Raw genomic sequence first — 57,135 nt, 5'->3', positions numbered from 1 at the left:
GGGTCTTGGGCCCGATCGCGTGGAAGGCCGTGGGGATCTGTCGGCCGCGGCCAGTCACCTGACGCTGCAGGCACGTGTGCCGCGCTTGAAGGCTCTATGGCCTGGGCTGCCGGGCGGAGGCTCGCTGGCGCTGGAGACTCAAGGGTCTTTGCCCCGGCACAGTGCAGAACTCAAGCTGGAATACGTGCCCGAGGATGCCAAGGCGCAGGTGCCGGGTCAGGCGCCGGTTCGGCTGAACCTGGCCCTGGCCGGAGGGTGGTCAGCCGACCAAGGCTGGCGAGGCCAGCTCAGCCGGGTGGACGTGCAACATGCGGGACTTGTCATCCGCAGCGGGGGGACGATTCCTCTGGAGGTCAGCCCGACAGGGGCCTGGACATTAGGGCGCGCATCGCTGGGCGTCACCTTGGACGGGCAGTCTTTGCTGCAGGTGGAGAACGTGGCGTCCAGTGGCTCGGCCGGGCAATGGGCGACGCAGGGCGTGGTGCCCTCGCTGGTCATTACGCCCGATCGTCTCCTGAAGATTCAAAAGTGGCTGGGACAGACCGGCGTCGGGACGGGGGGCGTGCGCACCTCTCTATCCGAGCGGGCGCGGCGCAGCCGCCTGGAGACCCGCCTGGAGTGGAAACTGGCGTTCAAGGGCGCCTTGACGGGCGACGTCCGCCTGGTGCGCACAGCGGGTGATCTCACGGTTCCTGCGGATGTGCCCGTCACCTTGGGGTTGCAGGCGGCGAGCCTGGAACTTGCGATTCGGCCTGCCGGAGCCGGCACCAGCATGGCCCGCGCCGATCTGCAGATCCATACCGCTAAATTGGGTAGTCTTCAGGTTTTGGCAGACACGCCGCTTCACACCACGGCGACAGGCCGTGTGTTTTTGCAGCCTCGTGACGTCAAGCATGTGCAGATCCGGGCCGACTCGGACGACCTTGCGTGGGTCAATCTGTTGCTGGACGAGTCGATTGAAGTGGGTGGCACTGTGCATGCCGACGTGCGCGGGCAGAGCAGCCCGGATGGCCATTGGGTTTTTTCCGGGCCGGTGACGGGGCAGAATCTGAGCATTCTGAGCGTGGATCAAGGAGTGCGCCTGTTGCAGGGGACCCTGCGAGCCCATCTGGATGGTACGCGGGCGGTGCTCGACAGTCTGCGTTTTCCCGCCGTGCGTCGCGTGACGCCCAAAGAGTGGCGCACGGCCACCTGGGTTTCTGAGAATCCCGATGCGCAGGGCGGCAGTCTGGACGTATCAGGGGTCTGGGATTTCGGCCTGCAGCAGGGTGAAGTCAAGATCTCACCGCGCCGCTACCCAATTTTGCAGCGAGCCGACCGCTATGCGATGGTCACGGGGCAGATCGATATCCAGGCGTCGTTGCCTCGGATTTCGGTGTCGGGCAAGATCGTGGCCGATGCCGGGTGGTTCGATCTGGACATGCTCAACAACATCCCGTCGCTGGATAGCGACGTGGTCGTGATCCAGCCGGGTAAGGCCGTCGCGCCAGCTCCGGCCACACCGCTGGACTTATCCGTGGATCTGACGGTCGATCTGGGGCCGCGCTTCTACCTGACGGGGTATGGGGTGAATTCCGGCCTGATTGGCAGCCTGGACCTGCACATGCGCAAGGGCAAGCTCACGGCACTGGGCGCCTTGCACACGCGGGGTGGCTCCATCGACGTATACGGGCAGCACTTGCAGTTGCGTCGGGGCACGGTGACCTTTCAGGGAAACATCGCCAACCCGGTGTTGTCGATCGAGGCGTTGCGCACGGGCCTGGCAGTACAAGCGGGTGTCCGAGTCGCGGGGACTGCGCGGCACCCGCGCATCGATCTCGTGTCGCATCCGGACGTCAGCGAAACTGGGAAGCTCACCTGGTTGATTCTCGGCCACGGCCCCAATGATGGCGGCGGTGACATGTCGCTGCTGTTTTCCGTGGGGAGTTCTTTCCTGTCAGGCGGAGAGCCGTTCTACAAACGTTTTGGCCTCGATGAGCTCAGCATCCGGTCGGGCGAACTGGGCGCCACGGGGAGCGTGCTGCCGGTCCAGAGTGTTGTGACTGATCTGGATACGGGCGCGAGCCCCGCCGAGCAGCGCTTCGTCGTGGCGAGCAAGACGCTGACTGACAACGTGAAGGTCAGCCTGGAGCAGGCGCTGGCGCAGACAGGCACGGTCGCGCGCCTGAGCTACCGCATCTTGCGTCGTCTGCAGGCCGAAGTGACAGTGGGAACCGTGAGTGGACTGGCCTTGGTGTATCGCTGGTTTTCGATGGACTGAATGCCGTTGGCAGGCGTCGCAGCGGGCAGGGGGGATCTTCATTAAAATACCGGACATTCCACAGAGGGACTCCATGAGCATCAAGAACGATCGCTGGATTCGCCAGGCGGCTGCCGCCGGTATGATTGAACCCTTCGAGCCGGGGCAGGTGCGCTCGGTCAATGGTCAGCGCATCGTCAGCTATGGCACCAGCAGCTATGGGTACGACGTGCGCTGCGCGAACGAATACAAGATCTTTACCAACATCAATTCGTCTGTCGTGGATCCCAAGGCGTTCGACGAAAAGTCGTTCGTGGATGTTCGGGGGGATGTCTGCATCATTCCGCCCAATTCCTTTGCGCTCGCGCGCACGGTCGAATACTTCCGCATCCCGCGCTCGATCTTGACGGTCTGTCTGGGCAAGAGCACGTACGCGCGTTGCGGCATCATCGTCAACGTCACTCCGTTGGAGCCCGAATGGGAAGGCCACGTGACGCTCGAATTTTCCAATACAACGCCGCTGCCGGCCAAGATTTATTCAGGCGAAGGCTGCGCTCAGATGCTGTTCTTCGAGGGCGACGAGGTCTGCGAGACTTCGTACGCTGATCGGGGCGGCAAATATCAGGGGCAACGCGGCGTGACTTTGCCGCGTACGTAAGGAGTGCGCCTCAGGCAGATTCCGGGGTTGGAATCTGCTGGCAGGCATTGGTGGAGCATGGCGCCAGCACGCCGTGCAGACCTTGGGGGTCTTTGCAATGAAATTTCGTTTTCCCATCGTCATCATCGACGAAGACTATCGCGCCGAGAACACCTCGGGTTTCGGCATCCGGGCCCTGGCAGCTGCCATCGAGGCGGAAGGGGCCGAGGTTCTGGGGGTCACCAGCTACGGTGACCTCAGCTCTTTTGCTCAGCAGCAGAGTCGCGCGAGCGCATTCATTCTGTCGATCGACGATGAAGAATTCGACGAAGATTCGCCTGAAGACGTGGCCAACGCCATCAAGAACTTGCGTGCCTTCATCGGCGAGCTGCGGTTTCGCAATGAAGACATTCCTATTTATCTGTACGGTGAGACGCGTACCTCGCAGCACATCCCAAACGACATCCTGCGCGAACTGCATGGCTTCATCCATATGTTCGAAGACACGCCGGAGTTCGTCGCCCGGCACATCATCCGCGAGGCGCGCACTTACCTGGACAGCCTCGCGCCGCCGTTCTTTCGCGAACTGCTCGAATACGCCTTGGATGGCTCGTATTCCTGGCACTGCCCGGGGCATTCGGGCGGGGTGGCGTTTCTCAAGAGCCCCGTCGGCCAGATGTTTCACCAGTTCTTTGGCGAAAACATGCTGCGTGCCGACGTTTGCAACGCGGTGGATGAGCTCGGCCAGCTGTTGGACCATACCGGGCCGGTGGCCGAGTCCGAAAAGAACGCAGCGCGCATCTTTCATGCGGATCACTGCTTTTTCGTGACCAACGGCACGTCCACGTCCAACAAGATTGTCTGGCATGCCAACGTGGCGGCGGGCGACGTGGTGGTGGTCGATCGCAATTGTCACAAATCCATCCTGCACGCCATCATCATGACGGGGGCCATCCCCGTGTTTCTACGCCCGACGCGCAATCATCTGGGCATCATCGGGCCCATCCCCCTCGAAGAGTTCGACCCGGAGAACATTCGCAAGAAGATCGAGGCCAACCCGTTTGCCCGTGAGGCTCTGGACAAGCGTCCGCGCATCCTGTCACTGACGCAGAGCACCTATGACGGCGTCATCTACAACGTCGAGATGATCAAGGAAAAACTGGGTTCGTACATCGATACGCTGCATTTCGACGAGGCTTGGCTGCCGCATGCGACCTTCCACGAGTTTTACGAGGACATGCATGCCATCGGCCCCAATCGGCCGCGCAGCAAGGACACGATGATTTTTGCGACCCACTCCACGCACAAGTTGCTGGCGGGCCTGTCGCAGGCTTCGCAGATCGTGGTTCAGGATTCTGAAACCCGCAAGCTGGACCGCAATCTCTTCAATGAGGCGTACCTCATGCACACTTCGACATCGCCGCAGTACGCCATCATCGCGTCTTGCGACGTGGCGGCGGCGATGATGGAACCCCCAGGTGGCAAAGCGCTGGTCGAGGAATCCATCCGCGAAGCCATGGATTTTCGCCGTGCCATGCGCAAGGTGGAGTCCGAATACGGGCGTAATGACTGGTGGTTCAAAGTGTGGGGACCCAATCGCCTGCCCGAAGAAGGCATCGGCAATCGTGACGACTGGTTGCTGGCCTCGGGGGACGAATGGCATGGTTTTGGCGACTTGGCCGAGGGTTTCAACATGCTGGACCCTATCAAGGCGACCGTGGTGACCCCGGGGCTGGACATTTCGGGCACCTTTGCCGAAACCGGCATCCCGGCCGCGCTGGTCTCGCGCTATCTGGTCGAGCATGGCGTGGTCGTGGAGAAGACCGGTCTTTATTCGTTCTTCATTCTGTTCACCATCGGCATCACCAAGGGCCGCTGGAATACGCTGCTGGCTGACCTGCAGCAGTTCAAGGACGAGTACGACCGCAACCAGCCGCTGTGGCGTGTGCTGCCAGAATTCAGTAAAGCACACAAGCGCTATGAGCATCTGGGGTTGCGCGATCTGTGTCAGCAAATTCACGATGCTTATCGTCATTACGATTTTGCACGGCTCACCACGCGCGTCTACCTGAGTGACATGGAACCAGCCATGCGCCCCGCGGATGCCTATGCGCGGATGGCGCACCGTGAGATCGAGCGCGTTCCTGTCGAAGAGCTCGAGGGACGTGTGACGGGCGTGCTGCTCACACCCTACCCGCCAGGTATTCCTCTGCTCATTCCAGGCGAGCGTTTCAATCGCGACATCGTGGATTACCTGAAGTTCACGCAGGAATTCAATCACGGGTTTCCGGGTTTCGAGACGGACGTGCACGGCCTCGCCTACGACACCGACGACGGGGGTCAGCGCCACTACTACGTGGACTGCATTCGCGAGGACGCTCATGCCTGACGCAGCGCCTGAATCAAATGCAAGCGGCCCGCTGGTGGGCCTGCGAGTGCTTGAGCTGGGGCAGCTGATTGCCGGACCTTTTGCCAGCAAGATGCTGGGGGAATTCGGTGCCGAAATCATCAAGATCGAACCACCCGGAGAAGGTGATCCGTTACGCAAGTGGCGTTTGCTGCATGACGGCACCTCGGTGTGGTGGCAGGTGCAGTCGCGCAACAAAAAGTCGGTCACGCTCGATCTGCGCGAGCCCGAGATTCAAGACGTGGTGCGCCGCCTCGCGGGCGAATGCGACATCCTGATTGAAAACTTCAAGCCGGGTACGCTGGAATCCTGGGGCCTGGGTTGGGAGGCTTTGCATGCCCTCTACCCACGCCTCATCATGTTGCGCGTGTCCGGATACGGGCAGACGGGCCCCTATCGGGATCGACCGGGCTTTGGCGTGGTCGCCGAGGCCATGGGGGGGCTGCGTTACCTCAGCGGCGAGCCCGGCCGCACGCCGGTGCGAGTCGGGGTGTCCATTGGCGATTCCCTATCGGCGCTGCATGGCGTCATCGGTGTGCTGATGGCCTTGCGGGCACGGGATCGCGATGGGGTGGGGCAGATGATCGACGTGGCCCTGTATGAGTCCGTCTTCAACATGATGGAAAGCCTGCTGCCCGAGTATTCGGTATTTGGAGCCGTCCGCGAGCCTGCAGGCAGCAGCCTGCCAGGCATTGCCCCCACCAACGCCTACGCCTGCAACGATGGCTACGTGCTCATTGCCGGCAATGGCGACAGCATCTTCCAGCGCCTCATGCAAGCGATTGGCCGTGACGACCTGGGCAGTGATCCGGCGCTGGCGCACAACCCTGGTCGCGTGGCACAAGTTGCGCGCATCGATGCTGCTATCGGTGATTGGACCGCGTCACGCACGCAGGATGACGTCCTGGCGGTCTTGAATGCAGCGCGGATTCCGTCCGGTCGAATCTATAGCGTGGCCGATATTGCGACAGACCCGCACTACCGGGCGCGCGGCATGCTCGTCGAGCAGCCGCTGCGCGATGGCACCCCCTGCAAGGTACCCGGTATCGTCCCCAAGCTGTCGGCGACCCCGGGTACCATCACACGGCCTGCACCCACGCTGGGGCAGGATACGGGTGAGGTTCTCGCTGATCTGGGTGTGGACCCCAAGACACAGGCACGCTGGCGGGCGTTGGGTTACATCTGAACGCCGGGTGCGTCTGTCGTGTGCATTGGCGCGGCTGTGTGGTTGAGTTCCGAAGGTGATCGCGTGAGAAAGTCTGACTCTGATTGTTGAGCAGGACCATTTCAGAGTATATTTTGCCCTGCTGTCACCCGATGCGGGTGGGAGAGTGCTGCCGATGCTGGCAGCCGCCGAAGGCGCAATTCGCCCAGAATCGCTCAGGCACCCCGTACCATCCGCAAGATGCCGTGTGCGCATCGCAGCATTCTGGAGAGACCTGCCTTGGTGGGCAGGCGCCGAAGGTGAACCCCTGTGGATGCGGGGCAACTCTCAGGCAAAAGGACAGAAGGGCGGTTTCGGCACACGTGCCGTCCTCCCATTTCGCCCGGAGCTCCGATGCCTGCTCAAACTCCTCTGTACGAGACCCACGTGGCGCTCGGCGCCAAGATCGTCGATTTTGGTGGCTGGGACATGCCGCTGTCCTATGGTTCGCTGTTGGAAGAACACCACGCCGTACGGCAAGCCGTGGGGGTGTTCGACGTCTCTCATATGCTCAACGTCGACATCGTCGGCGCACGGGCCCAGGATTTTCTGCGTCATCTGCTGGCCAATGACGTGGCCAAGATTGCCGGCCATCCTGGCAGGGCGCTGTATTCGTGCATGCTGCGCCCCGATGCCGGCGTGATCGATGACCTCATCACCTATTTCTTTGCGCCGGATCGCTGGCGCATGGTGGTCAACGCCGGCACGGCTGATAAAGATCTTGCCTGGCTGCGTGAACAGGCCGCCGCATTTGATGTGTCGGTCACCCCGCGCAGGGATCTGGCCATGCTGGCCGTTCAGGGCCCCAAGGCGCGCGAGACGGTCTGGCAGGTGCGTCCCGAATGGAAGCCCGCCACACAAGATCTGAAGCCGTTCACGGGGGCGCTGGTCGATGAAAACACCCTGGTGGCCCGAACGGGCTACACCGGCGAGGATGGTTTCGAGATCGTCCTGCCTGCGATAGTGGCCAAGACCTTCTGGGATGCGTTGCTGGCGGCCGGTGTCCACCCCTGCGGATTGGGTGCACGCGACACGCTGCGCCTGGAAGCAGGCATGAATCTATACGGCAACGACATGGATGAAACCGTGCATCCGCTCGAATCGGGTCTGGCCTGGACCGTCTCGTTCAAGGACGAAGCGCGCGACTTCATTGGCCGCAAAGCGCTGGAGAGCGCCTCCAAGGCCCGCGAACTGGTGGGGCTCAAGCTGCTGGAGCGCGGCATCATGCGCGGCCACATGAAGGTGCGCACGGCTCACGGAGAAGGGCTGGTGACCAGCGGCACCATGGCTCCCACCATGGGGGTGTCGATCGGCCTGGCCCGCGTGCCAGCGGGAACGTCCGCCGGGGACCGCGTCGAGGTCGAGATTCGGGGCAAGTGGGTGCCCGCGGAAGTCGTCCATCCGCCCTTCGTGCGCAACGGCAAGGTACTGGCCTGACTGCGTTTGCGCAGGCCGGGTGCCAAGCACTGAATTTTTTCTGTCTGTTAATCCATTAGTCCATTAGTCCATTTCTACGGGGTACTTCATGTCCATTCCCAACGATCGCAAATACACGACGTCCCACGAGTGGGTCAAGGCCGACGGCGACGTCTTCCTGGTGGGCATCACCGATGACGCACAGGATCAGCTCGGCGACCTGGTGTTCGTGGGTGACGTTCAGGTGGGTGCCAAAGTGGCTGCCGGCGACAACGCTGCCGTGGTCGAGTCCGTGAAGGCGGCGTCCGACATCTACGCCCCGGTGTCGGGCGAGATCGTGGCCTTCAACGAGGCGCTCAATGACCAACCCGCACTCATCAATGAAGCGGCGTACGAACACTGGATCTTCAAGATCCGCCCCGACAACGCCGCTGACGCCGACGCATTGATGGACGCTGCCGCCTATCAGGCGCAGGCCTGAACGCTGCACCCCCGTACGGCGGCGTGAGCGTGTCGCCCCAGGGGTGCCTGACATTGATATACCCGTTCGATCCCGGAGAACTTCATGCTGCGCGATCCCGCCACGCATTCCGAATTTGTTGCCCGCCATGTCGGGCCGTCCGAAGATGACCAGCGTGCCATGCTCGCGGCTATTGGTGTGTCCAGCCTGGACGCGCTGGTGCGCGAGGTGGTGCCAGGCAACATCCTGTCCGAGGCCCCCTATCTGGATCTGCCTGGTCCCCTGGGCGAAATCGAAGCGCTGGCTGACCTGAAGGCCGTGGCCGCCTGCAACCAGGTCCTGCATAGCTACATTGGGCAAGGCTATTACGGCACCTACGTGCCGCACGTAATCCTGCGCAATATTTTCGAGAATCCCGCCTGGTACACGGCTTATACCCCCTATCAGCCAGAAATCTCCCAAGGCCGGCTCGAAGCACTGCTGATTTTTCAGACCATGGTGACCGACCTCACGGGCCTGGACATTGCTAATTCATCGTTGCTTGACGAGGCGACGGCCGCAGCCGAGGCCATGACGCTGGCACGCCGGGTTTCGCGGGCCAAGTCCCGGCACTTTTTTGTGTCTGAACACGTGCATCCACAGACTCTTGAAGTGGTGCGCACGCGTGCTGCCGGCCTGGACATCGAGCTGGTGGTGGGCGACGAATCGCAGGGCCTGCCCGAATGCTTTGGTGTGCTGCTGCAGTACCCGCATAGCCTGGGCGCGGTGAGCGATTACCGTGCGTTGGTGGAACAGGCGCACCAGGCTGGTGCCGTGGTCGCAGTGGCGACGGATCTGCTGGCGCTGGCGGTGCTGACCCCGCCTGGCGAGTGGGGGGCCGACATCGCGGTGGGCTCGGCCCAGCGTTTTGGCGTGCCCATGGGATATGGCGGGCCACATGCCGGTTTCATGGCCTGCAAGGATGCCTACAAGCGGCACCTGCCGGGGCGGCTGATCGGCGTGTCGCAAGATGCGCACGGCGAGCCTGCACTGCGGCTGGCCTTGCAGACGCGCGAACAGCACATCCGCCGCGAGAAGGCGACGTCCAACATCTGCACGGCGCAGGTGCTTCTGGCTGTCATGGCGGCCATGTATGCGGTTTGGCATGGTCCCAAGGGTATTTCGAACATCGCCCGGCGGGTGGCCACGCATACGGAGCAGCTGGCAGTCGCACTGCGCACGATGGGGTTGAAGGTCTGCAACGACAGCCATTTCGACACCTTGTTGCTGGAAACCGGTGCTCGTACTCAGGCAGTGCTGGATGCGGCCGTCGATGGCGGAGTGAACCTGCGTCACGTGGATGACGCACACATCGCACTGTCGCTGGACGAGACAGTTGGCGAAGCCGATATCGAAATCCTGGTGGGCGTGCTGGCCGCCGGGGTCGGAGTGTCTCGCGTGGTACCGGATTTCTCGCGTTCGGTGGACGGCATTCCCGTCGCCTTGCGCCGCGCGAGCCCCATTTTGGCGCACCCCGCGTTTTCGCGCGTGAAGTCCGAAACGGACATGCTGCGCTATTTGCGGGCTCTGTCCGACAAAGACCTTGCGCTGGATCGCACCATGATTCCGCTGGGTTCGTGCACCATGAAGCTCAACGCGACCGCCGAGATGATTCCGGTGACCTGGCCAGAATTCAGTCACATGCACCCCTTCGCCCCAGCGGGTCAGGCCCAGGGCTATCAGGAACTCATCGCGCGGCTGTCGTCTGCGCTGTGCGAGATCACCGGTTACGACCGTGTCAGCCTGCAGCCCAATTCGGGCGCACAGGGCGAATACGCGGGCCTGCTCGCGATTCGTGGCTATCACCAGGCCAACGGCGAGCTGCAGCGCAACGTCTGCCTGATTCCGGCCTCTGCCCATGGCACCAATCCTGCCTCGGCGCATCTGGCGGGCATGGAAGTCGTCGTGGTGGCCTCGGCCGACGATGGCAGCGTCGACATGGTGGATCTCAAGGCCAAGATTGCCCAGGTGGGCGATCGGCTGGCGGCGCTCATGATCACGTATCCGTCCACCCATGGCGTGTTTGAGCCTACGGTGACCGAAATCTGCGCGCTGATTCACGATGCGGGCGGCCAGGTTTATCTGGATGGGGCCAACATGAACGCGCTGGTGGGTGTGGCCCGTCCTGGCCGATTTGGCTCAGACGTGTCCCACCTGAACCTGCACAAGACGTTCTGTATCCCCCATGGGGGTGGCGGGCCGGGCGTAGGTCCGGTTGCAGTGCGGGCGCACTTGGCACCGTACCTGCCGGGGGTCGTGGGGGAAGACGGACGCCTGCCTGCCGGGCAGTCCGGGCCTGTGTCGGCGGCGCCCTATGGTTCGGCCAGCATCCTGCCCATCTCGTACATGTATATCGCCATGATGGGGGCAGCGGGGCTACGCCGTGCTACCCAGGTGGCCATTCTCAATGCCAATTATCTGGCGACCCGCCTGGCACCGTACTACCCCATCCTCTACTCGGGGGCAACAGGCCGGGTGGCGCACGAGTGCATTCTGGACCTGCGGCCGCTCAAGGAAGCCAGTGGCATCGATGCTGAAGACGTGGCCAAGCGCCTCATGGACTACGGTTTCCATGCGCCCACCATGAGCTTTCCCGTGCCTGGGACCCTCATGGTCGAGCCGACGGAGTCTGAAGGCGTCGAAGAGCTGGATCGCTTCATCGACGCCATGGTCGCGATCCGTGCAGAGATCGCGGCGGTGGAGCGGGGGGAGCAGCCGCTGGAGGACAACGTGCTGGTGAACGCGCCGCATACCGCGGCCTCGCTTCTGGTGCAGGAATGGTCGCATCCGTATACCCGCGAACAGGCAGCGTATCCGGTGCCGGGCATGCAGAACCGCAAGTACTGGCCGCCCGTGGCGCGGGTGGACAACGCCTGGGGCGATCGCAATCTCAGTTGTGCCTGCCCCCCGATGGAAGCGTATTTGCCGGCTGCGGAGCATACGCCCGCGTAGGTCTGTGGTCCGTGCGAGGCTCCAGGGTGTACTCTGGGGCCTCGGGCTGTCCGACCACGCGTGCGTGGTCTTTTCATGAGGAGCATTCATGCCGTTTGTGAACATCAAGATCACGCGCGAGGGCGCAACCGCCGAGCAAAAGGCCAAGCTTATCGAAGGCGCGACGCAATTGCTGGTGGATGTGCTGGGCAAGAACCCCAAGACCACTTTTGTCGTCATCGAAGAAGTCGATACCGACAGCTGGGGCATTGGCGGCGAAACTGTGACGACTTTACGGGTCAGGGCGCGCCAGGCGGCCGGGAAATCCTGAATTTCCTGTTTCCCGGGATTGTGTCCGGATACCATCGTCACGCTGAAAAAAATCCACGCCAGATGAACTGAACCCCAAAAGTTGGACATCGATCCAGCTTTTGGGGTGTTTTTTATGGCGAAGCATGACGAAGGTGGTGCAGTTGCGTCCGACGCCTGCTTGCCTGGCGCTTGCCTTGGTCCTACGCGATTTCGGTCAGTACTTCCGACACCGTGTTGAACAGTTCGTGAATTTGCGATTCTTCGATGATGAGCGGCGGCGAGAAGGCCAGCGTGTCGCCGGTGTAGCGCACCAGGACGCCCCGGTCGAAGCACTTGGTGAAGACTTCGGCTGCCCGGGCGCCGGGAGCCCCTTCGCGCGGGGCGAGCTCGATGCCAGCGACCAGGCCGATGTTGCGCACGTCGATGACGTGAGGCCGCCCTCGCAGGCTGTGAGCCGCGTCTTCGAAGAGCTTGGAGAGCGAATCGGCACGCTCGAACAGGCCGTCGTGCTCGTAGATGTCGAGCGCGGCCAGGATGGCGGCCGTGGCCATGGGGTGTGCTGAATACGTATACCCGTGGAAGAACTCGATGCCGCTCTTGCTGGCCCCCAGGATGGCATCGTAGATGCCGCGCTGGACGGCGACTGCACCGGCCGGGATGGCTGCGTTGCTGATGCCCTTGGCCATGGTGATGAGGTCAGGGGTCACGCCCAGGCGCCCGCTGGCGGTGGCGGCGCCCAGGCGCCCAAATGCGGTGATGACTTCGTCGAAAATCAGCAGAATGCCGTACTTGGAAGTGATTTCGCGCAGGCGCTCGAGGTAGCCGACAGGCGGTACCAGGACGCCCGTGGAGCCCGCCATGGGTTCCACGATGACGGCAGCAATGGTCGAGGCGTCGTGCAAGGCCACGATGCGTTCGAGTTCGTCGGCCAGGTGGGCACCCCAGGCAGGTTGCCCGCGTGAGAACGCATTATGTTCGGGCGCGTGGGTGTGCTGCAGATGGTCTGTGGGCAGCAGAACGCCTGAAAACGTTTTGCGGTTGGGCGAAATGCCCCCGACTGAAATGCCGCCAAAGCCCACGCCGTGATAGCCGCGTTCGCGGCCAATGAGACGGGTACGCTGGCCCTCGCCTCGCGCGCGGTGGTAGGCCAGTGCGATTTTCAGTGCGGTGTCGACGGATTCGGAACCCGAATTGGTGAAGAAGATGCGGTCCAGGCCATCGGGCATGAGGGCCGCCACTCGCGAGGCCGCCCGGAAGGAGTCTTCGTGGCTGATCTGGAAGCTGGGGGCGTAATCGAGCTGGCTGGCCTGCCGGGTGATGGCGGCAATGATCTCGGGGCGTGCGTGTCCTGCGTTCACGCACCACAGGCCCGCCGTTCCGTCCAGGATTCTGTGGCCGTCAGCCGCCGTGTAGTACATGCCTTGTGCCCCCTTGAGCAGCCGGGGGTGTGCCTTGAACTGGCGGTTGGCCGTAAACGGCATCCACAGATTGGAAAGATCGATGGGAGGAGATTGTGTGGTCATTGGGGCCTCATGGACGAGTGTGAATTCAAAGACGACAATGCGTCCATTCTCGACCACGCGCCGCCGGCGCACAAGCGCACTTTCCCTGATGATGTGGCCGGGAAATGTCAGAGCCTCGTCGAGCCTGTGCCTGTGGATCCGGTCAGCGGACTGCCAAGGGCGTCAGCCCTGCCGGGGTGCGTGCGTGCGCGTGTATGTCACGAAGTCGAAGCTCAAGCCGCTCTCGGCCGCCTGCGGCAGGCGTTCGATGGCGTGCCATTGTCCTTCGGGTAGCGCGGGAAACCAGGTATCGCCCTTCGGGGTTGCATGAATTTCAGTGGCGAAGATTTCGTCCGCCAGCGGTAGCGCCATCCGGAACACCTGTTCGCCGCCGATCACGCAGAGGTGCGTGGCAGTGGCACAGGCCCTGATCGCTTCGTCCATGCTTGCGAATGGCTCGGCGCCAGCCTCTGTGAAGTGCGCGTTTCGGGTCAGCACCAGATTGCGTCGGCCCGGCAGCGGGCGGCGTTGCAACGAGGCCCAGGTCTTGCGACCCATCAGAATGGGATGGCCCAGCGTGCTGCGTTTGAAGTGTGCCAGATCGGCAGGCAGGTGCCAGGGCATGGTGCCGTCCAGACCAATCACGCGGTTGTCGCAGTAGGCCACCACGAGACGGATGATGGGGCGGATGGGAGCAGTCGGTTCCATGCGCGTCAGTGTAACCGCAGTGCCCATTGCCAGCCGTGTCAGTCCAGGCGGTGGATGCCTTGGTCGCCGCAATGGCGCAGCAGCGCCGTAAGCGAGCCTTGAGCAAGCATCAGATCGCCGGCCAGTTCTTGCAGGGGTTGCAGGACGAAGGCGCGCTCGTGCATGCGGGGATGCGGCACGACCAAGGTCGGTTCGTTCAGGCTGCGCCCGTCATACCAGAGCAGATCCAGATCCAGCGTGCGAGGCGCATTGTGATACGGGCGCGTGCGGCCGTGGGCTGCTTCGATGGCCTGCAAGGTCTGGAGCAGCGCCAAGGGTTCGAGGCGGGTGTGGATCTGGGCGACGGCGTTGACGTAATTGGGCCCCGAGCTGTCGATCGGCGTGGTTTCATACAGGCTCGAAAGCTGGAGTTGGCCAATGCCGTGAGCCTGTGCCAGCTCATTCGCGGCCGCCCTGACAGTGGCAGCCGCATTGCCCAGGTTGGCACCCAGCCCGACATAAGCCAGGACAGCCGCTGTTTGCGCACGCTCGGCCATGGTGGCTCAGTTGGTTTGCGGGGCTGGATCTTCGGGTGCAGTCACTCGGGTTTCCGTGTGGTCCGACCCTTCGGTGGGCTTGCGCCGCCGGCGGCGACGTTTTGTGGTGCCCGAGCCCAGACGGCGCGCGCCCGCGTGGCCCGCTTGCCAGGTGTCTATCATCTGCGCGCGACGGTCGTCGCCGCTGTTGGACAGGTCCATCCACCACTGAGCCAGCACGCTGTCCACCTCGCGTGCTTCCGCGCGCAGCTGCAGAAAATCGACCGATGCTCTGAAGCGAGGTTGCTCCATCATGCGCCAGATGGAACGTACCGTGGCGCGCTCGAAGCGCGCCTGCATGAGCCAGATTTCACGCATGTCGGCCTGATGGCGGCGCTGAATGGCGAGCTTGTCCATTTGCGCTTCGATGACGGAATCGGCGGCCCGGATCAGGGCCTCGTTGCGTTGCACGCCGTCGGCCACCTGGGCGGTCCAGCGCTTTTCGACCAGGCGCCACAGCAAGGCTGCAAACAGGAAACTGGGGCTGACGGCCTTGCCCTGGCGCACGCGATCGTCGGTGCGCGACAGCGCGATCTCGACGAACGTTTCGCCGCCTTCTTCTTCGAAGATGCGGTCGATGAGCGGGATCAGGCTCTTGGTGAGGCCGGACCGACGCAGCTCGCGCAGGCAGTCCATGGCGTGACCGCAGGTGAGGAGCTTGAGCGTTTCGTCAAAGAGACGCGACGCGGGCACGTGCTCGATGAGCGAAGCCAGGCGGCTGATGGGCGCTTCGGTGGCCGGGTCGATGTGTGCACCCAGCTTGGCCTGGAAGCGCAACGCGCGCAGCATGCGTACCGGGTCTTCGCGAAAGCGCGTCTCGGGGTCGCCAATCATGCGGACCACCCGGTTCTTGAGGTCGGCTACCCCTTGGTGAAAGTCGATGACTTCTTCTTTTAGGGGGTCGTAGTACAGGGCGTTGATGGTGAAGTCGCGCCGCGCCGCGTCTTCTTCGTGGGTGCCAAAGACGTTGTCCCGCAGAATGCGCCCGTGCTCGTCAGTTTCTTGTTCACCCGAGGAGGGGGCACGAAAAGTGGAAGTCTCGATGATTTCCTGGCCGAACACGACGTGGACTAGCTGGAAGCGGCGACCAATGATGCGTGCCCGTCGAAAGAGTGGCCGGATCTGGTTGGGTGTGGCGTTGGTGGCGACGTCGAAGTCTTTAGGGGGGAGGCCGGCAATGAGGTCGCGTACTGCGCCGCCCACGATGTAGGCATCGAACCCTTGCTGATTCAGGACTTCACAGACCTTGATGGCATGCCGCGACACCAGACGGCGATCGATGCCATGCTTGTCGCGTGACAAGCGCACGGGGCCACTGGATGGAGTCGCGAACAACCGCGAGACGAAATGTTTGATGGTCTGCTTGAGCATGGCGTATTTTATGACTTTATGTCTGCAAACAGGTCCAGAACCTGCCAGCCGCGGTGGAGTGCCAGTTCACGCAAGGCAGGGCTCGGATTGGTAGCGACCGGCTGTGTCACCACCTCCAGCAGTGGCAGGTCGTTCATGGAGTCGCTGTAGAACCACGATTCGGCAAAGTCCTCGAGCCGCAAGCCGAGGCCTTGAAGCCAGGCGCGCACACGCAGGACCTTGCCCGCCTGGAAGGCGGGGGTGCCCTGCATGCGCCCCGTGTAGCGTCCGTGTGCGTCGCGTTCAGGGACGGTGGCAATCAGGTGCTCGAAGCCCAGCGCCTGCGCAATGGGTTGCGTCACGAACGCGTTGGTCGAGGTCACGATCGCACATAGCGCACCCTGGTTCTTGTGGCGCGCGATCAACTCTTGCGCGACGGGCCGAATGCCAGGGAGGATGACCTCCTGCATGTAGTCGTGCTGCCAGTGGACGAGTTCCTCTGGGGTCCCTAGTTGCAGCAATCCCAGCATGACGTCGGCGGCTTCCTGTGCACTCAGCGTGCCCTCGTTGTAGCGTCGCAGAAGTTCATCGTTGCGCGCACGGGCCTGGACCGGGTCTCCAGCCCGTCCTGTGCGCGCCAGAAAATCTGCCCACAGGTGATCGCTGTCAAAGGGCAGCAGGGTATTGTCCAGGTCGAAGAGGGCCAGTTGTGTGGGTGTATTCATGAAGTTCCGAATCAGGAGCCGTGGTGTGGAGAAGAAGGTTGTGTGCCGGATGGATGGGCCAGCAGCTCCTTCAGCAAGGGGAGCGTAATGGGCCGATGGCGTTCCAGCGAATAATGGTCCAGCGTGTCGATGAGGGCTGTCAGTCGCCCCATGTCGCGGTCATGATGCGTGAGTATCCAGTGCAAGATCTCGTCTGACAGCTTGAGCCCGCGGCTTGCCGCGCGCTCCTGCAGTGCCGTGGCGCGGTCTTCGTCCGTCAGTTGCTCAAGTCGGTAAACCAGATCCCAACCCAGGCGCGTGCGCAGGTCTTCGCGCAGGGGCATGGTGAGCGGTGCGCGATCTCCCGCCGTGAGCAAGGCAAAAGCCCCGGGGGTGGTAGCCGCTGCCCGCCAGCGGTTGAAAAGCGCAAAGAGCGCCGCTTGGGCGGCATCGTTGAGTTCGCCCACGTCATCGACGGCCACCAGCGCGAGGCTGCGGTCTTCATCCAGGGCCAGCGCATGCAGCCAGTGGGCTGGCGCCCGTGCGTCCAGATAATGACCGCCCGGGCATTGGGCCCGCGCTCGCAGCAGGTGGCTGCGTCCCGAGCCGGCGCTTCCCCATAGATACAGTGCGTGGCCCGCCGTGAGCTGCCTCACCGACTCCAAAGCGGCCGAGTTCACTCCGGCCACGAAGCTTTCGAGGGTTGGCGTCGCACCAGGCAGGATATCCAGGAGAAGTTGCTGCGTCATGCAAATAGACACTTCATCGTAAAATCGGGGTCGCACATCGTCCAAACCCGCAATTCTTGCACATTCGGCGGCTTTTCTCATGACTTCAGCAACCCACACCCCCCTGACGTACCGCGATGCGGGTGTCGACATCGATGCCGGCGACGCGCTGGTGGACCGCATCAAACCGCTGGCAGCGCGCACCATGCGCCCCGGGGTGATGGCCGGAATCGGTGGTTTTGGCGCCTTGTTCCAGGTTCCACCACACTTGCGCGAGCCGGTGCTGGTCTCGGGGACGGACGGCGTAGGCACCAAATTGCGCCTGGCATTCGAATGGCAGCGCCACGACACGGTCGGCATCGATCTGGTGGCCATGAGCGTCAACGACATTCTGGTGCAGGGCGCCGAGCCGTTGTATTTTCTGGATTACTTCGCCTGCGGCAAGCTCGCGGTTCAGACGGCAGCCCAGGTGGTGGCCGGAGTGGCTCGCGGTTGCGAGCTGGCAGGCTGCGCCTTGATTGGAGGCGAAACGGCCGAAATGCCAGGCATGTACCCGGATGGCGAGTACGATCTTGCCGGTTTTGCAGTAGGTGCGGTTGAAAAATCCGCCATTATCGATGGCGCTTCCATTCAGGTGGGTGATACGGTCCTGGGGCTGGCCTCCAGTGGCGCGCATTCCAATGGGTACTCTCTGGTGCGCAAGATTCTTCAGCGCGCAGGGGCGCGTCCCGATCAGGACTTGGGCGGTCGGCCGCTGGTCGATGTGGTCATGGAGCCCACCCGCATCTACGTCAAATCGGTGTTGGCGGCACTGGCCGCGCATGGGGCTGCCATCAAAGGGCTGGCTCACATCACCGGCGGTGGCTTGCTTGAAAACGTGCCGCGCATCCTGCGCCCAGGGCTGTGTGCGCATATTCATCGCGACGCGTGGCAGTGGCCCTTGTTGTTTCAGTGGCTGCAATCGCAAGGCGGCGTCGACGATCACGAGATGGCCCGTGTCTTCAACTGCGGCATTGGAATGGTCCTGGTGGTCGATCCCGCTCAGGCCGCCGCCGTTTCTGCAGCTTTGCGTTCAGGCGGCGAGACCGTGCACGTGCTGGGTGCCATCGAGCCCCAGGCGGCAGGCGGCGCTCAGACGGTCGTGGACTGAGGTTCCTGGGTCAAACGGGCAAACTGCGCCAGCACTTGTTGCTCTGCGTCGCCGGCCAGGCTGTCGATCACTGTCCGTTCAGGGATTGAACGCAACCAGGTGAACTGGCGCTTGGCCAGTTGCCGGGTGGCGGCAATCGCCTGGTCAGTGGCTTGTTCCAGCGACGCGTGCCCGTCCAGATAGTCCCAGAGCTGTCGATATCCCACGCAGCGGACCGAGGGCAGGCTAGGGTGCAGATCGCGACGGCGGTGCAGGGTTTGGACTTCCTGCAGCAAACCATCTGCCATCATGCTGCGGTAGCGCAGGGCGATGCGCTCGTGCAGCACGCGGCGGTCGCTGGGCTCCAGGCTGATGGTTGCAAAGTCCCACCCTGGCAGGGCGAGTTGTGCGGGCTCGCGCAGCCAGTCACTCATGGAGCGCGCGCTGGTTCGCCAGATTTCCAGTGCACGTTGCAGGCGCTGGCTGTCATTGGGCGCCAGGCGTGCTGCCGTTTCAGGATCGACTTGGGCCAGTTCCGCATGCAGAGCGGGCCAGCCTCGCGTGCGCGCTTCTTCGTCCAGCTGCTGTCGAACCGCAGGGTCTGCGGGGGGTAGCGCGTGCAGGCCTTCGCGCAAAGCCTTGTAGTACAGCATCGTCCCGCCACACAGGACCGGCAAGCGGCCCCGGCCGCGGATTTCTTGTGCGAGCGTTGCCGCCGCCTGTGCAAACTCGGCGGCTGAATACGACTCGGCAGGGTCGAGAATATCCAGCAGGTGATGCGGTACTCGCGCTTGTTCTTCTGGGCTGGGCTTGGCCGTGCCGACGTCCATGCCTCGGTAGATCGTGGCCGAGTCCATGATGATGAGTTCGATGGGCCAGTGTTGCGCCAGCGCCAGGGAGGCCGCCGACTTGCCCGATGCGGTGGGGCCCGCCAGGCAGATCAGCAGAGGGCGAGTCGAGCCGGGAGGCGGGTGCGTCTTGCCTGGCGCCGTGTTCGTGCGGGTGTGCGTCATGCTGAGTGCGACCTCAGGCGGCGTCTGCCTTTTTGCGGTGCAGGAGCTTCCACAGCACCCCGAGGGCGGCAGGGACTGCGGCGGCGGCCACCCCGATGAGCACGATGGTGTTCAGATGCTCTTTGACGATAGGAACGTTGCCAAAGAAGTAGCCCGAGGCCACCAGCAGGCACACCCAGGAAATCGCGCCGATGGCGTTGTACATCTGGAAGTGCAGCCGGCTCATGCCTGCGACGCCGGCCACGAAGGGCGCAAAGGTTCGAAACAGCGGCAGGAAGCGCGACAGCACGATGGTCTTGCCGCCGTGCTTTTCGTAGAAACCATGAGTCTTGAGCAAGGCCTTGCGATCCAGGAACCGGTAGTCGCGAGAGAACACCCTGGGCCCTATCAGGCGCCCCACGTTGTAGTTCACCGTGTTGCCCAGGATGGCGGCCACAATGAGCAGCGCTGCAAGCAGCACGGGGTCGAGCAGGCCTGTGGCGCCAAAGGCGCCGGCAATGAAAAGCAGCGAATCACCGGGCAGAAACGGCAGCACCACCAGGCCGGTTTCGCCAAATACGATCAGCCCAAGAATCAGGTAGATCCAGGCGCCGTACTGGGCAACCCAGAACCCGAGGGATTGGTCGATGTTCAACACCAGATTCAGGAATTCGGCCATGGGAAATGAGGACGATAAAAACTAATAACCCACCACTATAATCGTTTTATGAGTCATCCCATTGCTGCCTTGCCCGATACCCTTGTCAGCCAGATTGCGGCGGGCGAAGTCATCGAGCGTCCGGCGTCCGTGCTTAAAGAGCTGCTCGAGAACGCACTGGACGCGCAGGCCCGTGTCATTGAAATCCGGCTCGACGGCGGTGGCATTCGCCGCATTCTGGTTGTTGATGACGGCGTAGGTATTCCCCATGAGCAGTTAGGTCTGGCGCTGCAGCGCCACGCCACCAGCAAGATCGCGTCGCTGGCGGAGCTGGAATCGGTCGCCACCATGGGGTTTCGGGGTGAGGCACTGGCGTCCATTGCCTCGGTGGCGCAGCTCACGCTCACCTCACGCACGGCGGGGGATGTGCAGGCGTGGCAGATGACGGCGAGTTCGTCAGAGCCTGTCCCGGCGGCAGGCTCGGTAGGGACGCGGGTCGAAGTGCGCCAACTCTTTGATCACATTCCTGCCCGGCGCAAATTCCTCAAGTCCGACGCAACGGAATATAGCCACTGTCTGGGCGCGGTCGAACGGATCGCACTGGCCAATCCACAGGTAGCATTTCGCCTTTTTCATAACGACAAGCCGCAGCGCAACTGGCCTGCGACACAGATCCATGCCCGCATTCGCGATGTGCTGGGCGACGAATTCGAGGACCAAAGCCTGGCGGTCTCCGCTGACCAGGGGCTCGTCAGCCTCGAAGGCTGCATCACGCGCCCCACGTTCGCGCGCAACCGCGCTGATCGCCAGTACCTTTATGTCAACGGACGTTTCGTGCGTGACCGTACTGTGTCTCATGCCGTGCGTCAGGCCTATGCCGATGTGCTGCACGGCGACCGCCAGCCGGCCTACGTGCTGTTTCTGGCGCTGGACCCTGCGGGGGTGGACGTGAACGTGCACCCCGCCAAACATGAGGTCCGATTCCGCGACAGTGGTGCTGTGCACCAGTATGTGGCTCAGGTGTTGGCCAGTGCCTTGGCGCAGCAAGGCGGGGCGGCCGTGGGTGGGGTGACAGAAGCGCCGCCGGAGCCCACAGCGGGCAATGGCCCTGCGGCAGTCGGAGGGTTACGCCTGGCCAGTTCGGATCTCGGGCGTTTAGATCAGTCGGCTTCTGTCAGTGCCGGAGCCTCGTTTTATCGGCCCCCCGTGCAACAGCGTTTTGCCCTGCATGAACATACGCCGCCACAGGATTGGCGTTCTTTGTATCGGCCCCTGGATCCGCCCAGGACGCATCCTTCCATGCCCGTGTCGTCGCTTGATGGTGTGACGCAACCTGCCTCGGCGTCGTCCGATTTGCCTCTAGGCATGGCGCTGGGGCAGCTGCACGGCATTTATATACTGGCGCAGAACGCGCAAGGCCTGATTCTCGTGGACATGCACGCTGCCCACGAGCGCGTCGTCTACGAGACGCTGAAAAATGCACTGGATCGGTCTTCTCTGCCAGCGCAAGAGTTGCTCGTTCCTGTGGTGTTCACGGCATCCGAGACTCAGGTGGCGGTGGCGCAAGAAGAACAGGACACGCTGGATCTCCTGGGCTTGCGCATCCGGGCAACGGGACCTACGTCGCTTGCCGTCCGGGCGGTTCCGGCCTTGCTGGCGCATGGTGACATCGAGGCTTTGGCGCGCGGGGTGTTGGCCGACGTCGAACGTATCGGCCATTCGGCCAGGCTGCTGGAGCAGCGCAACGAACTGCTGTCCACCATGGCTTGCCATGGTGCCGTGCGTGCGCATCGGCTGCTGACTCTGGATGAGATGAATGCGCTCCTGCGCCAGATGGAACGCACCGAACGTGCCGATCAGTGCAATCATGGCCGTCCGACCTGGTTCCAGTGGAGCATGACCGATCTCGATAAGCTGTTCCTTCGCGGACAGTAAAACGGCGCCTACGCCCGGCGGGCCATGCCAGGGTGCTTGGAAAAATAATCCTGTACCCCGCTGAGGATCGCGCTGGCGATCTTTTGCTGGTGCCTTGGGTTGCGCAGCAGCATTTCTTCCTGTGAGTTGCTGATGAATGCCGTTTCGACCAGGATAGACGGAATGTCAGGGGCTTTCAGCACGGCAAAGGCTGCGCGCTCGATGTGGTTCTTGTGCAGATCGTTGATCTTGCCGATTTCCATCAGCACCCGGGTTCCAAGCTTGATGGAGTCCGTAATCTGCTGACCCGTGGACAGGTCCAGCAAGACTTCTGCGACCTGCTTGTTATGGGCGCCCAGATCGATTCCGCCAATCAGGTCCGAGTCATTCTGGCTCTTGGCAAGCCAGCGGGCGGTCGTGCTGCTGGCTCCGTGCTGGGACAGTGCCCAGACCGACGAACCGCGTGCGGACGAATTGGTGAACGCATCAGCGTGGATGGAAATGAACAAGTCGGCCTTGACCCGGCGTGCTTTCTGCACGCGCACTCCAAGCGGCACGAAGTAATCGCGGTCGCGGGTCATGTAGGCCCGCATGTTGGGTCGCGAGTCGATCAGTTTCTTCAGCCGGAATGCAATCTGCAGAACGATGTCTTTTTCGTGCGTTCCGCGACGGCCTGTGGCACCCGGGTCCTCACCCCCGTGGCCTGGGTCGATGGCGATCAGGAAAGGCCGATCTTTCCCTGACAGCTGCGGGGCGCTGGGTTCCGAACGCTCTTGCACGGCCGGTGGGAGTTCCTGCCCTTTGACCGAGGGGATTGCCGCAGTGTCAGGGCTGTTCTGTGCCAGGCTCTCCAGTACGCCCGCCAGAGGGTCGTTCTGTGAGTCCTTGATCAGCGCCATCAGCGGGTCCTTTGCCACCTTGGGGTAAAGATCTAGTACCAGCCGGTACTTGTACTGGCCGATAGGCTTGAGCGTGAATACCTGGGGTGCGACCGCCTGCTTCAGATCAAACACCAGCCGCACCACATTCGGACGATTTTGAGCCACACGAACCGAGCGGATGTAGGGGTCGTCGGGCTTGATCTTGGACACCAGGTCGCTGATGGCACGGCTCATGTTCAGACCGTCGATGTCCACCACCAGGCGATTGGGGTTTTCTATCGTGAAGTGCTCAGCCTTGAGCTCGGTGTCCATTTCGAGCGTGACCCGCGTGTATTCCTCGGCCGGCCACGTCCGCACGGCCAGAATGGTTGCCGCGTGGGCAAGGCTGGGAATGACGGGGAGAACCAGGAGGGTGCAGCCACTGACCAGCAGCTTGCGGCGCAGGGGTTGTGCGGGGGAGTTCACACCCGCTGAGGTGTCAGGGAGGTCAGCCATCGTTGTCCTTTTTCGCTGCTGGCGACGAGCCGGGCCGTCCGCCCGGTGCCTGCATACGCCAGTTGGATGTCCAGATCCGGTAGCGGCAAACGGGTCCCGGCCTGCTCAGGCCATTCGATCAGAACGATTGCGTGTTCGTCGAAAAGCTCGGCGAATCCGGCATCCCGCCACTCGTGGGCATCACTAAATCTATAGAAATCAAAGTGATGGAAGTATAAGTTAGAAATATTATAGCTTTCAAGCAGCGTATAGGTCGGACTTTTGATGCGTCCTGTGACGCCAGCGGCCCGTAGCAGGCCTCGGACGAGCGTCGTTTTCCCTGCGCCCAGCTCACCTTTCAGGTGGATGCGTCCTCCTGGAGTTCCAGAGGCTTCCGTCTTGCCACATACGCAGTCAGCCAGCTGTTTTGCCAGGCGCAGAGTAGCTTCTTCGTCAGGAAGCGAAAGGATCAGTGAGGCGGGCGACGTAGGCATGGCAAGGGTGCGCGCGGTAGCGAACCGCGCTGTGGCAAACAGCAAATAAGGGATTGTACGGTGTGAGAGCCGTTGCCGAAGGGCAACGGCCACCGAAGCGGCAAGGCGGGCTATTGCAGGAGGCGCTACGGCACGGCCAAAGCAGCGCTGGCCTTCAGAAGGTCACGTGTACGATGCGGGTCTTCAGGCCCGAGATGGCGGTTGCCTTGCTGGCTAGAGGGGAAAATTGCGAGGCGTTGATCAGGAACGGCACTTGATCGGGCTCACCAGGTTCGCGTTTGCCGGGTTGCTCTTCGGTGTTGGTGATATTGGCTGGTGTGCCTGGATGGGAGGAGCCGACGGCAACATTGTTGATGATGCTGGAGAACGTCATGAAGGGTGTATTACCCGGGCTGCAGATCACGGACACAGGGCCCATGGCCTGCGGACCAAACAGCGAGTATTGGGTCGTGCATTGCGAGGTGATGACCAGCCTTACCCCAAACGCCCCCTGGGCCGGGCCGGTGTCGGCATAAGCCGGCTGAAGCAGAAGTACTGCCAGAGCCACCGTGAGCCATCGAAGTGCAGTCATGATCGAAACCCGATATTCAGTAAGACACAGTCACGACGACCGTGTCATTGTAAACCCCCGCCGCCGGAACCGGTTGAGGTGGAACGCGGCCGTAGACGGGCACGCTTTGGGGCAAGCCGTTGCCAGTCCCCGAGTATCCCGTCTGTGGAGTGTTTCCCCAGGGCTGCGTTCGGGAGGGGTCCAGGTATAGGCTGTAATTCAGCAGCCCCCCGTTGGGGCCTATCATGCGGCGTTGCTGCCCGTTGGCGTGCAGGCCGTATCCCAGGCTGATCGAATAGGGGTTGCCGTTGCACGTGACGCCCAGCGTGGTGGACCCATCGGTATTCTGGGTCAGTGTCTGGAAAACGGTGCCAAAATCCAGAGTCGCGTTCAAGGTGTTCAGGCGGCAGACGCTCGAGATGGAGGCTGAGATGTAATAGGCTGAAGCAGTATTGATCGTGACGTTGCCGCTGCCGCAGGCTGGGGCTTGGCCCGTGAATACCTGGTACGTGAAAGAGACCGGCAGGTTCCCGCCATCGGTGTCATAAGGGGTGGGTGAACCGCCGGGGCCAGAAGGCAGTCCCGTCTGTCCGCTCGAGACGATGCGGCCATACACGGGTTGCGTCCCTGAGACGCTCCAGGCGGTTCCCATCTGGACGACGAACCCCGGGACGGTCATGCCGCTGGTCGACCCGAAATTTCCCCAGATTTGTGTGCGCTGGGGGTCTGTGTACAGGTTGAAGGCCAGTCGGTACAGCGTGGGCAGGTCATCCATGACCAGGTAACGAGGGATCATGCTGCCGTTCGAACGTGGCGCCGGTCCCATTCCCACGCACAGCAGGATCTGGTCGCCGGGATTGGCGCTGCACTGGTAGTTCAGGACGGCCTGCGCATCGTTCGTGCTGGCGTTGATCAGGTCGATGGGTCCGAACTCCAGGTTGGTGACCTGTACGTTGCAGCTGGATGCTTGGCCACCCCCGCCACCACCATTATTTCCGTGGCCGTTCCCTCCCTTGTCAGCATATGCGGAAGACAATCCAGCCATCATGAGCAGCGCCGCGAGCAGAATGTACCCGACGGTGGACCACAGCACGCGCGTGTGCAGAGAGGTGCCAGGCCGCCCATCCACCGTGAGGCCCTCGTGGTTCCTTGAATACATTAAGGAGTACATACCAGCGGTCCTATTTCGGGAATGGAGTCCGGCGCAGCCTTGAACGGGAATTTCACCGTGCAGTGGTAGCTGTCGTCTTTCAGGTTGATCATGTTCTTGGGCTGCAGCCCTTCGAGATACAGCTGGCCGTCGTAGCCCACCCAGCCATTGGGGTGGGTGCTGTCGTTCAGGTAGGCGGGCGTGCCCAGTGGAACCGGCTTGCCGTCGGGCTGGTGCAAGGTGAGCGACGCGGCGTGCACTTCGTGCATGCCGAATACCACTTTGACGCCCGACGCGTGCTTGGGCACGACGTTGGCCTGAACCTTGTCGATGTGCATGTTCAGCGGCAGCTTGGTCGGGTCTATGCTGATCTTGTTGTTCTGGTACGAGAGCAGCGAGGGCACCAGCAGGAGCCCCCGGCTGTTGGTCTCGCCCACGGGTCGGTTTTCGTTGCGCACCGGAATGTCGGGGACTCCGTCGGTCGATACGACCGCGAATGCGTCGTCGATCCGGCGGGTGGCGAAGATGCCGCCGCCCATGGCCACCAGGGCCCCCGAGGCTCCCGCGTACACGCTGGACGTGCTGCCCTGCATGCTAGCTCCCAGGTTGATGTCCGCGTATTGGGTGCGTCCACTCAGGGCCCCTGAGCCGCTGGGCGGTGTGGATACAGCCTGGTCGCCGTACGGGCTGGATTGCTGCCCACGCAGGTTCCAGTTCCAGCCATCCCCGTTCTTGCCCGTATTGCCGCTCACGCCCAAGGTGTTGTTCAGGCTGTTCTGGCTTCGGGTCGAAGACGCATAGCTCGAAAGCCCATGATCGAAGTTGAAGGTGAGGTTGAGCGTGACAGTGCGGTCGGCAGGGTTGTCCAGGTTCTGGTTGTAGGACACCCCGATGGTGGCTCCGTGCGTCAGCCCGCGAGACCAGGACAGCCCGCCGTAGCGGGAAGAGGGCTGGTCCGGCTGATCCAGACGCACATAAGTGACGCCGAAATTGCCCAGCGATTTAACAGTCATGTTGGCGTAGACGCTGTCGCTGCGCAGCGTGGGAACGCTTCCGTAGGCACTGGCTACATCACGAAAATTGGCCGAGGCCCGCTGGGTGTTCATGCCGATGCTGTAGTTGTTGTGCTGCAGCTGGTAGCCCAGACTGTACTGCGAGCCTTGCAACATGCCTGTGGCTGCGGGTTGTGGGCTGACGGGCACGAGGCCGGACGACAGCCCGAGCGACGTCATGCTGAGCGCCGATGCCCGGCTTGCCGCCCATGACCCAGAAAGTGTGCCCCAGGTGCCCAGCGCCGTCGTGGCGCCCACGCCTGCCATGCCGATGCCTCGGCTTCCCTCGGCATGCCCCTCGAGCGTGAGCCAGCGCTTCAGGCCGTAGCGCAGCACGCCGGAAGCCATGGGCTCTGAGCTATAGTCGAATGACTGATAGCCATAGTTCTGCCGCACGTAACCGGCTTCGAACGACCAGTCGCTGAGCCCCTCGCGCAGCATGGTGCTGGTGGTGTAGAACGGGAAATTCACCACCGTGCTGCGCCCCAGGGCGTCCGTCATCACCACTTGTGCTTGCCCTGCGCCCGTCACCGAGGGCTGAAAATTCAGGTTGAAGGGGCCTGCCGGGGTCTTGCCGGAATACTGCTGAATTCCGTTGACGTACAACTGCACCGAGGAGGGCAGGGCAGCAGTGCCGAAATAGGCTGGCAGTGGGGCCGTCGTCTGGTAGGGCTGGAGGCTGAAGTTGCGCCCGATCTGGATGCCGCCGATGCGGGTCTGCCGTGTCCATGACAGGCCTCGTGTGAGCTCATCGCCCAGGCGCAGGGTGATCTGTTTGTCCTGAAAAGAGTGCTCCAGATCCGTGTCCAGCCGCGTCGTCGTGCGCGTCCAGCCCGGCACGCCCTGTGTATTGACGGCCTGCGTCAGGTAATTGGTGCTGGCCACCCCCCAGTCGCTGAAAGCGCGCAGTTCTGAGAAGCCGCTGACGCCGGTGCCCTGGTCCAGCGTGTGCGTGGAATACAGATCATAGTTGAGCAGCACCCCGGGCGAGGCCGTGGCATGGGTGGTCGCCCCTTTGCCCTGCCCCAATACCTCGGTGCTGAGCTTGAGTGCTGAAAACGGAGCTGTGATGGACACGCTCTGATCGGCACGGCTGTAGTTGACCTTGACCCCCGGGTAACCGTCCAGCGGTACATTTGTCGGGACGGTCTTGAGATAGTCGTCGTTGAAGCCCAGCTGGCGCGCCTCGTCCTTGCTCAGGTAGAGATGCCCGTTCTGGTCCGTCATTTGTGCCAGGTCCGGGTTCGGGTTGCCGTTCATGGTGACCAGAAGATAGACTTGGAATCCGGTGCTTTCACCGGCTGCAGAGGCTGATTCAGTCCCTGCGGGGGCGGCAGGAGCTGGCGTGCTTGCAGCACCTTGTGGGGGGGAATCGGTAGAAGGGGCAGGCGTAGCAGGTGCTGCGGCAGGTACGGCTGGGGGGGTGGAAACGTCGGGCGTGGCAGGTGTGGCTGAAGAGGCAGGATGGGTAGGCGCAGCCGCAGTAGGGCTGGTGGCTGCTGCAAGCTCTGCGGCGATGGCGAGTTTTGCACTCATCAGAACACCCGTTACCAAGACCCAGCCCAGGCCCAGCGCCGTCGATCGGAAGCTATGGTTGCTTCGTGATGGCGGATACGTCGGTATTGGTCTTGACCCCATTCATCAGGCTGGAAAAGGTTCCACCTTGTGCAAAGACACTGGGTGGCAGCGGCAATTCTAACCGCCGGTAATCGCCTGGCAGCACGTAGCCCGCCAGACCTCGAAACGCCACTACCTGTTTGCCGCCATTGGGGGTGAAATTCACGTTGGCCAGCTGGACATGGCTGGTGCCGGTATTGCGCACCGTGAGCCAGGCACGCTGCCCGGATTCCTGCACCTGCCAGCTCAGCTTGGGCTTCTGATCTGCGGTGCCGACAATGAAGATAGGGACGGAGTAACGAAAAACGAAATTCAGTGCTGCCTTGGTTTTTTGGTCCTGCTGGACCGGGAGTTCGTCGACCAGCAAGCGATAACTGCGCTCGTTGGCTGCCGGGCTTGAAAGTGGGCCGACCCGAATCAGACGAACCAGCTGCTGTTGCCCGGCCGGGATCTGCACCATGGGCGGGCTGGCGATCAGCTCGTTGCCCGGTGTCAGAACGTCGTTGCCATCTTTCTGGCTCCAGCGATAGACGCGCACCTGGGCGTGGACAACCTGATCTCCGGCATTTCTGAGCCAGATCTCGTCCGCCTTTTTATTGGCGTCGATTGACAGGCTGATGGGCGAAATCTGCAGCCCCGCAGCCTGCGAAGGTGCCCCCGACAATCCGTACAGAAGGAATAAAGCAAATAACCACGGTCCTGTTGTACGTAAGCGGATCATCGGGGCGGAACCTTAGTAAGTGACGTTGATGGCCACCGTGTCCGTGTAGATACCTGCAGGTACGTTCAGCGCAGAAGCAGCGACCAAGCCGTAGACATTATAAGTGGTCGATGAGCCCGTGCCCGTACCCGATTCTGTGTTCGTGCTTACGGTGCTGCCCCAGGCGGTGTTGTGAGCTGAATCCTGGTACAGATTGTAGGCGATCGAGCTGCCATTGCTGTTCTTCATGGTGCCGGCACCTGTCGTGGACGGAGTGCCGCCGGTGGTGGTCGCAGCGGGCGTCAGGCCAACGTTGTAGGCGGTGCCGTTGGTGCAGGTCACACCAAAGCTTGCACTGGCGGCAGCATTGGTCGTGGCAGTGGATGCATTGCTGCCGAAATTCATGGCGGCGTTGTTGGTGCTGACCAGGCAATTGGCCGTGATGGTGATGGTGGTACCCAGAGTGCCCGTTGCCGTGGAAACTGCTGCGTTCGCCGCACCAGGCAGCAGCGTCAGCCCGGCGACCAGGCTCAGGGATGTCGCGAGAAGTTGTGTGGTTTTCATGGTTTCAGTCCGTGGTGAAAAAGGGCAGGTTTTTGCCCGCGACGCCATTACACAAGCTTCACATTTCGTTGTCAATTAAGTATGCATAAAATGCATACTATAGGTGTTAATCATGCGAATATTAGGGAATTTGTAGGAGTTGCCCTAGGGCATATGTCGGAGTTTTTGTATCTGGCAATGTCACTATTGTGAGATTCATATAGTTCGAGAGCCTCAGGAATCCTTGATTTTTCGTGTGGCAACCCTCTGAGTGAGCCCGTTCGGGATCGCTGATTCCCGCCTTGGCCTGTGTTTGGCTGTCGCCCCCATCCAGTGTTGCATTTTGCCCACGGCTTCAAAATCGGGTATACCAGTCGCGTGTTCCGCCCGATTTCATCTGTTCCATGTCCAAGGCCAGCAAGCACACTTCTGAAACACCCGCGACTCACTGGTTGCGTCAGCAAAAGATTCCGTTTGGCGAGTTCCCCTACGACTATGTCGATCATGGCGGGGCACGCGAAGCTGCGCGCCAGCTCAACGTGCCGTTGCATCAGGTGGCCAAGACCTTGATCATGGAAGATGAACATGGGCAGGGCCTGGTGGTGCTCATGCACGGTGATTGCGAGGTCTCCACCAAGAATCTGGCGCGGCAGACGGGAGCCAAGAAAATCAGCCCGTGCACGCCCGAGAACGCGCAGCGCAATTCGGGCTATCAGGTGGGAGGCACGTCGCCCTTCGGCACACGCAAGCGCATGCCCATTTGGGTGGAATCCACCTTGTTGGATTACGATCAGGTGTATCTGAATGGCGGGCGGCGCGGCTATCTGATCAGCGTTGCATCGGGCGTGCTGACCGGTGCGCTGGCTGCCAAGCCTGTGCAGGTTGCGCTCGATCGCGAGCACGATTAAGCATTCTGTGTCATGAGGTCATCATGCGTTCTGAGATGACGCCAGATGTTTGGCGGTGTGGAGGCTGAACATGGCGGTCGTTCCGTCGTTGTATCCCAACGTGGATGCCTTCCTTGATGCGCTATGGCTGGAAGACGGCCTGGCTGAGAACACACTGGCAGCGTATCGGCGCGATCTGCTTGCCTTTTCAAGCTGGTTGCAGACCGAATGCCAGCTTGCACTCGAAGCTGCCGGCCGTGCCGATGTGCAAGCGTGGCTTGCCGCCCAGCATTTGCGCACCAAAGCCAGCACTGCCAACCGACGGTTGGCGGCTCTGCGCCGGTATTACCTGTGGGCCATGCGTCGTGGGCTTTGCACCGAGGACCCCTGTCTGGGTGTGCATAGTGCGCGCCAGGCCGCACGATTCCCGAAGACGCTGTCGGAGTCCCAGGTTGACGTGCTATTGGGGGCTCCCGACGTGGACAGTACGCTGGGTTTGCGCGATCGCGCGATGCTCGAGACACTCTACGCCACGGGGCTGCGCGTCAGCGAACTGGTGTATCTTGCTGTGGTTGACACCAGTCTGAGCGACGGCGTGGTCCGCGTCGTCATGGGCAAGGGTGCCAAGGACCGCCTGGTTCCGCTGGGCGAAGAAGCCTTGCACTGGATTACGCGTTATCTGGCCGAGAGCCGCCCGGCGCTGCTGGGTGCGCGGACGTGCGATGCCTTGTTCGTCACAGCGCGCGGAGCCGCCATGACTCGCCAGGCCTTCTGGTTGCTGATCCGCAAATACGCGCAACTGGCTGATATCCACGTACCGCTGTCACCGCACGTGCTGCGTCACGCATTTGCCACCCATTTGTTGAACCATGGCGCCGATCTGCGCGTCGTGCAGATGCTTTTGGGACATGCCGACATCTCGACCACGCAGATCTACACCCACGTCGCGCGCGAGCGGCTCAAGACGCTGCACGCCAAGCACCATCCCAGGGCTTAGCGCCAGCTCTCCTTTATAATCGCACATCGCGTCTCCCTAGTTAAATGGATATAACTTTCCCCTCCTAAGGGAAGATTACAGGTTCGATTCCTGTGGGAGACGCCAAGACCCCGCACATCAGTGTACATTAGCGTACAAAAATTTCCGCAAAATCAACCAGATAGCCCGTTTTGGCGCTCATGAGCGTACATGAGCGTCCATTACTGTACACGTCTTGCCGTACCTCTAGCAGTACCTCTAGACTTTTACCAAGTTCATTTTTGGTTGAGAGGTACGAGTCATGGAAGCGAAGCTAACAGACCGCCGCATCAAGGCGGCCCAACCCGGTCAGGTCCTCGGTGACGGTGGGGGGCTATCTTCACGGCGTTGGCGTTCCTGCGCGCGTGCGAGCGCCGCGCGGGCATCGAGAATTTGTTCTTGAACAGTCTTGCGCATTTGATTGCTCCGATGTTGGCATTGCACTATTATTTTGTGCGCAAGTATTTGTTTTTCAAAACGAAAAACGAGACGACTAGGAAACCAAACAATGAATCTCGCCCAATACGAAGGGCTGGCATCGGCGTTGATGGGACTCATCGGCACAGTGATTCTATTCAGATCAAGCTATTCATTAGAGCCATTCGAGGGGATGGTTTGGGGTGGGCCGGAGGTGACGGAACACAATCGAGCGGTTAGGGTTAAGAATGCTAAAAGGTCAACTTGGCAGAGAGTCGGCCTAGGTTTTCTGTGCCTTTCGTTTTTCATCCAGGCCCTGAGTTACTACTAAACGGCGGCGGCACCGCCACCTTGGGCGGTTTGGGTGGCGGAAAAGCGATTTTGGGCTTCCTCGGCGGCGGCACGACTACGCGCAGCCGCCGGTCGGGCGGTTTTGGCACCATGCGCGGCCCCGGCCCCGGCTGCGCCCTGGGTTTTTTGTACCAGCCCCCCGGCGGGCAAGGTATTAGAACCGACGCGATGAAGGTATGCCGCGCAGCTTTCGGTGAACCACGCCAAACGAGTGGTAGCCGCGTGGTGTTCAAGACGCCATGGGCAGGTGACCCACGCATCAACCTGCAGAACAAGGCGGCGCGTGCCAAACCCTACCAAGTTCGTCAAATTCTGGCAGCGCTGGAAAAGCTGCAGACTTTATAGGAGCGGCCAAATGGATCTGAAACACTATACCTACCGGGTCATCTGGTCCGAAGAAGATCAGGAGCATGTCGGCCTGTGCACCGAGTTCCCAAGCCTCTCGTGGCTCGACTCTGATGTTGCCGGGGCGCTACGCGGCATCATGCAAGTTGTGGCTGCAGCTGCGTCCGATATGCAGGCAAACGGTGAAACGCTCCCTCTTCCGATGTCGGAACGCCAGTTTAGCGGGCGGTTCGCCGTACGGGTGCCGCCCATGATTCACCGCAAACTTGCTGCAGAAGCTGCGGAAAAGGGTGTCAGCATGAACCGCTTGGTTAGCGCAAAGCTCGCCATGTAGCACACGCCACGGGCTCGGTCTATGACCAGGGCCACGGTTTCCGCTCTAGCATGATCGTCTGTCTGCGCAGGCCAGATAGCCCTCACAGCAGCAATGAAGCAGGCAGAAGGGACCGACGCTTACGCATCGGTCCCTTCCCTGGCCCGTATCGACCCCAGCGCGGATGGCCGTGCGATCGTGCCGGCCTAGCGAGAACTGCGACATCGTCTCGATGGATACTCACTACGAAATCGGGCCGTCTATCGCGCCTACGAAAACAGAATGGAGATGTTGAGGATCAGGCACACCGCCCAGATCACTGAGCGCACCGCCCCCCGTCCGCCGATATACACCCCCACATAAGCGAAGCGCAGCACCACCCAGGCCAGCATCAAGGCGGCCACGTTGTTGACGTCAGCGTGGTTGAACAGCGCGAACAGCACCGCGCCGTAGAAAAAGGGCAAGGCCTCGAACAGATTCGACTGAGCGGCGTTCGCCCGGGCGCGCCAGCCTACCTGGCGCGCGAGCCACGGCCGGGGATTATTGTTGTCGAACCTCACGCCGCCGGCCTTGGCGAGGATGGTCGCCGCAAAAGGCAGCACCGCCGCCACCAGCATCAACCAGGCAATTTCTTTCATGACTACCTCCGGGGCTTGTCGCCATGCACGCCACAATGCGGCAAGCATTCATGATAGCTGCGACAAAGTTCCCGCCAGATCAAGTCCGAAGGATCGGGCTCACGCGGCGAAGTGTCTCCGGGGTGTCCTAGCGCGTTTTCACATAGGTGGCATCGATCCACGCATGACGTAAATCGTAGAGGACGTTATTTTTGGCCGTTGTACGAATTCTGTCGGAGACGCTAGCCGCTACTGGTGTGACACAGCAGTTTTGTGGGGCTGGAACCGTTCAAACCGAAACGGGCTTGCGTCGATGGGGGGGCCTTGTGCCGGGGACGGTGGCTCAGCCGCGCGCTGCCCTCAGGGCCTGTTCGAGGTCCGCCTTCAGGTCGTCGACGTGTTCCACACCTACCGACATACGCACGAAATTGGGCTCTATGCCGGCAGCTTCCATCTCCGTCTCGGACATGGAGCTGGCCCACATCGACGCGGTATGGACGGCCAGTGTTTCGACCCCGCCCAGGCTGACGGCCTGAGTGGCGAGGCGCAGGGCCGAGACGAAACGCTGGGTGGCTGCATAGTCGCCCTTGACGGAAAATGCCACGATGGCGCCAAAGCCCCGCATCTGACGAGACGCCAAAGTGTGCTGCGGGTGGCTCTCCAGACCGGGGTACAAGACTTGGGCTATTTCCGGGCGGCCTTCCAGCCAGCGCGCCACGGCCAGCGCGTTGGCGTTGATGCGCTCCATGCGCAGCGACAGCGTGCGCAGGCCACGCAGCAGGAGCCAGGCATCCATGGGAGAGAGCACGGCGCCGAGTGTGACGTGCATCTTCCAGATACGTTCGGCCAGTTCGTTGCTGCAGCAGATGGCCCCCGCCACGATGTCGGAGTGGCCACCCAGGTATTTGGTGGCGCTGTGCACCACGACATCGATACCGTAATCGTGCGGCCGCTGATTCAGCGGCGACGCAAAAGTATTGTCGGCGACCGTGAGGATGCCGCGAGAATTGGCGATTTCGCCCACGGCGGCCAGATCCGTAATGGACAGGCTGGGGTTCACGGGCGTTTCGACCATGATAAGCCGGGTGTTGGGCCGCAGAACTGCCTTGAGACTGTCCAGATTGGTCTGGTCGAAAGTGCTGACCTCTACGCCGTACCCTGTCAGGACATCGCTGAAGAGTTTGGAGGTGCTCATGTAGTGGCGTTCTTGCACTGCCACGTGGTCGCCTGCCTTGAGGAGCGCAAGGATTGTCGTGCTGATGGCACCCATGCCCGAGCCTGCGAGCAGGGCCGTTTCGGTACCCTCGAGCTTTGCCAGAATGGCTTCGACGTGCTTGTTGACGGGGTTGCCGTGACGCGTATAGAAGGTGGCTGGCCGGCTGGTGGTCGCCATGGCCGCGAATTCCTGGGCATTACGGGCCTTGAACGTTGCGCTGTAGTAAATGGGCGGCACGACCGAAGACTCGGTACCGCACCCTTCGTCACCATGCAGGACCAGCGATTCTTCGTGCCAGTCTGCAGTGTGGGACAAGGCGGGCTCGTGCGTGCTCATGAAAAAGGCTCCTGGAGGCTTGAAGGCAATGGCAAAAGGCCATCATACGCTGGGGAGCGATGGGCGAACTGCGCCCGGAGGCATAAGCTTCTGCCGGTCCGTCCTGTGGTGCAGAATGTGCAGCGGCGGGCTACAGATAGGGGCTGGCGAGCCAGATGATGCGGTTGCGCAGACGTTTGAGGTAAGGCATGGCCTGCAGCGACTGCAAGGTGACCGCGTCGGAGCGCACGATTTCGTGATCGATGCGTTGTTCGATCTGTGCGGCCAGCGCCTGGTCGTAGACTTCCATGTCCAGTTCGAAGTTCAGGCGCAGGCTGCGCGGGTCCAGATTGGACGAACCCACGTAAGACCAGCCGCCGTCCACCGTGCATAGTTTTGAATGGTCGAACGCCGCGCGGCTGCGCCAGACGCGACAGCCGCCTTGGATGATTTGCGCAAGCTGTGCCGTCATCGCGTAGTTCACCAAACGCAGGTTGTTGCGTCCGGGGATGACGATGTCGACCTGGATGCCCCGTCGCGCTGCGGTGTTCAGGGCGCCCATCAGCGTCTGGTCGGGCAGGAAATAAGGTGATTGAATGCGCACGCGACGCTGAGCAACCGCCAGGGCACCCAGCAGCACGTTGTGGGTGGCCGCGATGAAGCGATCCGGGCCTGTGCGGATGCAACGTGCAGGCACGTGCGGCAGCGGGGCCTGAGGCGTGGTCTTGCACCAGTCTTCGATCCGCAGGCGTTCGCGGGTGGTGAATTCCCAGTCGTTGGCGAAGGCCGCGAAGAGCTGTGTGGCCAGGGGACCTTCGATACGGAAGTGCGTGTCGGTGTTGGCCTTGCGCCCTGCCAGCGACACCATGAAGGTCTCGCGAATGTTCATGCCCCCCATGAACCCCAGGTGGCCATCGATGAAGAGCACTTTGCGGTGACTGCGCAGGTTGGCGTAGGCCATGCGCAGCCCCATCGGATTGGTCATGAAGAGCTCGGCACGAATGCCGTAGCGGCGCAGCAGGTGGATGATGGGAGGGCGGGAGTATTTCGAGCCGACGGAGTCGATGAGGATGCGCAGCATCACGCCGCGTTCCTGCGCCTGGTGCAGGGCCTCGGCAAACTGCAGGCCAATCCGGTCGTGATCGAAGATATAGGTTTGCAGCGCGATGCAGTGTCGGGCCGAGGCAATGGCTTCGAGCATGGCCGGGTAGGCCGCGTCACCGCTGTCGAGCAGCGTGATGTGGTTGCCGTTGTGCAGCGGAAAGCGGCTGATCTGGTCGCCCAGGATGCGCAGGGATGCAAATTGGGCTCCCGCCATGGGGCTGACGTCAGGGACTGGCTCACCCGCGCTGTGGACGTAATCCTTGATGAGCCGGCTACGGTGGCTCGAGAGCTGGTCCCGCCGCACACGGTTGATGCCGGCAATGAGGTATAACAGCGGGCCCAGCAACGGCGAGGCCAGGATCACCCCCACCCAGGCAATGGCGGCGCGCACGTCATTCTTGTTCATGGCAGCGTGGGCAGCTGCCACTGCGCCCACGATGATGGACGTGAGAAAAACCAGGTGGGGCCAGTAGTGGTCCAGGAAGCTCGTGATGGCGCTCATGCCCGATTGTATGTGGGTCAAGTTCAGGAAGATTCGGGGCGTTGCTGCAGCGTGTCCAGCCAGTCTGAATTGGGATCGCCCTGCTGTGCAAACTGCTGGTTGCGCGAATTGGAGCGCCAGATACCGCCGCCTATGCCCAGCACGGGTTCAGTGCGGTACCAGTACCATTTACCGTCTGCGTCCTGTGCGGCCCAGTTCCAGCCTTCAGGGGCAAGCGACCAGTTCAGCGGAGCAGGGGGCATTTTCGTCACACGGCAAGAGTTTCTCGAATCTTGTCATACCCCAGATTGAAAAGAAAGCCGTAGGGCAGATAGAACAGCACGAGACCGATATCGAGTACCAGCGCCTGCCAGAGCGATACTTGCAACCAGACCGCGATGAGCGGAATGACGATGACGATGAGCCCAGCTTCAAAGCCCAGTGTGTGCAGCACGCGCATTGCGTAGTTGCGCTCAAAGCCATAGCGGGCCTGAGTCCGGTCAAAAAGCCAGTTGAACAGCATGTTCCAGAGCATGGCAATGACCGCGATGACGGCTGTCAGGATGCCCATACTGGTGACTGAGCGCCCCGTGATCCAGGCAGCCAAGGGCGCAGAGATGCCAATGGCCAGCACCTCGAAGCAAAGGGCGTGAAAAGCGCGCTCTGCGGGGGATCGATCAAAGTTTGACATGAGAGTTCGTGAAGGGTGGTGCCGTCACCACGTTCGCGACTACGACCAGGGTCGTCCCTGGTGTGCCCCAAGAAGGGGAGAGAAGATGGGGTGACCGATGGGGCTCGAACCCACGACAACCGGAATCACAATCCGGGACTCTACCAACTGAGCTACGGTCACCGCCGAAAGAAGGAAGATTCTAGCATGACTGTGCGCCCCATGCCCGCGCGGTGGTCGGCGTGACGGGGGCGGGGTGGACAACCGGTCCAGGGTTTCGGGTTTCGGGTCTTGCGTCTTATCCTTTATCATGGATTCGATGCATCCAAGGAGGCCTTATGGCACAGATCTTTGTGGTTCACCCCGAAAATCCCCAGTCCAGGCTCCTGCAGCAGGCGGGGGCGCTACTGGCTGAAGGAGGGTTGGTGGCCGTTCCCACCGATTCCAGCTACGCCGTGGTCGCCCGGTTGGACGACAAGGCGGCGTCCGAGCGTCTGCGCAAGCTGCGCGGGCTCGATGATCGCCATCACCTGACCCTGCTGTGCCGCGACCTGGCTGAAATCAGCCACTTCGCTCGCGTGGAAAACACCCAGTATCGGCTCCTCAAGCTGGCCACGCCGGGACCTTTCACCTTCATTCTCGAAGCCACCAAAGAGGTGCCGCGCCGCGTGTCGCATCGATCCCGCAAGACGATAGGCATCCGGGTCCCGGATCACAAAGTGGCCCGGGCGCTTATCGACGCCGTGGGGTCGCCGCTCCTGTCCACTACGCTGATCCCCGAGGGCGAAGAGTTGCCGCTGAATGACGCCCAAGAAATCTTTGCGCGTTACGAGCACGATCTTGCGGCGGTGGTCGATGGCGGCGCCTGCCCCTTCGAGCCTACGACCGTCATCGATTTGACGGCCGAAGTGCCCGAGATCGTACGTCGCGGCCGAGGGGACGCCTCCAAGCTGGGGCTGTAGACCGCCCCGTGAGCGGTTATGCTTACACACCTGCCAGCAGGATGCTGGTTTTTTGCTGACTTGCCCTGATGGACGATTTCATCCAGACCCTGACGGTCTACGCTATACCGGTGCTGTTTGCCATTACCCTGCACGAGGCTGCGCACGGGTACGTGGCGCGTCACTTCGGCGACCTGACCGCGCAAGAGGCGGGCCGCATCAGCCTCAATCCGCTGCGCCATGTCGATCTCATGGGCACGATCGTCGTACCGCTGGTCTTGCTGTTGGTCACCCGACTCATGGGGGGTGGGCTGCTGTTTGGCTGGGCCAAGCCCGTGCCAGTGAACTGGAGCCGCCTGCGCAAGCCCAAGCGCGACATGCTCTGGGTGGCATTGGCGGGCCCGGCCTCCAATCTCGTGCAGGCAATCCTTTGGGTTCTGATCTGGCGTGCCATCTTCGAATCGAATGCAGTGGGCGGCGGCAATTTCTGGGTGCTCATGGCGCACGCCGGCGTACAGGTCAACCTCATCCTGATGGCGCTGAATCTGATCCCCCTGCCGCCGCTCGATGGGGGGCGCGTGGTCTTCAGCCTGCTGCCGGCGCGTGCTGCCTGGCAGTACGGCAAGATCGAGCCCTATGGGATCGTGATTCTGCTGGTGCTCATGATGACGGGCTGGCTCTGGCCGATCATGGAACCTTTGCTTGCATTGGGCGAATGGGTGGTTCGCGCATTTGTGTAGATTCGGCCTCCGAATCCGTTAAACTTGGCTTTTTATTCCGCCCGGGGTTCGCCCGGGCACACTCGGAGTATTCCTGATCATGTCCGGCTCGGATTCCACTTTTCCAGTCTTGCAGGGCAGCATGGTGGCCCTGGTGACGCCCATGCATCCCGATGGGCAATTGGACCTGGACGCCTATCGAAAGCTGATCGACTGGCACATCGAGCAAGGCACCGACGTGCTCACGGTGGTGGGCACCACGGGTGAATCGCCCACTGTCACGGTACAGGAGCAGGCCGAGCTCATCGAGCTGGCCGTGCGCCACGTCAATGGCCGTGTGCCGGTCGTGGCCGGCACGGGGGGCAACTCCACGGCCGAGGCCATCGAGCTGCAGCGCCATGCCTATGCGGCTGGTGCAACAGCGGGGCTGACAGTGGTGCCTTACTACAACAAGCCGACGCAAGAAGGCCTGTATCAGCACTTCAAGGCCATTGCCGAATCCGTCGAACTGCCCAGCATTCTGTATAACGTGCCCGGGCGGACGGTGGCCGATGTCTCCAACGAAACCATCCTGCGTCTGGCCCAGATTCCCAACATCATCGGGGTGAAAGATGCCACCGGCAATATCGGCCGTGCCGCGCAGCTCATTGCGCAAGTCCCTGACGATTTCGTTGTCCTCAGTGGCGACGACCCTACGGCGGCTGCACTCATGCTGCTGGGTGGGAAGGGCAATATTTCCGTGGTAGCCAATGTGGCGCCCCGTCTGATGCACGATCTGTGTGCGGCGGCCATTCGTGGCGATGCTCTTGAAACGCGGCGTCTGAACGCCAAGATCATGGGGCTGTGCAAAGCGCTGTTCATCGAAGCCAACCCGATCCCGGTCAAATGGGCCATGGCCGAGATGGGCTTGATGCAATTAGGCTATCGCTTGCCGCTTACGACCCTTTCCGAGCCCAATCGCACCGCTGTGCGCCAGGCCTTGATTCAAGCAGGTGTTCTCTAACATGATCACACGCATTGCAGCTGCCCGCGCGGGCCTGGCCCTGTCGGGCCTGCTGTTGATTTCTGGCTGCTCGACCCTGAACCAGCTCACGGGCGCATCAGAATCCATCGATTACAAAAGTACGGTCACCGGCGATCCGCTGGTCATTCCTCCCGATCTGACCCAGGCCAACGACGATACGCATTACAAAGCGCCTGAGGGCACGGCCACCCTGAGCACGTTCAAGGCAGGGCAGGCGGCCGCTCAGAGCACTAATGCGGCGGACCGGGTGTTGCCCCAGTCGGCCAACATCAAGGTCATGCGGGATGGTTCCTTGCGCTGGCTGGTGGTCGACGAGCCGGCCCAAACGCTGTATCCCAAGCTGATCGAGTTCTGGGGCGACCAGGGCTTCACGATCCATTCCCAGGATCCCAAGGCGGGGCTGATCGAAACGGATTGGGCCGAAAACCGCGCCAAGATTCCGGAAGGCTGGCTGCGCAGCGCGCTGGGTAGCGTCCTGGATCAGGTGTTCGACAGCGGTGAGCGTGATCGCTTCACCATGCGGATCGAGCGCGACAACGCCAACAAGACCGAAATCTACGTCAGTCACCAGCACATGGTCGATACACCCACCAGTGACGGTACGGCCTTCAAGTGGGTGTTTGGCAAAGAAGATCCGGGTCTGAATGCGGCTATGCTGGCACGGCTCATGGTCTATCTGGGCGAAAACCAGCAGACTGCTGCACAAGAGATCAAGCATTCGACCAACGACACCGGGCCCGCGACTGCAAGCGACATCACGCGTCATCAGGCCTCGCTGGTCATGGCTGAGCCCTTCGACCGCGCCTGGCGCCGGGTGGGTGTGGCACTTGACTCCGCGCGCTTTACGGTCGAAGACCGCAACCGCGAGCAAGGGGATTACTACATCCGTTATCTGGATACCGATAACGGCCAGAAGATTGAACAGCAGACTATCTTCGGGCGCATATTCGGAACCCGCAACACGGCGGAGCCACTCAAATTCCGTGTCCATGTGGCACAGCAGGGGGGCAGCTCTGAAGTCACCGTGCTGGATCAGAATGGCAAGCAGGTGGTCAACGGTACGGCTGACCGTATCCTCACGGTTCTGGCACAGAACCTGAAGACCACGCAGTAACGCCGGTACCTTGCATCATGTCAAAGGCCTCACCCAACTGGGTGAGGCCTTTTTTCATTTGCGTGATCGCCAGAGGGCGCTCATATCTGCCAGTGTGCCCAGCCTTCCTGGAGCCATTCGTCGATCATGGCTCGAGCCTCTGGCGCAAGCCGCTGCAGCGCGATGGGGCCCAATTGGCGCGAGTCCGCCAGGGTCTTGAGCTCCGCCTGGGCTGGCAGTGGCGCCACTTCGCCGTTGATGAAGAGCTCTTCGCCGAAGTACATCAGGCGGGTGCATCGATCCAGCACCAGCGTGCCCGTGCCCGGGATCTCGTCCACCAGCGTGGGCGGGGTTTCAGCCGGATCGAAGAAGGCGTTGTTGGGCAGGCTGGTCAGCCATTGGCCCAGGAAGCGTGCGGCCACCGCCTCGTTGAACTGAATCTTGTGCAGTGTCGCGAGTGTGGCGGCCACCAAGGTGTCCGGCAATTCAGCCGGATGGTGCGTGGGCGCCGCGCCGGCGTCTGAATACAAGGCGGACAGATCTCCCGCGGGTAGCGGCGGTTGCCCGTAGAGGCCCGTATCACCCAGATGTTGCGCCGAGACCTGATCGGCGGCCGATTCCAGAAGCCCGCGAGCCAATGTTGCCTCGTTGGGGACTCGGAACCCGATCGAGATGGTCATGCAGTCCCCTCCCACTGCGATGCCGTCGTGGCAGGCATTGGGCGGCAGATACAGCATGTCGCCGGGTTCCAGGATCTCGTCTGCTTCTGGACGAAAATCGGCCAAGATCTTGAGGGGTAGCCCAGGGACCAGACTGCGGTCTTCCTGTTGGCTGGTGCGCCAGCGGCGGCGGCCGTGTGCTTGAATCAGAAAGACGTCGTAGCTGTCGTAGTGCGGTCCCACGCCTCCGCCGTCGCTGGCGATGCTGATCATCGCATCGTCCAGCCGCGCATCCGGGATGAAGCGAAATAGCCGCAAGAGTGCCGCCGTGTCGTCGTCGTGCAGGTCCACACTTTGAACGAGCAGAGTCCATCGCGGCTGGCTGAGCGCGGGCAAGCGGCGAAAGGGTCCGCGCTTGAGTGTCCACCCGCGATCGGTCTGTCGGATCAGCCGGGATTCGACCTCGTCGCGGCGAGCGAGTGTCTGGACTTCTGCGAGCGTCAGCGGTGCTTTGAATTCCGGGAACGCCTGTCGTATCAACAGCGGCTTCTTTTGCCAGTAGTCGCGCATGAATTCGTGCGGCGTCAATCCACCGAGCAACGGGGTAGGGCGATCCAGGGCAGGCGGGCGAGTCAGCGAGTACATGGTGGATGCTCCCAATGTGCGTTGCCTCACAGGCTACAGGAAATCTCGGCGCAGCTGGTAGAGGAGCTCCAGGGCCTCGCGCGGGCTCAGGGTATCAGGGTCCAGGGTCCGCAGGGCCGTGCGCAGCGGTTCTTCGCTGTCTCCGGTTTCGTCTTCGACTCGTTCGACGAAAAGCGCCAGCTGCGAATCTGCGCGGTTGCGGGCTTCGAGTTCGGCCAGCTCCTTCTGGGCATGGCGGATGACCACGGGCGGAATGCCCGCGCGTTGTGCGACGTGCAGGCCATAGCTCTGGCTGGCGGGCCCAGGGCGCACCTCGTGCAGAAAGACGACGCCGTCCGGGGAGTCGGCTGCTGCCAGGTGGATATTGGCTACCCCGTGCGTCTTCTCGGGCAGCCGGGTCATTTCAAAGTAGTGTGTCGCAAACAGCACCAGAGCCCGGTTGTGAGTCAGCAGCCGGTGTGCGATGGCCCAGGCCAGTGCCAGGCCATCGTAGGTCGAGGTTCCGCGTCCGATCTCGTCCATGAGCACCAGGCTGCGCGGCGTGGCAGCTGCCAGAATGACGCTGGCCTCCATCATCTCCATCATGAAGGTCGAGCGCCCACCCGCCAGATCGTCTGCAGCACCGATGCGCGTGAAAATGCGGTCCAGCGGGCCTACCGTAGCTGCTGTGGCAGGCACGTAGCTGCCGGTGCGCGCGAGCAGCGCAATCAGCGCCACCTGCCGCATATAGGTGGATTTGCCCCCCATGTTGGGACCGGTGACCAGCAGCATCCGCCGCTCGTCGAACAGCGTGCAGTCATTGGGTGTAAATCCTTCGATGGTGTGCTCCACGACGGGATGACGCCCGGCCTCGATATCGAGGCGGCTGTCCTCGCACAGGGTCGGTGCCGTCCAGCCGCTTTCTCGTGCATGCTGGGCCAGTGCGGCCAGCGCGTCGATTTGGGCCAGCGCGGCCGCGCTACGTGCCAGATCCGCCGCATGGGCCCGGGCTTGCTCCAGCACCTGGTCGAATAAAAGTTTTTCTCGCGCCAAGCCTCTGTCTCGCGCCGAAAGGATTTTGTCTTCCCAGGCTTTGAGTTCGGGCGTGATATAGCGCTCGGCGTTCTTGAGCGTTTGTCGGCGTCGGTAGTCGTCGGGAACCTTGTCGGCCTGGCCGCGGGTCACCTCGATGAAAAACCCGTGAACGCGGTTGTATTCCACGCGCAGATTGCTGATGCCGGTACGCTCGCGTTCGCGGGATTCGATGTCCATCAGGAACGAGCCATTGTCGCCCGCCAGTTGACGCAACTCGTCGAGCTCGGTGTCGTAGCCTCCGGCAATCACACCCCCGTCGCGTATCGTCAACGCGGGCTCTTCCGCGATGCTGCGTACGAGCAAAACTTGCAGAGCCTCGTCCACCGGTACGTCGCGCAAACTGTCATCCAGCAGCCCTTGGGGGGTGAGTATGCTTCGCGCTTCTTGTGCCAGCTCGGGGAGCAGGGCCAGGGCGTCGCGCAGGCTGGCCAGTTCGCGCGGGCGGATGGTGCCCAATGCCAGGCGTGTGGCCATGCGTTCGAGATCGGGAAGTGCGCGTAGCCGGGTTTGCAGCGTGTGCAAGCCTGCGTCCGGACTGCCATCGTCTTGTGGCACCAGCTGGCGGATGGCATCTTGCCGGGCCTGGGCTTCCGGATTGGTGCGCAACGGAGCCTGCAGCCAGCGGCGCAATTGCCGGCTGCCCATTGGCGTGCAGCAGTGATCCAGCGTGCTGAAGAGTGTAGGGCCTTCGGCGCCGCTGAGGGTTTCGGTGAGTTCCAGGTTGCGGCGCGTTGCGGGGTCCAACACGACGTAGTCGCCGCCTGCGTCCACCGCCAGTCCATGCACGTGGCTGAGCGCCTGGGCCTGCGTGTTGCCTACGTATCGCAGCAGCGCGCCCGAGGCCCGCATGGCCAGGGGCAGGTGGCTCAGGCCAAACGCGCCCACGTCCGACACGCCGAAGTGGCGCAGCAGCGTATCGCGCGCGCCGTCCTCGTCAAAGTGCCAGTCGGGAACGCGGCTGAGCGCTGCGCGTGTGTCGGGAGCCTGGGATTGCTCCGGACAAACCAGCTCGGCTGGCGTGATCCGGCTTAATTCCGTATCCAGAAGCTCGGGGGTCGTTTCGCAGGTCTTGAAGCTGCCGTTGGCCAGATTCATCCAGGCGAGCCCCACCGCCTCTCGTCCGTGCGTGCGCCCAGCCACCCAGGCCGCAATGATGCGGTCGTCCTTGGCGGGTAGCAGTGCGTCTTCCGTCAGAGTGCCAGGGGTGACCACCCGCACGATCTTGCGTTCGACGGGCCCCTTGCTGGTGGCAGGGTCGCCGATCTGCTCGCAGATGGCAATCGATTCGCCCAGCGCCACCAGGCGCGCCAGGTAGCCTTCCATGGAGTGGTAAGGAACCCCGGCCATGGGAATTGGTGCGCCATTGGACGAGCCTCGCTTGGTCAGGGTGAGGTTCAATAGCCGCGCCCCCCGTTCCGCATCTTCGTAGAACATCTCGTAGAAGTCGCCCATGCGGTAGAACAGCAGGTGCGACCCCGCCTGCGCCTTGAGCTTCAGGTATTGCTGCATCATGGGCGTGTGGCCGGAGAGGTCTGTGGTGGTCATGCGTGGGGTGCGTGTCTGCAAGGATTGGAGGCGGGACAATATTATCTTATCGTCTATCGCCGAGGGACTCATCGTGGGAAGATCGTGACGTTTGGCGCGTGTGGGCTTCTCACCGGCATTGGGCTGCAGGTGTGGGGAGCCCGAGAACCATGTCGAACTTTACGAGCTGAACGGCGTTCCTGTATAAGGTTTGATAGGGTGCGTCATGCATACCTACACGATAGGGACCGATGTGGCCCGTCAGCTGGTGCGGGCCAATGCCGTTGCGGGTGCCGCGATTGTGGGTCAGCCTGGCGGCTGGTCAGTGATGCTGCAGGTTGGGACGACGAAAAAGCTTTTGGGTACTCAGCGCTCGGATAAGGCACGCACGTGGCGGAGCCTGGACTCTTGCGTGCAATACCTGAGAGACGAGCTATCGATCGTGAATATTGATCATCTGGATGCTACGAACTATACGCGCGACGGGTCCGCGCGAGTCCAGCGCCCTGATACGACTGCACGCTTGAAACAGGCTCATGAAGCTGCCGCTTATGACCGCCGGTTCCGTGCCAGTGTCCAGGCAGGTATCGACGATCCCCACCCGAACATCTCAGGCGAAGAGGTGGATGCGCATTTTGCCAAGAAGCGCGCCGATTTGCGTAAGCGCATCGCGCAAGGGCACGTGTGAGGGTTGACTGGCGAGCCTGGCTTTACGGCGCGGGGCGCGTGTCCGGCACTCGTGAAGTCGTCGTGCGACCAAACTACATCATGGTCTATCGGATCGAAGGCGATGCCATCGTGGTCTTGCGTGTATTGCATGCTGCGCGACAGTGGCCGTCGTCGTCTCAGGACGAGTGAACGCCAGTTGGCGGGTTAACGCGAATCGCCCCTGGGCCATCGTGGTGTTACAAGCCTCATATGGACAATATTGCGGCATCCGACCTCAAGACCATCCTGCACTCCAAGCGGGCCAATATTTACTATCTGGAGCATTGTCGCGTCCTGGTGAACGGCGGGCGTGTCGAGTACGTGACCGATGCGGGAAAACGTTCCCTTTACTGGAACATTCCAATCGCCAACACTACCAGCCTTCTGCTGGGGACGGGAACCTCGATTACGCAGGCGGCCATGCGGGAGCTCGCGAAGGCCGGGGTATTGGTCGGTTTCTGCGGTGGGGGTGGTACACCTCTGTTTTCTGCCAATGAGGTAGATGTGGAGGTCGCTTGGCTGAGCCCCCAAAGTGAATATCGTCCGACGGAATACTTGCAGGCCTGGGTCCACTTTTGGTTCGACGACGCCTTGAGATTAAAGGCAGCCAAGTCCTTACAGGTCTTGCGGCTCGGTCGTCTGGCAAGGGAATGGGTCGACCGTAGCTTGCGTGATGCTGGGTTTGATGTGGACACTGGACGCTTGGACTCGCTTTGTACGCAGGCAAACCAGGGAATTGAGCGGGCCGCCGACACCACTGAACTGCTGACGGAAGAGGCTCGACTGACCAAGGCACTATTCAAGCTCGCAGTGGACACAGTCGGTTATGGCGACTTTGCGCGTGCAAAGCGGGGCGTGGGAACCGATCCAGCCAACCGTTTCCTTGATCACGGTAATTACCTTGCCTATGGGTTGGGGGCCACTGCCTGTTGGGTGTTAGGCCTGCCTCATGGCCTGGCCGTCCTCCATGGCAAGACCCGCCGAGGGGGCTTGGTGTTTGATGTCGCTGACCTGGTAAAGGACGCCAGTATTTTGCCTCAGGCTTTCTTGTCGGCAATGCAGGGGGATGACGAGCAGCAGTTTCGCCGGAGTTGTATTGAAACGCTGACACGTAGCGAATCTCTGGATTTCATGATCGATTCCGTCAAAGAAATTGCTCTAAAAGTGGGAAAGCAGATGGACGCCGCGACCACGCGTCAAGGTGACGTGGGATGAACGTGCTGCTGGTTTCCCAATGCAACAAGCGGGCGTTGGTGGAGACGAGACGGATTCTGGATCAGTTTGCCGAGCGCAGAGGCGAGCGCACCTGGCAGACATCCATTACACAGGCAGGTCTGGACACGCTGCGCAAGTTGTTGCGGAAGACGGCGCGCAAGAATACGGCCGTAGCCTGCCACTGGATTCGTAGCAAGGATCACAGCGAGTTGTTGTGGATCGTTGGTGATGCGCGTCAATTCAATGCTGAGGGTGCCGTCCCCACGAATGAGACAGAAAGCGATGTCCTGCGCCGTGATGACGAGAATGACTGGCACAGCTTGAGAACGATTCGCAGCCTCACCGCGTTGGCTGCGCTGCTGCACGATTTGGGCAAGGCCAGCCAGTCCTTCCAGGATCGGCTGAATGGCCGTGGGGCACGCGAAAGAAATCGCTATCGCCACGAGTGGACTTCGGTTCGGTTGTTTCAAGCCTTCGTCGGCTCCGATGATGATGTCGGCTGGCTGCAGCACTTGGTTGATGGCGCTGAAGGCGCTGTGGATGGTCACCTTTTCGAGGCCATCTGGCTTGATCGCAACGGAGGAAGGTTGTTATGTGACGGGCTGGATGAGGTTGCCAGAACTGACAAGCCATTTGCGGCAAGTGGCCGTGGCTTGCCACCCTTGGCTCAGGCAGTGGCCTGGCTGGTGCTGACGCATCATCGCCTGCCTGCATTGCCCTATAGCCGAACAGAGTTGAAAGTCGATAGGCTCTGGCACGGGCGATTCATTCTGGGCATGCGCGGTGAAGAGTTGGATGAACTGCTCAGTCAGGTTGATGCAGATTGGAATGAACCCTGGGATGAGGCTATAGCCCGGTGCTCGCGGGGTGAGATCGCCCCCTATTGGACCTTCCCGAGTGGGCTTCCCGTTCGTACAGTGAAGTGGCGAAAGCGGGCGGCTCGGTTTGCGCGGGATTTGCTCCAGAACCTGGAAGGCGGTGCCAGCAGCCTGAGCGATCCGTTCATCATGCATGTCTCGCGGCTGTCGCTCATGTTGAGTGATCACTATTATTCCAGCCTGGAAGACCCCACGCTGAGGGTTACGGGAGAAAAGGGGTTCCCTCTGTTCGCGAACACGGCTCGGGACCCTGCTGGTCGATCGCACTTGCTGCAACCATTGGACGAGCACCTTCTGGGGGTCGAGTTGAATGCAAGTCGGCTCGTGCATTCGTTGCCCACACTGGGCCGACAATTGCCCCACTTGATTGGGCATCGTGGTCTGAAAAAACGTAGTGCCAATGCAGCGTTTCGATGGCAGGACAGATCTGCCGACTTGGCGGCTGGTTTGCGTATGCGGGCCAGCGAACAAGGTGCGTTCATCGTCAATATGGCATCCACCGGCTGCGGTAAAACCCTGGGCAATGCCCGGATCATGAACGCGTTGGCGGATCCGTTACAAGGGCTGCGCTGTGCGTTCGCCATTGGCCTGCGGACGCTGACCTTGCAAACGGGACGCAGCTTTCAGCGCGATCTGGGCCTTGGCGATGATGAACTTGCCATCCGGGTTGGGGGCGCCGCCAGCCGTGACTTGTTCGAATTTTACGAGCAACAGGCTGAGGAGAGCGGGTCGGCGTCTCGTCAAGCCCTGCTCGATGAGACCACTCATGTGGTGTACGAGGGTAACGACCAGCATCCGGCCCTGACGCAATTGGGTAGTGATCCTGAGGCGCGAAAATTGCTCATTGCGCCTTTACTCGTGTGCACGGTAGACCATTTGACCCCTGCTACCGAAGGTTTGCGGGGTGGTCGGCAGATTGCACCCATGTTGCGCCTGATGACCGGAGATCTGGTTCTTGATGAACCCGACGATTTTGGTCTCGATGATTTGCCGGCCCTGACGCGCCTCGTCCACTGGGCGGGGTTGTTAGGGGCCAGGGTGCTTCTATCGTCGGCCACGTTACCGCCCGCTTTGGTGAAAGGGCTGTTCATGGCATACCAAGAGGGGCGGCACTGGTTCGAGAAGAACCGGGGTGATCGGCCTTCGAATTCATCTACCGTCTGCTGCATGTGGGTGGATGAGTTTGCTCAGCATCATGCCGATTGCGCCGACGAAGCGGCTTTTGATCAGTGGCATCAGGAGTTTGTTTCTGCCCGAGTGCGGCAGTTAGAGAAGCAGACGGTACGGCGTCGCGCAGGGTTGTTGCCCGTGAAAGGGCTGCAAGGTTTGGATAAATCTGATCGCCAGACAGAGTTTGCCCGCATAGTGCGGGATGCTGCGTTGCTTCTGCACCGGCAGCATGGTTGTGAGGATCCTCGCAGCAGGAAGCGCATCAGCTTCGGCCTTGTTCGTATGGCGAACATCAATCCTTTATTTGATGTGGCGTTGGCTCTTTTCCGTCTGCCGGCACGGCCAGGCGTCCATATCCATCTGTGCGTTTACCATTCGCAGTTTCCATTGTTCCTGCGTTCCTGTATCGAGCAACGGTTGGATAGAGTGCTGGATCGGCGGCAGGAAATGGCGGTGTTTGATTTGCCAGAGGTTCGGCAGGCTATTGATACGACCGATGCGCAGGACCAGCTTTTTGTTGTATTGGGCTCACCCGTCACAGAGGTGGGGCGAGACCATGATTATGACTGGGCAGTCGTCGAGCCATCGTCGATGCGTTCGTTGATCCAATTGGCTGGCCGTGTGTGGCGTCATCGGCTCAAGAAGGTGACTACTCAACCCAATCTCCTGGTGTGCGACACCAATCTGAAGCATTTTCGCCAGCCAGGTGGCCCTGCCTACTGCCATCCCGGTTTTGAGAGCCAGGAATTTCCGCTGCAAACTCACAAACTCAGCAAGCTGTTGCTCCCTTGGCTGGATGAGCGTTGGGGCATGACGGTCGACGCGCGCGTCCGTGTCGCATCCAGGTCTGTATCTGACCGCGATCCTAGTAAAAATCTGGTTGATCTGGAGCATGTCAGGATGGAGCAACAGATGCTGCCACTGATCTCGCCCGGTCTCAACGCGTCCAGCTTCTGGCTGCGAGACGAGGTCAGCCTTACCGCTGTCATGCAGCAGGCGCAACCATTTCGGATGCAGACACGCAAGGAGGTGGAGGTCGTATGGCAGTGGGGTGAGGCTGATGATCATCCCCATCTGTGTCGGGTCGAAGGCGGCGAGAGGAAATACCAGGAACTCTATGTTCCTGTGGCGTTGAGCAAGTGTGCCCCGCTGCCTGATTCATCTGTGCGGGGCGAAGGTATCAGCCCCTGGGGAAGCATTGATTTTGCACAGCTCATGGTAGACCAAGCACAGGATATGGATTGGCCGCTTGACCAGTTTGCACAGAAATACGCGCGTGCCATTCTGCCAGCCAAGCAGGAAGGCTGGCGTTGGCACCCAGCGCTGGGGTTTGCGGTAAAGGCGTAGGCAGCGCCCGACTACGCAGAGATCGACTCCATCGGTTCAAGCAATTGTAGAGTTGCTTGCAGTTCCGGGTTCAGTTCCGCCGAGCGGAGATCGAATGCGGTTTGGAGATTCATCCAGGATTGCGCATCGCCGCCGAAGTAACGGCTCAGTCGCAAGGCGGTATCGGCCGTGATGCCGCGCCGTTCGAGCACGATGTCATTGATGCGGGATGCGGGTACAAGCAGATGCCGAGCCAGTGCGTTGATGCTCAGTCCAAAGGGCTTCAAGTAGTCCTCGCGCAAGATCTCACCAGGGTGTACCGGTCGCATGCCATTTTTGATCATCTCATCATTCCCCGTTTCTGGTGTTGCCCCGTTATTGTCATCCGTGGTAGTCCACGATTTCGACGCCTGCAGGTCCTTCATTCGTCCAGATAAAACAAATACGCCATTGGTCGTTGATCCGGATGCTGTACTGTCCTTTCCGGTTACCGCCCAGTTTTTCTAGCCTGTTTCCTGGCGGACTGCGTAGGAAGTCCAGTGTTGCCGCAGCGTCCAGCAAGGCTAGTTTTCGCTCGGCGGTTATTTGGATGTTCGCGAAGCGAAGCGCGCGGCCAGATGTGAACAGACGTTGCGTTTCTTGCGAGCGGAACGACTGAATAGCCATGTGGACACCATTCTATACTGTTTACCGGGATTCGGTATGCTGCCTGTGCGGCAGGTAATGCACCAACAAGAGGAAGTCCAACGGACAACTTTCTGAGCTGCCTGCGCGGCAGCGAACGCTTTAAGGTGGAATTTGAACTTGTTCTCTTTCGTCAAAAATTAGATTATGATGAAACTCAGTGATTTCAATATGTAATTGTTAACTGGAAAGTCCAAAGTACAACGGCATAAGTGTAATCATGGAGGAGTCATGGGACAGAGTCAAGACCCCGAACGGCGCACTAGTCGCGCTCGAGATGTCATCGCCGCCTTTCTGAAAGACGAACTGGAATCCCGGCTAAAGAAGCTAACCGCTGAAGATTCAAAGCGTGATGCGTTGATCGCTCGGTTTCAGTCTGATACTTGGATCGAGAGTGCTTCAATTCGAGTCCAACAGATTCAGGCCGTCACGCATTCAGTCAAGGCGGTACACCCGAAAGCACGTGGCACCAGCTTGTATGTGGACCCAACCACCATGCTGCCCACAAGCTTGGTGGGCAGTCATGTCCTGGGCTCGAGTTTCATCAGTGACATCGTTGGCAATGCCGCCGTGCTTGATGTCTACAAGTTTCTAAAGCTAGAGGTTGATGGCCGTAGTTTGCTGAGTTGGTTGGTGGCGGACGACCAAGCCACGTTGCGGGCGTTGAGCGATGATGAGGTTAAAGGGAGGAAATGGCAGTTGGCCTTCGTCGGGCTGATGCGTGACCGTGACGAGGCGCCAACGAGCCACGCACTGGCTAAACAGACGTACTGGCTAATTGGAGATGACGCGGCGGACGATGAGCAGTACCACCTGCTGGCACCTCTGTTCGCCACGTCTCTGGCGCAAACGGTGCATGGGGTGCTTCAGGAGGACCGATACGGTGACGCGAACAAGGCGGCTCGTGCTGCACGTCGGTCCAATAGTGCTCATGAGGGGGTCCTGCACGATTACCCTGCGCTGGCAGTACGCAAGTTGGGTGGGACTAACACCCAGAACGTGTCGCAACTCAACGCGGAACGTGGTGGCGTCAATTACCTTCTAGGTTCCTTGCCTCCATCCTGGGATCAGAACGTGCCTCGCCATCTCTGGGGTGTAACTTCAGTCTTTGGATCGGTATTCAATCATTACGGTAGGGTGCGCCCGATCACCCGGTCCATGTTGCGCTTCCTGCAGAGAGATCCGCCCCCCAACATGGAGACCCGCAATCGGGTGGACGCTTATGTCGGCGGGCTGATTGATGAAATGGTCTCCATGGCGGGTGAGTTTCAGCGGGGGTTGCCTCGAGGCTGGACGGCTGATTCCCGTTGCAAGTTGGAGCCCGAAGAACGGCTCTGGCTTGATCCGTGGCGAGCGGAGCAGGAGGGTGAGTTCCGTAGCCGGTGGCTGTTTATGGATTGGCCTGCACAGATCGGCCATCGTTTCGGTAACTGGTTGAATACACGGCTTGAGTCGCGTTTCAAATTGGTGGGCGACATTGAGCATCGGCGCTGGCAGCGAGAATTGCTGGTAGACGAGGATGTTGGGGGCTGGGCGTGGCAACTGCGTCAGTTGCGTACAGATCTGAAGGCTTCCCACTATATTGCTGCGCGCGGAGGGGCCGTATGAGTCTGATGAATGCCGAACCTGGTGCGTTACTGATCCTCCCTCATCTGCGTATCCAGAATGCCAACGCCATTTCCAGCCCTTTGACGCATGGTTTTCCCTCGATGACCGCATTCCTGGGATTCATGTGGGCGTTGGGGCGCCGAATGGCCGTGGAGCAGATTCCATTGCGGCCACGAAAAATCGGGGTGATTTGCCATTGGCATCAGGAACAGGTGCAGGATGGCTATGTGAAGACGTTTCGTCTGACGCGTAACCCGGTAGATCGAGATGGCGACACTGCAGCCATAGTAGAAGAAGGACGGATCGGCCTGGAGGTTACCTTGGTGTTGCAGGTTGATGATGCGACCCGTGTTGGCGAAACCAGTATTTTGTTCCAAGGTAACGAGTCACAGTATCGAGATATCGCCTGGCAAGTTCGGGAGTTGGTCGACACCTTGCGGATCGCAGGCGGGACGGTACTGCCACGTAGGCCTGGCCCCGGTATTCATGTTGCTCCGAGTCTGATTCTGTGGCCGACGTCGGAATCGGATCGACAACAGAATTTCCGGCATTTGCGGCGGGAATGGTTGCCTGGGTTCGCCCTCGTCAGTCGTGACGACCTCTTGCAAAGTCGCGTGAGGCAGCTGCAGCGAGACGATCCGTCAGCCACCTTGCTGGATGCTTGGTTAGACCTTTCTCGCTTCAACTATCGCAGTCGGCAGAATGAGTCGGGCAAGATTATTTGGGGCCATGATCGGCCTGCAGGATCAGGTTGGATCGTGCCGATCCCTGTTGGTTACGGTGCCTTGTCAGATTTGCATGAGGGTAATCAGGTGGTTAATGCACGCGACGACCACACACCCTTCCGATTCGTCGAGAGCGTGTATTCCATCGGCCAGTGGATCGGCCCCCACCGTCTGCGTAGCGTTCGTGATCTTCTTTGGTGGGGCGAGTATCGCTCACAGGAGGGTGTCTATCGATGTTGCAACGGCTACGTTCCGGTACCAACGGACGATGACGATGAGGATCCGCCAGGGTTTTCGTCTTACACACCGTTCAGCCCAGCGGCTGTTTAAACGCAATACCACCTCCATTTTGGAAGGAAATTTGCTATGCCTTTGAAAACTGCATCCGTTCTCGCCTTTGAACGCAAGCTGGATCCATCCGACGCACTGCTGTCAGCCGGGCAGTGGAATGACAAGTCCAATTCTGACGGATGGCCACCAGTCACCATTAAGCTTAAGTCCGTTCGTGGCACGATTTCCAACCGGTTGGTCGCCAAGGATCAGGACCCGATCAAGCTCGATGCGGCGATCGAGAATCCGAATCTGCAGAAGGTGGATGTGGCAGCCTTGCCAGCCGATGCTGATACGTTGAGGGTAAGCTTTACCCTACGCGTTCTGCCCGGTACTGGGAAACCGTCTGCCTGTAATAGTGCAGCCTACGAGGCCAGGTTGCTGCAGGCGGTCAGTGGTTATGTGGAGACTCATGGCTTCAGTGAACTGGCCCGTCGGTATGCCCACAACTTGGCGAACGGCCGCTTTCTGTGGCGCAACCGAGTTGGAGCCGAGCAGGTACAGGTCAGCATTGACTTGCTTGAGCGTGGAGAATCCGTTCAGCACTGGGATTTTGACGCCTTGGCCTTGAGCCTGAGAAATTTCGAGGCCGGCGGCTCCGAGGCGAGCAGAGATGTCGTGGCTGCATTGATCGCTGACGGCTTGGCTGGCCGTCGTCACGTTTTATTGCGAATTACGGCCTTCGTTCGGTTGGGGGCGGGTCAGGAAGTCTATCCCTCTCAGGAGCTGATCCTTGATCGTGGTCGTGGCGACAAGAGCAAGACGCTCTATGACGTGAATGGGGTGGCGGCCATCCATTCGCAGAAGGTGGGCAACTCCATCCGCACAATTGATGATTGGTACGTCGGCGCGACCGAGTTGGGTCCGATTGCCGTGGAGCCCTATGGTTCTGTGACGACGCAAGGTACGGCCTATCGCCAACCCAAAGTAAAGCCTAGCCTTGATTTCTATAACCTGTTTGACGACTGGCTGCTAAAGGACAAGATGCCGCCCCTGGAGCAGCAGCATTTCGTAATGGCCGTGCTGGTTCGGGGTGGCGTATTTGGTGATGCGGGGAAGTGACGCTCATGAGCACACATTATGTTGATATCGAGCTGCTGCCCGATCCAGAGTTCAGTCAGCCGTATTTGCTTGGGGCGCTGTACGCAAAACTTCATAGGGCGCTGGTGCAGCTGGGTAGTGAACATGGGATTGGCGTCAGTTTTCCGGGCTACAGCGTGCGGCCACGGAGCTTGGGCGGCATTCTGCGCCTTCACGGTGGTGGTGCAGAATTGGACTGCCTGCTATCCACCGATTGGTTGAGGGGAATGCATGATCACGTTAGATCGGAGACAGTGCATTTGCTTCCTCTTGAGCTCGAGCATCGCCAACTGTGCCGGCGCCAATTCAAGACCAATGCAGAGCGCCTGCGTCGTCGGCGCATGCGCAGGAAGGGTGAGACGCGTGACCAGGCTGAGGCCGCTATCCCGGATGATATGGAGCGGCAGCCGGACCTCCCATATGTGCGGATGCGTAGTAGCAGCACGAGTCAGTCGTTTTGTCTGTTCTTATCCCTGGGAGATCCACAGCCCGAGGCGATTCAAGGGTCGTTCAACAGCTACGGCTTGAGCTCAACAGCGACGGTACCATGGTTCTGACCCTTTTCTAGCAGTGAGGGCTAGAAGTGCATATGAATCAATGATTTGAAGAGAACAGAGAAATTTTGGTCTCTGCTATGTTTATGGGTGGGGTTCTTTAACAATCAACTAGTTGTACATCGTTTTGCCTAGTTCGCTGCCGCACAGGCAGCTCAGAAATTGTGGTAGTCCGACTCGCGTCGTAGAACTTCGTTCGCTGCCGCACAGGCAGCTCAGAAATCTGGTACATACGGTGGCATCAATCGCGCCACGTTCGCTGCCGCACAGGCAGCTCAGAAAAGGTCACGTATGTGGGTAACCATCATGCCGCCGTTCGCTGCCGCACAGGCAGCTCAGAAAATTTCGCCGGTCGCCATCGATCGGTACGGCTTGTTCGCTGCCGCACAGGCAGCTCAGAAACATTGTCGCAGTTCCTGTCGCGCTTTTTTCTTGTTCGCTGCCGCACAGGCAGCTCAGAAACTGGCTGCTGATTACTGTGCCCAGTGCAGCGATGTTCGCTGCCGCACAGGCAGCTCAGAAAGCTCGGCTGTCGGCCATGGAACGGTGACGGGCGTTCGCTGCCGCACAGGCAGCTCAGAAAATCGAGGCTGACCCCGAGATGTTTGACGGCACGTTCGCTGCCGCACAGGCAGCTCAGAAAATTTCGCCGGTTGCCATCGATCGGTACGGCTTGTTCGCTGCCGCACAGGCAGCTCAGAAATTCCACCGCTGAAACTCCATGCCGCGCAGGTTGTTCGCTGCCGCACAGGCAGCTCAGAAACCCGTGGATTACGTCTACTGGGAGGATTTCAGGGTTCGCTGCCGCACAGGCAGCTCAGAAATGACACTGTGGACATGGCCGCCCTTGGCCAGCGTTCGCTGCCGCACAGGCAGCTCAGAAATGCGCAAACGCGAGCGGATCTTTCTGCGCCGCGTTCGCTGCCGCACAGGCAGCTCAGAAACTTCAGAAACTCGACGCGGTCCGCCTTTTCCTGGTTCGCTGCCGCACAGGCAGCTCAGAAAGAGAGATTGAAGAACCCGCGCGACACGCAGTTGTTCGCTGCCGCACAGGCAGCTCAGAAAGTATGGATGCGTGGCGATATTAGGCAATCCCTGTTCGCTGCCGCACAGGCAGCTCAGAAATCGGGATTGGGCTTGGGCGGCTGCGGCTGGCTGTTCGCTGCCGCACAGGCAGCTCAGAAAACTCAAGCTTCGTATGCAGGCGCGTGAAATCCTCGTTCGCTGCCGCACAGGCAGCTCAGAAAATAGGGGTGCCAGCACCCACCACCAGGACCAGGTTCGCTGCCGCACAGGCAGCTCAGAAAGTGCAGCGCCACTGGCGATAGAGACTGAATACGTTCGCTGCCGCACAGGCAGCTCAGAAACTCCAGCGCCTTCAGAACACCTTGAGGCGTGCGTTCGCTGCCGCACAGGCAGCTCAGAAACAATGCGATTTATCGCTGTGAAGGTCCGCGCCGTTCGCTGCCGCACAGGCAGCTCAGAAATTCGGGCATCCCTCGAAGCAGCCTTCAGCGATGTTCGCTGCCGCACAGGCAGCTCAGAAAACCCCGAAAAGTGGGGACGGAAGCACAAATGAGTTCGCTGCCGCACAGGCAGCTCAGAAACTTCCGCCCAACATCCAGGACGAGGTGTTGAGGTTCGCTGCCGCACAGGCAGCTCAGAAAACCGATGGGCTTCACGTTGCCCGTCGCGGTGAGTTCGCTGCCGCACAGGCAGCTCAGAAATGCTTGAAATCGTCTCCGAAGCGCTTGATACCGTTCGCTGCCGCACAGGCAGCTCAGAAAGCAAAGTCCGGCGTGTAGAACGTGTTATCGGCGTTCGCTGCCGCACAGGCAGCTCAGAAAGTGAACATTTGCGGGCCAATCGTTTGATCGAGGTTCGCTGCCGCACAGGCAGCTCAGAAAGCCATCTTGGCGAAGCTGCGAGTTTTTGCACTGTTCGCTGCCGCACAGGCAGCTCAGAAACCTGATCCCGCTGGCAAATCCCAGTGCGTAAAGTTCGCTGCCGCACAGGCAGCTCAGAAATTCTTCATCGTGGCTTCACGCATGGCTTTTCTGTTCGCTGCCGCACAGGCAGCT

49 protein-coding genes, 2 tRNA genes, 1 pseudogene, 1 CRISPR repeat array and 2 riboswitches (1 of these 55 only partly in view) are annotated in these 57,135 nt (G+C 60.9%); of the genes and pseudogenes, 27 read left to right on the top strand and 25 right to left on the bottom strand.

The annotated features are described in order from the left end of the window. The 8 genes from VF285_RS06810 to VF285_RS06775 all read left to right on the top strand — a co-directional run. Window positions 1–2,260: the 3' portion of a translocation/assembly module TamB domain-containing protein gene (locus VF285_RS06810; protein WP_346951866.1), read on the top strand. The gene continues 1,070 nt to the left of window position 1, outside the view; the window shows 2,260 of its 3,330 coding nt (coding positions 1,071–3,330); its start codon lies off the left edge, out of view; it ends in the stop codon at window positions 2,258–2,260. A 73-nt stretch (window positions 2,261–2,333) separates the two neighbouring features. After that, window positions 2,334–2,897, top strand: a complete 564-nt coding sequence (gene dcd, locus VF285_RS06805; protein WP_346951865.1) for a dCTP deaminase — start codon at window positions 2,334–2,336, stop codon at window positions 2,895–2,897. Window positions 2,898–2,994: 97 nt separating this feature from the next. Beyond that, the gene (locus VF285_RS06800) at window positions 2,995–5,265 is read left to right on the top strand and encodes an arginine/lysine/ornithine decarboxylase (protein ID WP_346951864.1); all 2,271 of its coding nucleotides are present in this window, start codon (window positions 2,995–2,997) and stop codon (window positions 5,263–5,265) included. Next, window positions 5,258–6,469: a CoA transferase gene (locus VF285_RS06795; protein WP_346951863.1), complete on the top strand. Its 1,212-nt coding sequence runs from the start codon at window positions 5,258–5,260 to the stop codon at window positions 6,467–6,469. Before VF285_RS06800 ends, VF285_RS06795 begins: the two co-directional genes overlap by 8 nt. A gap of 128 nt (window positions 6,470–6,597) precedes the next feature. Continuing rightward, window positions 6,598–6,690: riboswitch (glycine riboswitch) on the top strand. Window positions 6,691–6,702: 12 nt separating this feature from the next. Continuing rightward, window positions 6,703–6,801: riboswitch (glycine riboswitch) on the top strand. 40 nt (window positions 6,802–6,841) lie between these two features. Then, entirely contained in the window at window positions 6,842–7,924 is a 1,083-nt protein-coding gene (gene gcvT, locus VF285_RS06790) for a glycine cleavage system aminomethyltransferase GcvT (RefSeq protein WP_346951862.1), read from the top strand. A gap of 88 nt (window positions 7,925–8,012) precedes the next feature. Further along, a complete protein-coding gene (gene gcvH, locus VF285_RS06785) occupies window positions 8,013–8,384 on the top strand; it encodes a glycine cleavage system protein GcvH (protein WP_346951861.1) in 372 nt (123 codons plus the stop codon). Window positions 8,385–8,468: 84 nt separating this feature from the next. Further along, window positions 8,469–11,354, top strand: coding sequence for an aminomethyl-transferring glycine dehydrogenase (gene gcvP / locus VF285_RS06780; RefSeq protein ID WP_346951860.1), 2,886 nt, complete (start codon window positions 8,469–8,471; stop codon window positions 11,352–11,354). Window positions 11,355–11,442: 88 nt separating this feature from the next. Then, window positions 11,443–11,664 (top strand): 4-oxalocrotonate tautomerase family protein, encoded by a 222-nt coding sequence (locus VF285_RS06775; RefSeq protein WP_346951859.1) that lies wholly within the window; start codon window positions 11,443–11,445, stop codon window positions 11,662–11,664. A gap of 181 nt (window positions 11,665–11,845) precedes the next feature. On the opposite strand, the gene VF285_RS06770 is transcribed toward VF285_RS06775, so the two are convergent. The 6 genes from VF285_RS06770 to hda form a co-directional block, all read right to left on the bottom strand. Beyond that, entirely contained in the window at window positions 11,846–13,126 is a 1,281-nt protein-coding gene (locus tag VF285_RS06770; RefSeq protein ID WP_346951942.1) for an aspartate aminotransferase family protein, read from the bottom strand. A 204-nt stretch (window positions 13,127–13,330) separates the two neighbouring features. Then, a complete protein-coding gene (locus tag VF285_RS06765; protein ID WP_346951858.1) occupies window positions 13,331–13,882 on the bottom strand; it encodes a dihydrofolate reductase in 552 nt (183 codons plus the stop codon). An 11-nt stretch (window positions 13,883–13,893) separates the two neighbouring features. After that, entirely contained in the window at window positions 13,894–14,391 is a 498-nt protein-coding gene (folK, locus tag VF285_RS06760; RefSeq protein WP_346951857.1) for a 2-amino-4-hydroxy-6-hydroxymethyldihydropteridine diphosphokinase, read from the bottom strand. A 6-nt stretch (window positions 14,392–14,397) separates the two neighbouring features. Beyond that, window positions 14,398–15,801, bottom strand: a complete 1,404-nt coding sequence (gene pcnB, locus VF285_RS06755) for a polynucleotide adenylyltransferase PcnB (protein WP_346951856.1) — start codon at window positions 15,799–15,801, stop codon at window positions 14,398–14,400. 8 nt (window positions 15,802–15,809) lie between these two features. Next, on the bottom strand, window positions 15,810–16,505 hold the full coding sequence (locus VF285_RS06750) for an HAD family hydrolase (protein WP_346951855.1): 696 nt from the start codon (window positions 16,503–16,505) through the stop codon (window positions 15,810–15,812). 11 nt (window positions 16,506–16,516) lie between these two features. Then, complete coding sequence (gene hda / locus VF285_RS06745; protein ID WP_346951854.1) at window positions 16,517–17,233, bottom strand: DnaA regulatory inactivator Hda; 717 nt, start codon at window positions 17,231–17,233, stop codon at window positions 16,517–16,519. Between the two features lie 79 nt (window positions 17,234–17,312). Between hda and purM the strand changes: the two genes are divergently transcribed. Next, on the top strand, window positions 17,313–18,362 hold the full coding sequence (gene purM / locus VF285_RS06740) for a phosphoribosylformylglycinamidine cyclo-ligase (protein WP_346951853.1): 1,050 nt from the start codon (window positions 17,313–17,315) through the stop codon (window positions 18,360–18,362). On the opposite strand, the gene miaA is transcribed toward purM, so the two are convergent. Then, a complete protein-coding gene (miaA, locus tag VF285_RS06735; protein WP_346951852.1) occupies window positions 18,344–19,354 on the bottom strand; it encodes a tRNA (adenosine(37)-N6)-dimethylallyltransferase MiaA in 1,011 nt (336 codons plus the stop codon). The two genes, purM and miaA, sit on opposite strands and share 19 nt — an antisense overlap. Window positions 19,355–19,367: 13 nt before the next feature. Further along, the gene (locus VF285_RS06730; RefSeq protein ID WP_346951851.1) at window positions 19,368–20,012 is read right to left on the bottom strand and encodes a VTT domain-containing protein; all 645 of its coding nucleotides are present in this window, start codon (window positions 20,010–20,012) and stop codon (window positions 19,368–19,370) included. Window positions 20,013–20,060: 48 nt separating this feature from the next. Between VF285_RS06730 and mutL the strand changes: the two genes are divergently transcribed. Further along, window positions 20,061–21,926 (top strand): DNA mismatch repair endonuclease MutL, encoded by a 1,866-nt coding sequence (gene mutL / locus VF285_RS06725; protein ID WP_346951850.1) that lies wholly within the window; start codon window positions 20,061–20,063, stop codon window positions 21,924–21,926. Window positions 21,927–21,934: 8 nt separating this feature from the next. Here mutL and VF285_RS06720 read toward each other — a convergent pair whose 3' ends face one another. The 7 genes from VF285_RS06720 to VF285_RS06690 form a co-directional block, all read right to left on the bottom strand. Beyond that, window positions 21,935–23,281: an N-acetylmuramoyl-L-alanine amidase gene (locus tag VF285_RS06720; RefSeq protein ID WP_346951849.1), complete on the bottom strand. Its 1,347-nt coding sequence runs from the start codon at window positions 23,279–23,281 to the stop codon at window positions 21,935–21,937. Then, window positions 23,248–23,754, bottom strand: coding sequence for a tRNA (adenosine(37)-N6)-threonylcarbamoyltransferase complex ATPase subunit type 1 TsaE (gene tsaE / locus VF285_RS06715; RefSeq protein ID WP_346951848.1), 507 nt, complete (start codon window positions 23,752–23,754; stop codon window positions 23,248–23,250). Before tsaE ends, VF285_RS06720 begins: the two co-directional genes overlap by 34 nt. Before the next feature lie 154 nt (window positions 23,755–23,908). Next, window positions 23,909–24,325, bottom strand: coding sequence for a hypothetical protein (locus tag VF285_RS06710; RefSeq protein ID WP_346951847.1), 417 nt, complete (start codon window positions 24,323–24,325; stop codon window positions 23,909–23,911). Window positions 24,326–24,341: 16 nt separating this feature from the next. After that, window positions 24,342–25,475, bottom strand: coding sequence for a spore coat U domain-containing protein (locus VF285_RS06705; RefSeq protein WP_346951846.1), 1,134 nt, complete (start codon window positions 25,473–25,475; stop codon window positions 24,342–24,344). Beyond that, window positions 25,463–28,042, bottom strand: coding sequence for a fimbria/pilus outer membrane usher protein (locus VF285_RS06700; protein WP_346951845.1), 2,580 nt, complete (start codon window positions 28,040–28,042; stop codon window positions 25,463–25,465). Before VF285_RS06700 ends, VF285_RS06705 begins: the two co-directional genes overlap by 13 nt. Before the next feature lie 52 nt (window positions 28,043–28,094). After that, the gene (locus tag VF285_RS06695; RefSeq protein WP_346951844.1) at window positions 28,095–28,844 is read right to left on the bottom strand and encodes a molecular chaperone; all 750 of its coding nucleotides are present in this window, start codon (window positions 28,842–28,844) and stop codon (window positions 28,095–28,097) included. 12 nt (window positions 28,845–28,856) lie between these two features. Further along, window positions 28,857–29,387: a spore coat protein U domain-containing protein gene (locus VF285_RS06690; RefSeq protein ID WP_346951843.1), complete on the bottom strand. Its 531-nt coding sequence runs from the start codon at window positions 29,385–29,387 to the stop codon at window positions 28,857–28,859. Window positions 29,388–29,770: 383 nt separating this feature from the next. On the opposite strand from VF285_RS06690, the gene VF285_RS06685 reads away from it, so the two are divergent. The 5 genes from VF285_RS06685 to VF285_RS06665 all read left to right on the top strand — a co-directional run bounded on the left by VF285_RS06685 (window position 29,771) and on the right by VF285_RS06665 (window position 32,715). Next, window positions 29,771–30,274: an aminoacyl-tRNA deacylase gene (locus VF285_RS06685; RefSeq protein WP_346951842.1), complete on the top strand. Its 504-nt coding sequence runs from the start codon at window positions 29,771–29,773 to the stop codon at window positions 30,272–30,274. Window positions 30,275–30,344: 70 nt separating this feature from the next. Further along, entirely contained in the window at window positions 30,345–31,250 is a 906-nt protein-coding gene (gene xerD / locus VF285_RS06680; protein WP_346951841.1) for a site-specific tyrosine recombinase XerD, read from the top strand. A 30-nt stretch (window positions 31,251–31,280) separates the two neighbouring features. Then, window positions 31,281–31,355: transfer RNA gene (locus VF285_RS06675), tRNA-Arg, on the top strand. Between the two features lie 621 nt (window positions 31,356–31,976). After that, entirely contained in the window at window positions 31,977–32,381 is a 405-nt protein-coding gene (locus tag VF285_RS06670; protein WP_346951840.1) for a hypothetical protein, read from the top strand. A gap of 10 nt (window positions 32,382–32,391) precedes the next feature. After that, complete coding sequence (locus VF285_RS06665) at window positions 32,392–32,715, top strand: type II toxin-antitoxin system HicB family antitoxin (RefSeq protein WP_346951839.1); 324 nt, start codon at window positions 32,392–32,394, stop codon at window positions 32,713–32,715. A 248-nt stretch (window positions 32,716–32,963) separates the two neighbouring features. Here VF285_RS06665 and VF285_RS06660 read toward each other — a convergent pair whose 3' ends face one another. The 6 genes from VF285_RS06660 to VF285_RS06635 form a co-directional block, all read right to left on the bottom strand. Continuing rightward, on the bottom strand, window positions 32,964–33,332 hold the full coding sequence (locus tag VF285_RS06660; RefSeq protein WP_346951838.1) for an MAPEG family protein: 369 nt from the start codon (window positions 33,330–33,332) through the stop codon (window positions 32,964–32,966). 322 nt (window positions 33,333–33,654) lie between these two features. Beyond that, complete coding sequence (locus VF285_RS06655; protein ID WP_346951837.1) at window positions 33,655–34,863, bottom strand: aminotransferase class I/II-fold pyridoxal phosphate-dependent enzyme; 1,209 nt, start codon at window positions 34,861–34,863, stop codon at window positions 33,655–33,657. Window positions 34,864–34,993: 130 nt separating this feature from the next. Continuing rightward, complete coding sequence (cls, locus tag VF285_RS06650) at window positions 34,994–36,448, bottom strand: cardiolipin synthase (protein WP_346951941.1); 1,455 nt, start codon at window positions 36,446–36,448, stop codon at window positions 34,994–34,996. Between the two features lie 23 nt (window positions 36,449–36,471). Continuing rightward, window positions 36,472–36,690 carry a hypothetical protein gene (locus VF285_RS06645; protein WP_346951836.1) on the bottom strand — a complete coding sequence of 73 codons (219 nt, stop codon included), beginning with the start codon at window positions 36,688–36,690 and terminating at the stop codon, window positions 36,472–36,474. A gap of 5 nt (window positions 36,691–36,695) precedes the next feature. After that, complete coding sequence (locus tag VF285_RS06640; RefSeq protein ID WP_346951835.1) at window positions 36,696–37,118, bottom strand: multidrug/biocide efflux PACE transporter; 423 nt, start codon at window positions 37,116–37,118, stop codon at window positions 36,696–36,698. 86 nt (window positions 37,119–37,204) lie between these two features. Continuing rightward, window positions 37,205–37,280 (bottom strand) — tRNA-His (locus VF285_RS06635). 155 nt (window positions 37,281–37,435) lie between these two features. Here VF285_RS06635 and VF285_RS06630 point away from each other — a divergent pair. From VF285_RS06630 to bamC, 4 genes are all read left to right on the top strand, one after another. Then, complete coding sequence (locus VF285_RS06630; protein ID WP_346951834.1) at window positions 37,436–38,059, top strand: L-threonylcarbamoyladenylate synthase; 624 nt, start codon at window positions 37,436–37,438, stop codon at window positions 38,057–38,059. A 68-nt stretch (window positions 38,060–38,127) separates the two neighbouring features. Beyond that, a complete protein-coding gene (locus VF285_RS06625; RefSeq protein WP_346951833.1) occupies window positions 38,128–38,778 on the top strand; it encodes a site-2 protease family protein in 651 nt (216 codons plus the stop codon). Between the two features lie 79 nt (window positions 38,779–38,857). Then, on the top strand, window positions 38,858–39,760 hold the full coding sequence (dapA, locus tag VF285_RS06620) for a 4-hydroxy-tetrahydrodipicolinate synthase (RefSeq protein WP_346951832.1): 903 nt from the start codon (window positions 38,858–38,860) through the stop codon (window positions 39,758–39,760). Window position 39,761: 1 nt separating this feature from the next. Further along, window positions 39,762–40,895 (top strand): outer membrane protein assembly factor BamC, encoded by a 1,134-nt coding sequence (gene bamC, locus VF285_RS06615; RefSeq protein ID WP_346951831.1) that lies wholly within the window; start codon window positions 39,762–39,764, stop codon window positions 40,893–40,895. Between the two features lie 80 nt (window positions 40,896–40,975). Here the strand turns inward: bamC and VF285_RS06610 are convergent, their stop codons facing one another. Both VF285_RS06610 and mutS read right to left on the bottom strand, forming a co-directional pair. Continuing rightward, window positions 40,976–42,178, bottom strand: coding sequence for a JmjC domain-containing protein (locus VF285_RS06610; protein ID WP_346951830.1), 1,203 nt, complete (start codon window positions 42,176–42,178; stop codon window positions 40,976–40,978). A 33-nt stretch (window positions 42,179–42,211) separates the two neighbouring features. Next, a complete protein-coding gene (mutS, locus tag VF285_RS06605; RefSeq protein WP_346951829.1) occupies window positions 42,212–44,797 on the bottom strand; it encodes a DNA mismatch repair protein MutS in 2,586 nt (861 codons plus the stop codon). Between the two features lie 205 nt (window positions 44,798–45,002). On the opposite strand from mutS, the gene VF285_RS06600 reads away from it, so the two are divergent. From VF285_RS06600 to cas3f, 4 genes and pseudogenes are all read left to right on the top strand, one after another. Continuing rightward, window positions 45,003–45,464 carry a hypothetical protein gene (locus VF285_RS06600; RefSeq protein ID WP_346951828.1) on the top strand — a complete coding sequence of 154 codons (462 nt, stop codon included), beginning with the start codon at window positions 45,003–45,005 and terminating at the stop codon, window positions 45,462–45,464. Window positions 45,465–45,478: 14 nt separating this feature from the next. Then, window positions 45,479–45,634, top strand: a pseudogene (locus VF285_RS06595) (type II toxin-antitoxin system RelE/ParE family toxin); the annotation flags it as partial. 60 nt (window positions 45,635–45,694) lie between these two features. Further along, window positions 45,695–46,699: a type I-F CRISPR-associated endonuclease Cas1f gene (gene cas1f / locus VF285_RS06590; RefSeq protein WP_346951827.1), complete on the top strand. Its 1,005-nt coding sequence runs from the start codon at window positions 45,695–45,697 to the stop codon at window positions 46,697–46,699. Next, window positions 46,696–50,094 (top strand): type I-F CRISPR-associated helicase Cas3f, encoded by a 3,399-nt coding sequence (gene cas3f / locus VF285_RS06585; RefSeq protein WP_346951826.1) that lies wholly within the window; start codon window positions 46,696–46,698, stop codon window positions 50,092–50,094. Before cas1f ends, cas3f begins: the two co-directional genes overlap by 4 nt. Before the next feature lie 11 nt (window positions 50,095–50,105). On the opposite strand, the gene VF285_RS06580 is transcribed toward cas3f, so the two are convergent. Next, window positions 50,106–50,417 (bottom strand): HigA family addiction module antitoxin, encoded by a 312-nt coding sequence (locus tag VF285_RS06580; protein ID WP_346951940.1) that lies wholly within the window; start codon window positions 50,415–50,417, stop codon window positions 50,106–50,108. Between the two features lie 37 nt (window positions 50,418–50,454). After that, a complete protein-coding gene (locus VF285_RS06575) occupies window positions 50,455–50,739 on the bottom strand; it encodes a type II toxin-antitoxin system RelE/ParE family toxin (protein ID WP_346951825.1) in 285 nt (94 codons plus the stop codon). Between the two features lie 249 nt (window positions 50,740–50,988). Here VF285_RS06575 and csy1 point away from each other — a divergent pair, with 249 nt between their 5' ends. The 4 genes from csy1 to cas6f are packed head-to-tail and all read left to right on the top strand — an operon-like array spanning window position 50,989 to window position 55,057. Then, the gene (csy1, locus tag VF285_RS06570) at window positions 50,989–52,365 is read left to right on the top strand and encodes a type I-F CRISPR-associated protein Csy1 (RefSeq protein ID WP_346951824.1); all 1,377 of its coding nucleotides are present in this window, start codon (window positions 50,989–50,991) and stop codon (window positions 52,363–52,365) included. Continuing rightward, window positions 52,362–53,420 (top strand): type I-F CRISPR-associated protein Csy2, encoded by a 1,059-nt coding sequence (gene csy2 / locus VF285_RS06565; protein WP_346951823.1) that lies wholly within the window; start codon window positions 52,362–52,364, stop codon window positions 53,418–53,420. Before csy1 ends, csy2 begins: the two co-directional genes overlap by 4 nt. Window positions 53,421–53,456: 36 nt before the next feature. Next, window positions 53,457–54,482: a type I-F CRISPR-associated protein Csy3 gene (csy3, locus tag VF285_RS06560; protein WP_346951822.1), complete on the top strand. Its 1,026-nt coding sequence runs from the start codon at window positions 53,457–53,459 to the stop codon at window positions 54,480–54,482. 5 nt (window positions 54,483–54,487) lie between these two features. Then, window positions 54,488–55,057: a type I-F CRISPR-associated endoribonuclease Cas6/Csy4 gene (gene cas6f, locus VF285_RS06555; protein WP_346951821.1), complete on the top strand. Its 570-nt coding sequence runs from the start codon at window positions 54,488–54,490 to the stop codon at window positions 55,055–55,057. A gap of 131 nt (window positions 55,058–55,188) precedes the next feature. Next, window positions 55,189–57,081: direct repeats of the CRISPR family, unit length 28 nt; unit sequence GTTCGCTGCCGCACAGGCAGCTCAGAAA. Between the last annotated feature and the right edge of the window lie 54 nt (window positions 57,082–57,135).

The organism is Castellaniella sp. (assembly GCF_036379515.1).
Lineage (GTDB): Bacteria > Pseudomonadota > Gammaproteobacteria > Burkholderiales > Burkholderiaceae_B > Castellaniella.
Note: the sequence above shows the minus strand (reverse complement) of the source record. Positions and strands in the feature narration are given on the sequence as shown.

Coding starts and splice junctions, on each gene's coding strand:
- dcd (WP_346951865.1), top strand. CDS start 2,334: ATGAGCATCAAGAACGATCGCTGGATTCGCCAGGCGGCTGCCGCCGGT.
- VF285_RS06800 (WP_346951864.1), top strand. CDS start 2,995: ATGAAATTTCGTTTTCCCATCGTCATCATCGACGAAGACTATCGCGCC.
- VF285_RS06795 (WP_346951863.1), top strand. CDS start 5,258: ATGCCTGACGCAGCGCCTGAATCAAATGCAAGCGGCCCGCTGGTGGGC.
- gcvT (WP_346951862.1), top strand. CDS start 6,842: ATGCCTGCTCAAACTCCTCTGTACGAGACCCACGTGGCGCTCGGCGCC.
- gcvH (WP_346951861.1), top strand. CDS start 8,013: ATGTCCATTCCCAACGATCGCAAATACACGACGTCCCACGAGTGGGTC.
- gcvP (WP_346951860.1), top strand. CDS start 8,469: ATGCTGCGCGATCCCGCCACGCATTCCGAATTTGTTGCCCGCCATGTC.
- VF285_RS06775 (WP_346951859.1), top strand. CDS start 11,443: ATGCCGTTTGTGAACATCAAGATCACGCGCGAGGGCGCAACCGCCGAG.
- VF285_RS06770 (WP_346951942.1), bottom strand. CDS start 13,126: ATGCCGTTTACGGCCAACCGCCAGTTCAAGGCACACCCCCGGCTGCTC.
- VF285_RS06765 (WP_346951858.1), bottom strand. CDS start 13,882: ATGGGCACTGCGGTTACACTGACGCGCATGGAACCGACTGCTCCCATC.
- folK (WP_346951857.1), bottom strand. CDS start 14,391: ATGGCCGAGCGTGCGCAAACAGCGGCTGTCCTGGCTTATGTCGGGCTG.
- pcnB (WP_346951856.1), bottom strand. CDS start 15,801: ATGCTCAAGCAGACCATCAAACATTTCGTCTCGCGGTTGTTCGCGACT.
- VF285_RS06750 (WP_346951855.1), bottom strand. CDS start 16,505: ATGAATACACCCACACAACTGGCCCTCTTCGACCTGGACAATACCCTG.
- hda (WP_346951854.1), bottom strand. CDS start 17,233: ATGACGCAGCAACTTCTCCTGGATATCCTGCCTGGTGCGACGCCAACC.
- purM (WP_346951853.1), top strand. CDS start 17,313: ATGACTTCAGCAACCCACACCCCCCTGACGTACCGCGATGCGGGTGTC.
- miaA (WP_346951852.1), bottom strand. CDS start 19,354: ATGACGCACACCCGCACGAACACGGCGCCAGGCAAGACGCACCCGCCT.
- VF285_RS06730 (WP_346951851.1), bottom strand. CDS start 20,012: ATGGCCGAATTCCTGAATCTGGTGTTGAACATCGACCAATCCCTCGGG.
- mutL (WP_346951850.1), top strand. CDS start 20,061: ATGAGTCATCCCATTGCTGCCTTGCCCGATACCCTTGTCAGCCAGATT.
- VF285_RS06720 (WP_346951849.1), bottom strand. CDS start 23,281: ATGGCTGACCTCCCTGACACCTCAGCGGGTGTGAACTCCCCCGCACAA.
- tsaE (WP_346951848.1), bottom strand. CDS start 23,754: ATGCCTACGTCGCCCGCCTCACTGATCCTTTCGCTTCCTGACGAAGAA.
- VF285_RS06710 (WP_346951847.1), bottom strand. CDS start 24,325: ATGACTGCACTTCGATGGCTCACGGTGGCTCTGGCAGTACTTCTGCTT.
- VF285_RS06705 (WP_346951846.1), bottom strand. CDS start 25,475: ATGTACTCCTTAATGTATTCAAGGAACCACGAGGGCCTCACGGTGGAT.
- VF285_RS06700 (WP_346951845.1), bottom strand. CDS start 28,042: ATGAGTGCAAAACTCGCCATCGCCGCAGAGCTTGCAGCAGCCACCAGC.
- VF285_RS06695 (WP_346951844.1), bottom strand. CDS start 28,844: ATGATCCGCTTACGTACAACAGGACCGTGGTTATTTGCTTTATTCCTT.
- VF285_RS06690 (WP_346951843.1), bottom strand. CDS start 29,387: ATGAAAACCACACAACTTCTCGCGACATCCCTGAGCCTGGTCGCCGGG.
- VF285_RS06685 (WP_346951842.1), top strand. CDS start 29,771: ATGTCCAAGGCCAGCAAGCACACTTCTGAAACACCCGCGACTCACTGG.
- xerD (WP_346951841.1), top strand. CDS start 30,345: ATGGCGGTCGTTCCGTCGTTGTATCCCAACGTGGATGCCTTCCTTGAT.
- VF285_RS06665 (WP_346951839.1), top strand. CDS start 32,392: ATGGATCTGAAACACTATACCTACCGGGTCATCTGGTCCGAAGAAGAT.
- VF285_RS06660 (WP_346951838.1), bottom strand. CDS start 33,332: ATGAAAGAAATTGCCTGGTTGATGCTGGTGGCGGCGGTGCTGCCTTTT.
- VF285_RS06655 (WP_346951837.1), bottom strand. CDS start 34,863: ATGAGCACGCACGAGCCCGCCTTGTCCCACACTGCAGACTGGCACGAA.
- cls (WP_346951941.1), bottom strand. CDS start 36,448: ATGAGCGCCATCACGAGCTTCCTGGACCACTACTGGCCCCACCTGGTT.
- VF285_RS06645 (WP_346951836.1), bottom strand. CDS start 36,690: ATGCCCCCTGCTCCGCTGAACTGGTCGCTTGCCCCTGAAGGCTGGAAC.
- VF285_RS06640 (WP_346951835.1), bottom strand. CDS start 37,118: ATGTCAAACTTTGATCGATCCCCCGCAGAGCGCGCTTTTCACGCCCTT.
- VF285_RS06630 (WP_346951834.1), top strand. CDS start 37,436: ATGGCACAGATCTTTGTGGTTCACCCCGAAAATCCCCAGTCCAGGCTC.
- VF285_RS06625 (WP_346951833.1), top strand. CDS start 38,128: ATGGACGATTTCATCCAGACCCTGACGGTCTACGCTATACCGGTGCTG.
- dapA (WP_346951832.1), top strand. CDS start 38,858: ATGTCCGGCTCGGATTCCACTTTTCCAGTCTTGCAGGGCAGCATGGTG.
- bamC (WP_346951831.1), top strand. CDS start 39,762: ATGATCACACGCATTGCAGCTGCCCGCGCGGGCCTGGCCCTGTCGGGC.
- VF285_RS06610 (WP_346951830.1), bottom strand. CDS start 42,178: ATGTACTCGCTGACTCGCCCGCCTGCCCTGGATCGCCCTACCCCGTTG.
- mutS (WP_346951829.1), bottom strand. CDS start 44,797: ATGACCACCACAGACCTCTCCGGCCACACGCCCATGATGCAGCAATAC.
- VF285_RS06600 (WP_346951828.1), top strand. CDS start 45,003: ATGCATACCTACACGATAGGGACCGATGTGGCCCGTCAGCTGGTGCGG.
- cas1f (WP_346951827.1), top strand. CDS start 45,695: ATGGACAATATTGCGGCATCCGACCTCAAGACCATCCTGCACTCCAAG.
- cas3f (WP_346951826.1), top strand. CDS start 46,696: ATGAACGTGCTGCTGGTTTCCCAATGCAACAAGCGGGCGTTGGTGGAG.
- VF285_RS06580 (WP_346951940.1), bottom strand. CDS start 50,417: ATGATCAAAAATGGCATGCGACCGGTACACCCTGGTGAGATCTTGCGC.
- VF285_RS06575 (WP_346951825.1), bottom strand. CDS start 50,739: ATGGCTATTCAGTCGTTCCGCTCGCAAGAAACGCAACGTCTGTTCACA.
- csy1 (WP_346951824.1), top strand. CDS start 50,989: ATGGGACAGAGTCAAGACCCCGAACGGCGCACTAGTCGCGCTCGAGAT.
- csy2 (WP_346951823.1), top strand. CDS start 52,362: ATGAGTCTGATGAATGCCGAACCTGGTGCGTTACTGATCCTCCCTCAT.
- csy3 (WP_346951822.1), top strand. CDS start 53,457: ATGCCTTTGAAAACTGCATCCGTTCTCGCCTTTGAACGCAAGCTGGAT.
- cas6f (WP_346951821.1), top strand. CDS start 54,488: ATGAGCACACATTATGTTGATATCGAGCTGCTGCCCGATCCAGAGTTC.